The organism is Hydrogenophaga taeniospiralis CCUG 15921, assembly GCF_001592305.1.
In the GTDB taxonomy this organism is placed as follows: Bacteria; Pseudomonadota; Gammaproteobacteria; order Burkholderiales; family Burkholderiaceae_C; genus Hydrogenophaga; species Hydrogenophaga taeniospiralis.
Genome location: NZ_BCWR01000001.1, coordinates 391,788 through 448,579, shown reverse-complemented (window position 1 = coordinate 448,579; position 56,792 = coordinate 391,788). Strand labels below are relative to the sequence as shown.

Here is a 56,792-nt window from a genome sequence, read left to right as displayed (position 1 = left end):
CTACGAAGCCGCGCTCAAGGCCGCAGGCGTGCGCTACACCGCCCACCACTACCCGGCCACCCAGCACGGTTTCCACAACGACACCACGCCGCGCTACGACGCCAACGCCGCCCAACTGGCCTGGGAGCGCACCCTGGGCTTTTTCAAGCAGAGCTTGAAATGAAACACCCCCGCCGCGCTGCGCGCGACCCCCTCAAGGGGGCGGCACTGGCCGTCCGGCAAAACCGGCCCGGCGGTGCCCTGGGTGGGACCGTCTCACGCGTCGTCGTGGGGGGGGGGCTCAGGCGCCGGGGCCGCTGAGCGTCACGTCTTCCAGCGGGTAGGCCGCGCAGGGCAATACGCAGCCCGTGGCTTTCTCTTCGGGCAGCAGCCCGGGCCATTCGATGGCATAACGCACGCGCCCCTGCACCAGCCGCCCCATGCAGGCGCGGCAGGTGCCGTTGCGGCACGAGGCCGGCCAGGCCACGCCCGCACGCAGCAGGGTCTGCAGCAGCGTGTCGTCGGCGCGGGCGGCCAGGGTCTGGCCGGTCTCGGGCAGGTACAACTGGAAGACGGTGGGTTGGGGCAGGCTGCTCATGTGCACAAATCCAGATGCAGTGGCCGGCTCATGGGCGGTTCCAAGATGCTGCACGCACTGCCTGTTGAATGGGCAATCTGAAGAACTCCTTTGTGCGACAAGCACTTAGCTTGACCGTACAGGACTTGCCATCACTTATGCACAGCCTTGTCCAAGGTTTCGCTGGACAAGTGGATAAATGCGCTGGCCCGGGTGCCCGTTGCGCAGGCAGTTTGAAGAAGCGCCTAGGGCCACAAGCACTTGCGCGCCCCGTACACGGCTGACCCCGGGTTATGCACACACTTATCCAGTGTTTCGCTGGACAACTCACCGAAGGGGATGATGAACCTCAGGCCTCGCCGCCGAAACGCTGGATCAGGTTGTCGATGTATTTTTCGACCAGCTTCTCGAACTCGCCCTGCACCACAGGCACCACAATCATCTTCATCAGGCCGGGCAGCGGCACCTCGATCTCGCCCTGAATGGCGAGCGTGAGGCCGGTGGACTTCTTGTTGTCCACGATCTTCCAGTGGCCGCCCACCAGCGCGTTGCCCACGCCCTTGACGGGGGTCCACTTCACCGTGCCCTTGGTTTTATCACTGACGTATTTGCTGGCGTACACGGTCTGGATGTTGACTTGCGTCGTGCCCACCTTTTCCATCTCCCACTGGTAGACGCCGTCGCCCAGATCGGTGAGCTTCTCGACCTTGGGAAAATGGCTGACCGAGGCCGGCACGTCCGAGAGCAGCTCGAACACCTCGGCGGCCTTGGCCTTGACGTCGAATTCATAACCCAGATCTATCTTGACGGTGATGCTCATGTGTCTCCTCTTGGGGTGTGGGAATGGGGGAAATCATTGTGGCATGGCGACCCCGGAGCGCCGATAGAGTGCTCCACCCAGAGCACAATCCCCGTCTCACCAAAAGAACACCCATCCATGAGCATCCAGTGGTTCCCCGGGCACATGCACCTCACGCGCAAGGCCATCACCGAACGCGTGAAGGAGATCGACGTCGTGATCGAAATGCTGGACGCGCGCCTGCCCGGCTCCAGCGCCAATCCGCTGCTGGCCGAGCTCACCAGCGGGCGGCCCACGCTCAAGGTGGTAAACAAGCAGGACATGGCCGACCCCGAGCGCACCGCGCTCTGGCTGGCGCACTACAACGCCCAGGCCAACACCCGCGCGATCGCGCTCGACGCCAGCGTCACCGCGCCGGCACGTGCCCTCATCGACGCCTGCCATGAGCTGGCACCGCTGCGCGGCGGCATGGTCAAACCCATGCGGGTGCTGATCTGTGGCATTCCCAACGTGGGCAAGTCCACGCTCATCAACACGCTCAAAGGCAAACGCGCGGCCAAGACCGGTGACGAGGCCGGCATCACCCGCACCGAGTCGCGCATCGTCCTGGCCGACGGCTTCTACCTGTATGACACGCCGGGCATGCTCTGGCCGCGCATCGTCGTGCCCGAGAGCGGCTTCAACCTGGCGGCCAGTGGCGCCGTGGGGCGCAACGCCTACGACGAGCAGGAGGTGGCGCTGGAGCTGCTGGACAAGATCAAGGCCCGCTACGGCGCCGAGCTCGACGCGCGCTACAAGCTGGGCCTGACGCCGCAGGCCATCGCCGCCCTGCCCGACGAAGAGCTGATGGCCGCCATCGCGCGCAAGCGCGGTGCCATCGGGTCGGGCGGCAGTATCAACTGGCAAAAGGCGGCCGAACTGGTGATCGCCGATTTCCGCAGCGGCATTCTGGGCCGCATCACGCTGGAGACGCCCGAGCAGTTCCTGCGCTGGCTGCACGCGGGCCGGGAGGCAGACGCGCAGCGCCAGGCGCGCAAGAAGGAACGCAACAAGAAACCCGCCAAGCCCGACAAACGTTGAGGCGCCAGTCGTTCACCGCAGGAGCAACCCATGTCCACCATCGTCCTTCCCAGCGATCCCGAGAACGATCCCCGCGTCAAGGCGGTGTTCGACGACATCCGTGCCACGCGCAACACAGACTTCATCAACAACATGTGGCGCTACCTGGCGTTCGATCCGGCGCTGCTGGAACAGACCTGGGCCGAGGTCAAGCGGGTCATGGCCACGCCCTCCAGCCTGGACCCTCTGACCAAGGAACTGGTCTACATCACCGCGTCCATCATCAACGGCTGCAGCTACTGCGTGCATTCGCACACCGCCGCCGCCAGCGCCAAGGGCATGACGCGCGAGCAGCACGCCGAGCTGCTGTCCATCGTGGCCCTCGCCGCCAAGACCAACCAGCTCGCCACCGCGCTGCAGGTGCCGGTGGACCCGGTGTTCGACAAGGGCCGTTGAGTCAGGCGCCGTCCAGCAGGTCGGCGATCTCGTCGGGCGGCGCCACGGTCACGCCCACGTGCAGCGTGTGCCGGGCACCGCCCTGGATCACGCCGCGCATGGGGGAGACGTCGGAAAAGTCGCGGCCGATGGCCAGCGTCACATAGTCCTCGCCCGGGCTGCCCCAGCCGCAGCGGTTGTTGGTGGGGTCGAAATCGAACCAGGCCCCGCCGAGGGCCGCGGCCACGGCTTCTTCGTTGGCGGCGGGGTCTTCATCGTCGGCATCGGCACCCCCATCAACGCTGGCGCCGGCCGGCATCGGCACGTAGACCGAAACCCAGGCATGCGACGCATCGGCGCCGATCAGGCGGGGTTTGCCCGCGGGTGGCTGGGTCAGCAGGTAGCCGCTCACGTAGCGCGCGGGCAGACCCAGGCTGCGCAGGCAGCCGAGCATGATGTGGGCGAAGTCCTGGCACACGCCCTTGCCCTGTTCCAGCGCCTGCAGTGCGGGGGTGTTGACCTCGGTGCTGTCGGTCTCGTACCGGAGCTGGGTGTGGATGCGTTCCATCAGCGCGCGCGCGGCCTCCAGCACCGGCAGGCCGGCGGTGAACGCCGGGCGCGCAAAGGCCGCGAAGGCGTCGTCGCGCGGCACGTAGGGCGAGGCGAACAGGAATTCGCAGGCCGGGTCGTAGGGCGCGTGCGCGCGGTAGCGGAAGTGCTTGCGCACGCTTTCCCAGCCGGTCTGTTGCCAGGCCGGGCTGTCGGGCAGCGGACGCGGCGCCTGGGTTTCGACCAGGCTGTCGGCCTCCACGGTCAGGGTGTCGTGCGGCGCCTGCAGCGAAAAGAAGGTGCGCAGGTTGCCAAACGCGTCGGTGGTCTGGCTGCGCGCTGAAGGCTCGGGGCGGATGTGCAGAGCGTGTGTCAGCAGCTTTTGCGTGGGCGTGTCGCGCGGCGTGAGATGCACCATGTGCTGCGCCATGTCGATGGTGCCGTGGTAGCGGTAGTGGGTGCGGTGGATGATGCGCAGCAACATATCAGGTACGCAGTGGATCCGCATTCCCCAGGAACACCGCGGAACCGGCTTTGCCGGACCGCTGGTGTTGCCCCTTGAGGGGCTGAGCGGCTACGCGCAGCGAGCAAGCGATGGGGGGGAGTGACATCTATGCTCCGAGGCTCTGGTTGCCGCGGTCGGCGTGGCTGAAGTGCAGGCGCGTGATGTCTTCGGACAGTGCGCCCGCGGAGGCCTCGCAGTCGTCGAGCAGCTCGGCCAGTTCGGCCCAGGAGCGCTGGCCGTCGGGCGCACGCTGCCAGTTGCTCAGGTCGGCCAGCACCCAGGTGTCGGGGTCGGGCAGGTCCATCGCCAGCGCCGCGTCCTGTGGCATGGCGCTCAGGGACAGTTTGGCCAGGCGCGAGCGCAGGGTCTGCACCACCCAGGCCAGCGAGCGCGGGTTGTCGCGGTCCATCACCAGCAGGTCGATCAGCGCCACCATGTCGCGGCGCTGCTGGTACAGCGCGTGGAAGGTGATGGTGCTGTCGAACAGCGCCACCAGCGCTTCAAAGCCCGCCGGGTCGTGCACGCAGTGGTGTTCGAGCCCGAGCGCGAGCGCGCGGGAGAGGGTGATGAGGCGTTCGATGTGGCGGCCCACCGAGAGCAGGCGCCAGCCGTTGTCGCGCACCATGCGGTCGGTCTGCGCGCCGGTGATGGCGGCGAGCAGTTCGCTCGCGTTCTGCAGCGCGGCCAGGGCTTCGGCGGTGCCGTATTCGGCGTCGGTCGCCATGTCGGCGCAGTCGTGCGCGAATTCGGCCTCGGTGCGTTCGATCAGGTTCCAGTGTTCCTGCGACAGGCGCTCGCGCACCTGCGCGGCGGCGGCCTTGAGCGCGCGCAGGTTGAAGCCCACGCTGTAGGTCTGGCCGGCCAGCGGCGTGCCCGGTTCGGGCGACAGGCCGGCCATGAGGCTGCGCGCGAACACGCGGGCCGACTGCTCGGCCCCGGGCACATCGGGCAGCACCAGCGAGTTTTCGCGCGCGGCGGCCGAGAGCCAGGCCATCAGCGGGCGCGAACTCGGTTCTTCCCCGGCCAGGTGGTTGAGCGCGATCTGAGCCAGGCGGATGCTGTTTTCGGCGCGCTCGGTGTAGCGGCCCAGCCAGAACAGGTTTTCGGCGGCTCGGCTGGTCACCGGGCGTTTCTGGTGCGCCAGCGCCAGCGTGCTCGGCGCGGACTGCAGCAGGCTGGTGTGATCGACCAGACCTTCGGTCTGCACCCAGCAGTCGGCGCTGCTGCCGCCGCGCTGCATGGAGGCCATGAGTTGGCCGCGCGGCGCCAAGCGCACCAGGCCGCCGGGCAGCACGCGCCAGGACTGCGGGCCGTCGGCCAGCGCGAACACGCGCAGGATGGCCGAGCGCGGCATCAGCCGCTCGCCCGACCAGGTTGGCGTCTGCGACAGCGGCATCCAGGACTGCACGGTGTAGTCGTCGGGGTGGCGTGCCATGCGGCCCGACCACTCGTTGAGTTCGCGCGGGTTCAGACACTGGCCCATGGCCGTTTCCAGCCCCGAGCTCGGGTAGGTGGGCTTGATCACGCTGTCCTTGAGCAGGGGCAGCACTTCGCGCAGCGCCGCGCTTTCGCCGCACCACCAGGTGGCCAGCGAGGGCAGGGCCAGCTCTTCGCCCAGCAGGTGGCGGCTGATGGCGGGCAGGAAACCCAGCAGCGCGCTGGACTCCAGCGGGGCCGAGCCGGGCGCGTTGGCCAGCAGCAGGTTGCCCGCGCGCAGCACCTGCAGCAGGCCGGGCACGCCCAGGCGCGAGTCGGAGCGCAGCTCCAGCGGGTCCAGCCACTCGTCGTCCAGCCGCTTGATGAGGGCGTGCACCGGCTCCAGGCCGCTCAGGGTCTTGAGGTACAGGCGCTGGTCGCGCACCGTGAGGTCGTGGCCTTCGACCAGCGTGAGGCCGAGGTAGCGCGCCAGGTAGGCGTGTTCGAAATAGGTTTCGTTGTAGGGGCCGGGCGTGAGCAGGGCGATGCGGGCGTTCTCGCCCTCGGGCGCCATGGCCTTGATGCCGTCCATGAGCGCGCGGTAGCTCGCGGCCAGGCGCTGCACCTTCATGCCGGCGAAGGCCTTGGGAAACTGGCGCGAAATGGCGATGCGGTTTTCCAGCAGATAGCCCAGGCCCGAAGGCGCCTGGGTGCGCTGGCCCACCACCCACCAGCGGCCGTCCGGACCGTGGGCGAGGTCGAAGGCCACGATGTGCAGCCAGGTGTCGCCCGGCGGTCGGACCCCCTGCATGGACCGCAGGTAGCCCGGGTGGCCCTGCACCAGCGCGGCCGGCAGCAGCGCCTGCTTGAGCAGCTCGCGCTCGCCGTAGAGGTCGGCCATCATCGCGTTGAGCAGGCGGGTGCGCTGCATCACGCCGGCTTCGATCCGGGCCCAGTCCTGCGGGGGGACGATCATCGGGAACAGGTCCAGCGCCCAGGGGCGCTCCTGGCCTGACGCGTCGGCGTAGACGTTGTAGGTCACGCCGTTGTCGCGGATCTGGCGCTGCAGGTTCTCCGAGCGGCGGTTCAGCTCGGCAAAGCCGTCGGCGCCGATGTGTTCAAAAAAACTGGCCCAGGGCGCCGACAGGCCGCCGCCGCCCTCGCCGCCAGCCGATGGGGGCTGACGCAGCTCGTCCCGGTGGCCCTCGTCGGCCGGCACGGACAAGGACAGCGCCCAGTCGCCAGGCGATTCGGGGCTGAGCTCGTCAAACAGGGAGTCGGGGGCGTCGTGGTTCACGGGTTCCGAGTATGCCTTTGCTTCCCCCGCAAGGCTTTGAGGCAAAACCCGATCTGCGGGCGGGCGTGTGCCGTCCTTCACGCTGGTGAACCTGCCGGTGTGCAAGGCCGCAGGTTACAGCGGCCGGAGCACGATCCGGAACGAGCCGAAGAAGCGCCAACCCAGGGCCAGCGCGGAACCGGCTTTGCCGGGCCGCTGCTGGCGCCCCCCTGGAGGGGGGTGACGGTGGAGCCGGCGCGGGGGGGGCTCCAGATCAATGCCGGAGGTCGAGCGTGAACGGGAACTCGCGGCTCGGCGTGGCCGGGGCCACGTTCATCTTGCCCGGGGTATGGCCCATCTGGAAGAAGCGCGACAGGCGCCGGCTTTCCGCCTCGTAGGCGTTGATCGGGAAGGTGTCGTAGTTGCGGCCACCGGGGTGGGCCACGTGGTACTGGCAGCCGCCCAGCGAGCGCTGCATCCAGGTGTCCACGATGTCGAAGGTGAGTGGCGCGTGCGCGGGGATCGACGGGTGCAGGGTCGACGGCGGGCTCCAGGCCTTGTAGCGCACGCCCGAGACGAACTCGCCCACGGTGCCGGTGCTTTGCAGGGGAATGGCGCGGCCGTTGCAGGTGATGACGTAACGGCTGTCGTTGTAGCCGGAGACGCGCACCTCGATGCGTTCCAGCGACGAGTCGACGTAGCGCACGGTGCCCCCGGGCGCACCTTCTTCGCCCATCACGTGCCAGGGCTCCAGCGCGCTGCGCAGCGTGAGTTCGATGCCGCGCGCCGAGATCTCGCCGACCAGCGGGAAGCGGAACTCGAAGTGCGGTTCGAACCAGGCCATGTCCAGCGGGTAGCCGAACTCGGCCAGATCGGCCAGCACGTCTTCGAAGTCCATGCGGATAAAGGTGGGCAGCAGGAAGCGGTCGTGCAGTTCGGTGCCCCAGCGCGTGAGCTTGTGGGCGAAGGGCTGTTGCCAGAAACGCGAGACCAGGGCACGCAGCAGCAGTTGCTGGGCAATGCTCATGCGGGCGTGCGGCGGCATCTCGAACGCACGCAGCTCCAGCAGGCCCAGGCGGCCGGTTGGCGAGTCGGGTGAGAAGAGCTTGTCGATGCAGAACTCGCTGCGGTGCGTGTTGCCGGTGACGTCGATCAGGATGTTGCGCAGCGTTCTATCGACCAGCCAGGGCGGCATGTCCTGTCCATAGCTCTGGCGGTTCTTCTCGATCTCCTGCAGCGCGATCTCCAACTCGTAGAGCTGATCGTTGCGGGCTTCGTCCACACGCGGGGCCTGGCTGGTCGGGCCGATGAAGAGGCCGCTGAACAGGTAGGACAGCGAAGGGTGGTTGTGCCAGTAGGCGACCAGGCTGCCCAGCAGCTCGGGGCGGCGCAGGAAGGGCGAGTCGGCCGGTGTGGCGCCGCCGAGCACGAAATGGTTGCCGCCGCCGGTGCCGGTGTGGCGGCCGTCGGTCATGAACTTCTCGGCGCACAGACGCGTTTCAAACGCTGCGTCGTACAGGAACTCGGTGCGCTCGACCAGTTCGTCCCAGTTGCTGCTGGGGTGGATGTTGACCTCGATCACGCCGGGGTCAGGCGTGACCTGCAGCATCTTCAAGCGCGGGTCGCGCGGTGGTGGGTAGCCTTCGAGCACGATGGTCATGCCCAGCATCTCGGCCGTGGACTCCACGGCGGCCAGCAGGTCCAGGTAGTCTTCGAGCCGTTGCATCGGTGGCATGAACACATAGAGGTGCTGGTTCTTGCCGCCGTGGGCCTTCTCGGCCTTGGGGCCGTTCGCGCGGTGTGGGTCGCGCGCCTCGACGCAGAGCGCGGTGCGCGTGAGCCAGGCGGCGGATTCCCCGCGCTGCGGGAGCCTGGACGACAGCGCCTGGGCGGGTGTGGCGCCCGGGCCCGGTTGGCCAGCGCGCAGGCCGTCGATGGCCGATCCCTCGGTTCCGAAGCTGGTGCCCTGCAGCGACACCGTGCCGCCTTCGGCAAAGCCGCCGCCCACCTGGTGCGGCGAGAGCTGGTGCGTCACGGTGGCGCCCTTGGGCAGTGGGTCGCGCGGGGTGTGCGGGTCCTGCTCGATGTGGTACGGGTAGTCGGCGGCCGAGACCCAGGGCAATGAATCGAGCGGCAGGCGGTAGCCCATGGGCGAATCGCCGGGCACGAGGTACATGCGCTCGTCGCGGAAGAACCAGGGGCCGGTGGACCACACCGTGCCCGAGACGCGGTGGTAGCCGTCGCCCTTGCCGTTGCTCGCCAGCGGGCCGTGGCCGTTGGCCATCAGCGGCAGCACGTAGCCCACCGTGGCTTCCAGCCCCTGCGTGAACACGCGGCGCAGGCGCGCGCGTTCCAGCTCGTCGTCGAGCTTGGCGTCGAACGGGTCCACGTTCACCGGCAGGCGGCGTTCGCGCCAGAGGTAGTACCAGGTGTCCTCGTAGCCGGGGGTGATGTATTGCGTGGACAGGCCGAGCTGGCGCGCCAGCGCCTGCGTGAAGCGGCGCGCGTCTTCGCTGTCGTATTTCGCGGCGTCGCGTTCGTCGGCCAGCAGGGCGGGGTTGTTCCAGCAGGGCTCGCCGTCGGCACGCCAGAACACCGAGAGCGCCCAGCGTGGCAACTGTTCGCCCGGGTACCACTTGCCCTGGCCCATGTGCACGAAGCCGCCCGCGCCATAGCGCTCGCGCAGTCGGCCCAGCAGCTCGGTGGCGTACCCGCGTTTGGTCGGGCCAAGGGCGTCGGTGTTCCACTCGGCGGCATCGCGGTCGGCCGTGGCCACATAGGTCGGCTCGCCACCCATGGTCAGGCGCACATCGTGTTTTTCCAGGTCGGCGTCCACCTTCTTGCCCAGCGCCACCACACCGGCCCACTGCTCTTCGGTGTAGGGCTTGGTCACGCGCGGCGATTCGTGGACGCGCGTCACGCTCATGTGGTGCTCGAACTCCACCTCGCACTTGTCCATCGCACCTTCCACCGGCGCGGCGCTCGAGGGCTGCGGCGTGCAGGCCAGCGGGATGTGGCCCTCACCGGCGAGCAGGCCCGAGGTCGGGTCCAGGCCGATCCAGCCGGCGCCGGGCAGGAACACCTCGCACCAGGCGTGCAGGTCGGTGAAGTCCTTTTCGGGGCCGCTGGGGCCGTCGATGGCTTTCACGTCCGGGGTCAGCTGGATCAGGTAGCCCGAGACGAAGCGCGCGGCCAGGCCCAGGTGGCGCAGCATCTGCACCAGCAGCCAGCCGGTGTCGCGGCAGGAACCGCTTTTGAGCTTGAGCGTTTCTTCGGGCGTCTGCACGCCCGGCTCCATGCGGATGGTGTACGAGATGTCGCGCTGGAGCATCTGGTTGATGTCCACCAGGAAGTCGATGGTGCGGCGCTTCTTCACGTCCACCCGGGCCAGGTAGGCCTTGAGTGCTTCGGTCAGCGGCGCCGTGGCCAAGTAGGGCGCGAGCTCCTGCTGTTGCGAGGCGTCGTAGCTGAAGGGGAATTCCTCGGCGCGTGGCTCCAGGAAAAAGTCGAACGGGTTGTGCACCGCCATTTCCACCACCAGGTCGATCGTGACCTTGAACTCGGTGGTGGGCTCGGGGAACACCAGGCGGGCCTGGTAGTTGGCGAACGGGTCCTGCTGCCAGTTGATGAAGTGGCCCGCCGGTTCGATCTTCTGCGAGTACGACAGCACCTTGGTGCGGCTGTGCGGCGCCGGGCGCAGACGCACCACCTGGGGACCGAGTTTGACCAGGCGGTCGTACCGATAATGGGTGATGTGGCTCAGGGCAACATGAATGGCCATGCTGGTGTCTTTCAACAGGGGAGTGACAAAACAATGGATTCGCAGGCCAGGCTTTGGCACGCGCGGCTCGCAGGCATGCTAGCAAGTCTTGAGCCAAACGGTGATGACAACCCTGCCGCCCACACCGGTCCGGAGTGTGGCCCATGAGCTTGCGGCGCAGCGCCCAGGTGTACTTGCCGGCCGGTGTGCTGGGTGTGGCCCTGCAACTGCAGCAGGCCGGGTTGTGGCCCTGGAGCGTCTACTTGGGCGCGCTGTGCGCGGGTCTGTTGCTGGTGGGCTGGCTGGTGTGGCGCTTGTTGTCCGGGCGCGCCGCGCTCGGTCGCGGGCGGGTCGGCGCGGCGCTGGGCCTGGGGGTGGTGATCACTGCGGGCATGCTGACCGGCTTTGGCCTGACCGGCGTGCGCGCGGCCCACTTCGCGGCCGGGGCGCTGCAGCCGGGCCTGCAGGGCCTGGACATCGAGGTGACCGGCCGTGTGGCCTCGCTGCCGCAGCGCACGGTGATGGGTGAGCACTTCGAGCTGGTGGTAGAGACGGCCATGCGCCACGGACACCCGGTGCCACTGCCCGGCCTGCTGCAACTGAGCTGGTTCCACGGCGCCAGGCCCGACGAGGCGCCTGCGGCGGCCGAACGCCCCGGCCCCAGTGTGTTCGCTGGCGAGCGCTGGCGCTTCACGGTGCGCCTGCGCAGCCCGCACGGCAACGCCAACCCCCACGGCTTTGACCGCGAACGCTGGCTGTGGGAGCAGGGCGTGGGCGCCACCGGCTATGTGCGCGCTGGCCCGCGCGACCCGCGGCCCCAGCGGCTGGGCAGCACCCACTGGCACCCGGTGGAGGCCGCGCGCCAGTGGGTCAGCGAACGCATCGCGCAGCGCGTGGACGATGGGCGCAGTGCCGGCGTGCTCGCCGCGCTGGTGGTGGGTGAGCAGAGTGCCATTGAGCGCGCCGACTGGGACCTGTACCGCAGCACCGGGGTGGCCCATCTGATGAGCATCTCTGGCCTGCACGTGACCATGTTCGCCTGGCTGGCCACGGCACTCATCGGGGGCCTGTGGCGGCGGCTGGCCGGGGTCTGGCCGCGCGCGCTGCTGGCCGTGCCCACGCCACTGGCGGCGGGCCTGGGCGGGGTGGCGCTGGCGGCGGCCTACGCCCTGTTCTCTGGCTGGGGCGTGCCCTCGCAGCGCACCGTGATCATGCTGGCCGTGGTGGTCGGCCTGCGGCTCTCGGGCCGGCACTGGCCCTGGCCATCGGTGTGGCTGCTGGCCATGGCGGCGGTGCTGCTGCTCGACCCCTGGGCTTTGCTGCAAGCGGGCTTCTGGCTCAGCTTCGTGGCGGTGGGCATCCTGTTCGCCACCGACCCGAGCCGGCGCACTGCCCACGATGCTTCCGAGGATGGGGCGCGCCCGCGGCGTGCCCTGCGCGCGGGCGGGGCTCTGCTGCGCGAGCAGGCGGTGGTGACGGTGGCGCTCGCGCCCTTGTCGCTGCTGCTGTTTGGCCAGTTCTCGGTGGTGGGGCTGCTGGCCAACCTGCTGGCCATTCCCTGGGTCACGCTGGTGGTCACGCCCCTGGCGATGCTGGGCGTGGCCCTGCCGCCGTTGTGGGACGCGGCGGCGCTGGCGGTGCAATGGCTGGGGGTGGGGCTGCAGTGGCTGGCCCAGTGGCCCTGGGCCTCGATCCACCGCGCCATACCGCCCGCGCCGCTGGCGCTCGCGGCCGTGCTGGGCGGCGCCCTGCTGGTGCTGCGCCTGCCCTGGGCGCTGCGCGGTGCGGGCCTGCTGCTGGTGTGGCCCGCGCTGCTGTGGACGCCCGCGCGCCCGGCGCCGGGCCAGTTCGAGCTGCTGGCGCTCGACGTGGGGCAGGGCAGCGCCGTGCTGGTGCGCACTGCGGGCCACAGCCTGCTCTACGACACCGGGCCGCGCTACAGCCCTGAGAGCGACGCCGGGCAGCGCGTCGTCGTGCCGCTGCTGCGCGCCCTGGGCGAGCGGCTCGATGCGGTGGTGGTGAGCCACCGCGACAGCGACCATGCCGGCGGCTCGGTGGCGGTGCAGACGGCGTGGCCGCAGGCGCGCTGGCTCTCGTCCTTTGACCGTGACCCGCAGCGGCGCTGTCTGGCGGGCCAGCGCTGGCACTGGGACGGTGTGGACTTCGAGCTGCTGCACCCCACGCCCGAGCACTACGCGCCCGATGGCAGCGGGCGGCTGTCGAGCAACGCCATGTCGTGCGTGCTGCGGGTGAGCGGCGCGGGCCAGAGCGCCTGGCTCAGCGGCGACCTGGACGCCGAACGCGAAACCCGCCTGGCAATGGCCCGCCCGGAGCTGCGTGCCAGCGTGCTGCTGGCGCCGCACCACGGCAGCCGCACCTCGTCCAGCCCGGTGCTGCTCAACACCCTGCGGCCCCGCTGGGTGCTGGTGCAGTCCGGTTACCGCAACCGCTTTGACCACCCGGCCGCCACCGTGCTGGAGCGTTACCGACAGCGCGGCATCCGCTGGGTGACCTCGCCCGACTGCGGGGCCGCGCGCTGGCACAGCGCCGAACCCGACATGGTGCATTGCCACCGCGAGGAACAGCGCCGCTACTGGCACCACCGCCCGATGCCCGACGCACCGTTGCCCGCCGTGGACGAGGGTGCCATTGCGCCGGGATCGGGTGGTGCCGATTGAATTCGTTCGACATTCAGGGGCTGAAGAGGCTCTGTGGGGTTAACCACAGGGCACTTCCTGGCCCAGTCCTTGCTATGCTGTGGTGAGGAGAAAAATGCCCATGAGCCGACCGATGTTTGACGAAATGAACGCCTCGCCCAGCGAGGTACGGGCCCACTATCAGAACTATGCCCGCTGGCTGGCGCAGCAACCCGAGGAGGTGATGGCGGCCCGGCGCGAAGAGGCCGAAATGATCTTCCGGCGCGTCGGCATCACCTTCGCCGTCTACGGTGCCAAGGACGAAGACGGCTCTGGCACCGAGCGGTTGATCCCTTTCGATCTGATTCCGCGCATCATCCCCGCCCACGAGTGGAAGAGCATGGAAGAAGGCCTGGTGCAGCGCGTGAACGCGCTCAACCGCTTCATCCACGACGTCTACCACGACCAGGAAATCATCAAGGCCGGCCTCATCCCGTCCGACCAGATCTTCCAGAACGCGCAGTTCCGCCCCGAGATGATGGGCGTGGACGTGCCCGGCAACGTGTACTCGCACATCTCGGGTGTGGACATCGTGCGCGCGCCCAACGCCGATGGCGTGGGCGAGTACTACGTGCTCGAAGACAACCTGCGTGTGCCCAGCGGCGTGAGCTACATGCTGGAAGACCGCAAGATGATGATGCGGCTGTTCCCCGAACTCTTCGGCCAGAACCGCGTGGCCCCGGTGGCCCACTACCCCGACCTGCTGCTCGAAACCCTGCGCGCGGTCAGCCCGGCCACCACGGCCGAGCCCACCGTGGTGGTGCTCACGCCGGGCATGTACAACAGCGCCTATTTCGAACACGCCTTCCTGGCCCAGCAGATGGGCGTGGAACTGGTCGAAGGGCAGGACCTGTTCGTGAAGGACAACTTCGTCTACATGCGCACCACGCGTGGCCCCAAGCGTGTGGACGTGATCTACCGCCGCGTGGACGACGACTTCCTCGACCCGCTGGTGTTCCGCCCCACCTCCACCCTGGGCTGCGCCGGCCTGCTGGGTGTGTACCGCAGCGGCAACGTGGCGATCTGCAACGCCGTGGGCACCGGCGTGGCCGACGACAAGTCGATCTACCCCTACGTGCCCAAGATGATCGAGTTCTACTTGGGCCAGAAGCCGATCCTGAACAACGTGCCCACCTTCATGGGCCGCAACCCCGAAGACCTGAAATACATGCTCGCCCACATGGAGGAGCTGGTGGTCAAGGAGGTGCACGGTGCCGGCGGCTACGGCATGCTGGTGGGGCCGGCCTCCACCAAGGCCGAGGTCGAGGAATTCCGCGCTGTGGTGAAGGCCAAGCCCGATGGCTACATCGCCCAGCCTACGCTGAGCCTGTCCACCTGCCCCACGTATGTGCAGAGTGGCGTGGCGCCTCGCCACATCGACCTGCGACCCTTCGTGCTCAGCGGCAAGGAGGTGCAGATGGTGCCCGGTGGCCTGACCCGCGTGGCGCTGAAAGAAGGCTCGCTCGTCGTCAACTCGTCACAGGGTGGCGGTACAAAAGACACCTGGATTCTGGAGGACTGACCATGCTTTCCCGCACCGCCGATCACCTCTTCTGGATGTCCCGCTACACCGAGCGCGCCGAGAACACCGCGCGCATGCTTGATGTGAACTACCAGACCTCGCTGTTGCCCCAGTCCGCCGCCGTGGCCCAGGTGGGCTGGGAAGGCCTGCTGGTCATCAGCGAGCTGATGCCCGCCTACACGGAAAAATACGGCAGCACCATCACCCCGCGCAACGTGCTCGACTTTATGGTGCGCGACGAGAAGAACCCGTCGAGCATCGTGTCCTGCCTCAAGGCGGCACGCGAAAACGCCCGGGCCGTGCGCGGTGCGCTCACCACCGAACTGTGGGAAACGCAGAACGCCACCTGGCTCAAGCTGGCGAGTTACCTCAAGACCAAGGACTTCGAGCGCGACCCCGGCGCGTTCTTCGAATGGGTCAAGCACCGCTCTCACCTTTCGCGCGGCGTGGCCGTGGGCACCATGCTGCAGGACGAAGCTTTTCACTTCTACCGCATGGGCTCCTTTCTGGAACGGGCCGACAACACGGCGCGCCTGCTTGACGTGAAGTTCCACGCGGTGCAGAGCGACTTCTTCGGTGCCGCCAGCGAACAGGATCAGGAGTACGACTTCTACCACTGGAGCGCGATCCTGCGCTCGGTCTCCGGCTTCGAGGTCTACCGCAAGGTCTACCGCGACGTGATCACGCCCGAGCGCGTGGCCGAACTGCTGATCCTGCGGCCCGACATGCCGCGCAGCCTGGCCGCCAGCATGAACGAAGTCGTCAACAACCTGGCCGTGGTGGCCAATGAGATGTCCGGCGAGACCCAGCGACGCGCCGGTAAGCTCAAGGCAGACCTGCAGTACGCCCGCATCGACGAGATCCTCTCCACCGGCCTGCATGCCTTCCTGACGCAGTTCCTGGACCGCGTGAACGAACTCGGCGGTCGCATCAGCCGGGACTTCCTCGTACCCGCGGTGCACTGAGGACCTGAGCCCCCACGCCCTGGACGCGACCGCTTCCAGGGCTGGCTACCGCCCCTCCACCAGCGCCTGCACGGCCTGCCCCAGCTCAATCACCGCGAGCGCGTAGTAGCTGCTCCAGTTGTAGCGCGTCACCACGTAGAAGTTCTCGGTGCCGGCCAGGTAGCTCGGTGGGGCGCCGCCGTTGGCCGGGTCGCCGTTCTGCAGCTCGATCAGGGCGAGCTTGCCGTTGTGCTGCAGGGCCGGGCCTTCGAGCATGGCGCCCTGGGCGCTGAAGTGCTCCGGGCTGAAGGTGGGCAGGATGTCGGGCGCGAGCAAGGCATCCAGATCCAGCGTGGCGGGGTCGAACGCCACCGGGTAGTGGGTGGGCAGGCCGGGCTGCCAGCCGAAGTGCGTGAAGTAGTTGGCCACCGAGCCGATCACGTCAGCCGGGCTGTTGATGAGGTCGATCCGGCTGTCGCCGTCGAAGTCGATGGCGTACTTGTTCCAGCTGCTGGGCATGAACTGGGGCCAGCCCATGGCGCCGGCGTAGCTGCCGCGCAGGGCCAGCGGGTCCTGGCCGGTGCGCTGGGTCAGGCTGAGGTATTGCTCGAGCTCGCTGCGGAAGAACTCGGCGCGTGCGGCCGCGCGGGGGTGGCTGGCGGGGAAGTCGAAGGCGAGCGTGGTGAGCGTGTCCATCACACGGAAGTTGCCGGTGTACCGCCCGTACAGGGATTCCACGCCAAGCACACCCACGATCAGGCTCGCGGGCACGCCGAACTCGCGCTCGGCGCGTTCCAGCGCCTCGCGGTGGGTCTGCCAGAACTGCAGACCGGCCTGGAGACGCACCGGCTCGATGAAGCGGGCGCGGTAGGCCGCCCAGTTCTTGGCCGTGCCGGTGGGGGCGGGCTGTGTCAGCCGGATCACAGCGGGCAAGCGCTGGGCCGCGCCGATCTGCTGCCTTACCCAGGCCGGGTCCAGGTTGCGGCGGCTGGCCAGGTCGTCGGCGAAGGCCATGGCGGCCTCGTGCTGGTCGTAGGTGAAGGGGGGCGGCGGGCTGGTGGCGCCGTTGTCGCCGTTCTGGGCCAGGGCGGTGCCGCTCTGCAGGCACAGCGCCACGAGCAGTGCGGATGCGGTGGATGCCACGCGCCGCGCGGGGGAAGACAGTCGAAAGAGGATGGTCAATGGAGGGGTTTCCGGGGCCAGGTGAGTTGCTGGAATTCGCGTCGCAGCGCCGCCAGCGTGAGCGTGCTGTGGCGGCTGTAGCGCTGCGCTTCGAGGCGCAGCAGCCATTGTGCGAGGCGGTTGCTGAATTCATTGGGGCCAAAATGCCGCTGCACCTGGGCGGCCAGTTCGCGTGGCGGCAGGTGATCGCCACTGTCCAGGCCCAGCTGTCGCAGCCGTTTGCGGCTGCGCTGCAGCAGGCGCAGCCAGGGGTCGTGCTGCTGGCGTTCCCAGAGCGTCCAGGCCGCGCCGAGCAGGCTCACGCCCACCACCACGCCGATCAGCACATAGGCCAGGTCGGTCCAGCTGGGCGAAGAAAAGCCCAGCTTCTTCAGCAGATCGAGCTGCTGGCCCTGGGTGTAGTTCAGCACCCACTGGTTCCAGCGGTTGTTCACCGCTTCCCACACCGCGCGCAACTGGGCCGTGAGCGTGGGGCTGAGGTTGCGGAAAGCGCCGGCGACCGCACCCTCGGGCGCGCGCAGGCGCTCGAACGAGCCGATGCGGCCCGGCGACACCGCCGAGGTCGGGTCCACACGCACCCAGCCTCGGCCCTGCAACCAGACCTCGGCCCAGGCGTGGGCGTCGCGCTGGCGCACCGTCCAGTAGCCGTCCACCCCGTTGAGCTCACCGCCCTGGTAGCCGGTGACGATGCGCGCGGGAATGTCCATCGCGCGCATCAGAATCACGAAGCTGCTGGCGATGTGTTCACAGAAACCCTCGCGCTTGTCGAACCAGAACTCGTCGGCCGTGTGCTGGCCGTACACGCCGGGGTCGAGGGTGTAGGTGTAGCCGCCAGTGCGCAGGCGTTCCATCACCGCGTCGATCAGTGCCGCGTTGGACTGTGGCCCGCTGCCGTGCTCGCGGCGCAGTGCCAGCGCCAGCGCCAGCGTGCGTGGGTTGTAGCCGCCCGGCAGTTCGATGTGGTCCTGCAGGCCCACCACGGGGGCGAGCGGGCCGTGGCGGAAGTTCACGTAGCTCTCGGCCCGGTAGCGCACCAGGGCGTCCATGGGCCGCAGGGTGATCCATTGCAGATCACTGTTCATGCGCGCGCGCGTGCCCGGCACCTCGGGCACTTGCGTGGCGGCTTCCAGCACGAACAGCCAGGGCCGGCGGTTCGGCTCCATGGTGACTTCGTAGCGCACTGGTGGGCCCGAGACGTTGAGGTCGGTCGGCAGCGCCATCGAGGTCGGAAAGCCCGAGCGCAGCGAGCGCCATTCGATGCCGTCGAAGTCGCTGAGCACCGGGCCACGGAAATACAGCTGGCCCTGGGGCGGCGGCGCATCGTCGAACCGGATGCGCAGCGCGATGCCCTCGTCCAGCACCAGCTCGGCGACCTGGCCCACCCGCATGCTGCCCGACAGGCCGCTGCGGCCGGTCTCGTCCTCGCCGGGCATGCCCCACAGCGGCGACAGCCGGGGGAACAGCAGGAACAGCACCAGCATGATGGGCGCGCCCATGGCCGCCATGCCCGCAGCGATGCGGGCTGCCTGGGCCAGGGACGGACGGCCCACCGGCATGTGGGCGTTGACCAGCGCGGTCAGCAGGCCCAGCAGCGCGATCAGGATGCCGGCGGCGGTGAGCAGCGACTGCGAATAGAAGAAATGCGTGAGCAGGGTGAAGAAGGCCAGGAAGAACACCACGAAGGCGTCGCGCCGTGCGCGCAGCTCCAGCGTCTTGAGCGCCAGCAGCACGACGATGAGCGTGACGCCGGCATCGCGCCCCAAAAGCGTGCGGTGGGTCCACCAAGTGGCCAACACGGTGAGCGCCAGCAAGCCCATGCGCCAGGCCCAGCCCGGCAACGGCAGGCCACGCAGCGCCAAAGTGGTGCGCCAGGCCAGCACGCCTGCGGTGAGCGCCGTGCACCACCACGGGATCTGGCCGATCTGCATCATCGCGACCCAGGCGATCACGGCCAGCAGGAACAGCGTGTCGCGCGTGTCCCGGGGCAGGGACGAGGCCGGGCCAACTGGGGAAGTCGCGAAGCGGGGCAGCAGATGTTTCATGTCAGTGGCTTCTCCGCGCCAGGGGCGAGGCTCGGCGCACGAAACGGTCCAGCCCAGGGCACCGCCGGCCCGCAGTGCCCGATCCGGGAAGCCGGCGGAACCGGCTTTGCCGGGCCGCATCGGCTTGCCCCCTTGAGGGGGTAGCGCGAAGCGCTGCGGGGGTGTGTCATACCAACGCCAGCGCCTCCAGGCAGCGGGCACGGTGGCCCGGGCCCTGGTCGGGGGGGAGTTCGTGGCCGGGCAGCCGAAGACCGTAGTCGAGCCCCAGGCCCTCGGCCATGAGCACCCAGGCCGTCAAGCGCGAAAGGCGGGCCTCGGTGTCGGACGCGCCCGCGTGGGCAAAGTCGAGCCAGAGCTGCTGGCGCTGGGTGGACAGGGCGTCGCGGCTGACCAGATCGTCGCGCCCGCCGGCGAAGGCCTGGGCCGCCTTTTTCCACACCACCGCCTTGAGCGGATCGCCGCGCCGGTACGCGCGCACGCCGTCGAACTCGCCCGTGCTCTGCACCCGCGCGGCGCCCGAGCTGCCGGCGAGCGGCTCACCCGGGGGCAGCGGTGGTGGATGCGCTTCGGGCGCGGGGTAGACCAGCGCCTGCGCCGCCGGGCGCCAGACCGTCCAGACGCGGAAGGTGCCGAGCGGAAACAGCGTGAGCGCGGTCAGTGGGGGCAGGCGGTGCAGCCCGCGAGCGGGGGGCGCCCAGGCCACCTGCAGCGGCGCGCTGCCCTGCGCGGGCACGTCGGTCCAGGCCAGCTGGGCGTCGGCGGGGCCGGCGATGCGCTCGCCCAGCACCCCCAGGCCAATGCCGTAGCGCGGCCGGCGCCGCTCGCTGGACAACCGGATGTCCAGCGCCACGGCCTGGCCGGCGTGTACCGGCGCGGGAGGGGACAGGTGCAGGGTGAGGCCGCGCAGGTTGGCGTGGCACACGTACACGCCCACCACTGCGCAGCCCGCCAGCAGGAAGGTGAGCAGGTAACCCAGGTTGAGCTGGTAGTTGATGCTCGCGACCAGCAGCAGAAGCAGGGTGAGGGCCAGCATCCAGCCCGGCCGGGTCGGCAGGATGTAGACGTTGCGCTGGGTCAGGACCAGGGTGTCGGTCAGCGGCAGCCGGCTGTGCCACCAGCGCTGCAGCCGCCCACGCAAAGCCCGCAGCGGGTGGCGCCAGCCGGCGCGCACAGGAGTGACGCCTGAAGCGGCAGCGGGAGGGTGCTGGGTGGCGGAGCTCATGTCAGTTCAAAACGGAAGAACCCGCCACTAAGCCGGAGCGAAGTGCCCCAACCCAGAAACGCCGCGGAACTGGCTCCGCCGCGCCACTCAAATTGGGCGCTTGGGGAAACGCCAAAAAACAGTCACCAAGCCGGAGCGAAGTGCCCGAACCCAGAAACACCGCGGAACCGGCTCCGCCGGGCCGCAGGTGTTGCCCCCTTGAGGGGGTGGCGCGCAGCGCCGCGGGGGTGGTCCACATCATGGAAGCGGCGTCGCTTCCAGCATCGCGCGTACCTGTTCCACCGCGCCGCGCCCGGCGCTGCTCACGGGGATCAGCCGGTGCGCCACGGTCTGGGGCAGGATGGAGGCGATGTCATCAGGCGCCACGTAGTCGCGCCCGCTCAGGTAGGCCTGGGCCTTGGCCGAGCGCACCACGGCGAGCGCGGCGCGGGGCGAGAGCCCTTGGGCGAACCAGCGCCCGGAGCGCGTGGCGGCCACCAGGTCCTGCAGGTATTCCAGCACCGGTTCGGCGGTGTGCACCTCGGCCACGGCCTGTTGCAGCCGGGCCAGGTCGGCCGGGGTCAGCACCGGCTGCAGGTGTTCGAGCATGTCGCGCCGATCGGCGCCACGCAGCAACTCGCGTTCGGCGGCGCGGTCGGGGTAGCCCAGCGAGAGCCGCATGTGGAAACGGTCGAGTTGCGACTCGGGCAGCGCGTAGGTGCCCAGTTGGTCGTGCGGGTTCTGCGTGGCAATCACGAAGAAGGGGTGCGGCAGGGCGCGCGTCTCGCCCTCCACCGTGACCTGCTTTTCTTCCATGGCTTCGAGCAGGGCGCTCTGGGTCTTGGGGCTGGCGCGGTTGATCTCGTCGGCCAGCAGCACCTGGGCGAACACCGGGCCGGGGTGGAACACGAAACTCTCGCGTCCGCGCTCGTAGATGGACACGCCCACCAGGTCGCTGGGCATCAGGTCGGCGGTGAACTGCACGCGTGAAAACTGCAGTCCGAAAGACTTGGAAAGCGCGTGCGCCAGGGTGGTTTTCCCCACGCCCGGCACGTCTTCGATGAGCAGGTGTCCACCCGCGAGAAGACAGGCCACGCAGTCGGAAACCTGGGCCGATTTGCCCACGATCACCGTGTTAAGCTGAACCAGAAGTTGGTGTATTTTTGTGTCGGCGTGCATGCCGCGAACCATACCGTAAAACCACCATGAGTCAGGCCACCGGCTTTTTCACACACAAGAATTGTTGGAGACACGAGATGGGCAACGGGCATCCCGAATGCCCGCAGCGGCTCGACGCGATCGAGGACCGCCTGCTCATCACCGGGCTCGACCACGCACTGGAGCGCCGCGAGGCCACGCCCGCCTCGATGGCCGACCTGGAGCTGGCCCATGGGCGCATGCACCTGGCGTCGCTGCGTGGCCTCTCCGACGGGCTGCGCGACGAGATCGCCGCCGGCGGCCCGACGCACGCGCAGGTCGACCCCGACACCTCCATCAACATCCATTCCTGGGACGCGATCCTGGTGGCCGCCGGCGCCGCCATCGACGCCACCGACGCGGTGCTCGCCGGCGAGCTGCTCAACGCCTTCTGTGCCGTGCGCCCGCCCGGCCACCACGCCACGCGCAACCAGGCCATGGGTTTCTGTTTCGTCAACAACGTGGCGGTGGCCGCCAAGTACGCGCTGGAGCGCCATGGCTTGAAACGCGTGGCCATCGTCGATTTCGACGTGCACCACGGCAACGGCACCGAGGACATCGTGGCCGGCGACGAGCGCATCCTCATGTGCAGCTTCTACCAGCACCCGTTCTACCCGGTGTGCGAACACTCCAGCGCCAGCAATCTGGTGAACCTGCCGGTGCCGGCCTACACCAAGGGCATGGAGATTCGCGAACTGATCGACACCATGTGGCTGCCGCGGCTGGACGCGCACCAACCCGAGCTGATCTTCATCAGCGCCGGTTTTGACGCGCATCGCGAAGACGACATGGGCCAGCTCGGTCTGGTGGAGCAGGATTACGCCTGGATCACGCAGCGCATCAAGGAGGTGGCGCAGCGTCATGCCAAGGGCCGTATCGTGAGCTGCCTCGAAGGCGGCTACGACCTGAGCGCGCTGGCGCGCAGCGTGGAAGCCCATTTGCGGGTGCTGGCCGATGTCTGACCGCACCACCCCGACCCCCGCACCCGCCACCGGCGCCGAGCTCCTGCTGCTGCAGGCCCGCGATCCGCGCGGCGTGTACACCCTCACGCTGAACGCGCCGCGCAGCTTCAACGTGCTGTCCGAGGCCATGATGACCGCGATGCAGGCGGCGCTGGACGCGGTGGCGGCCGACCCGCAGGCGCGCGTGGTGGTGATCGCCGCCAACGGCCGCGCCTTCTGCGCCGGACACGACCTGAAGGAAATGAAGGCGAAGCCCGACCTGGCGTACTACCAGACGCTGTTCGCGCAATGCTCGAAACTGATGATGAGCATCCGCAAGCTGGAGCTGCCGGTGATCGCGCGGGTGCAGGGCCTGGCCACGGCCGCGGGTTGCCAGCTGGTGGCGCAGTGCGATCTGGCGGTGGCGGTCCACGAGGCCAGCTTTGGCGTGAACGGTATCGACGTCGGGCTGTTCTGTGCCACGCCCAGCGTGGCCCTGTCTCGCAACATGCTGCCCAAGCAGGCGATGGAAATGCTGCTCACCGGCGATTTCATTTCGGCCGAGGAAGCGAAAATCCGGGGTCTGGTGAACCGTGTGGTGGCCGCCGACGCGCTCGACGCGGAACTGGCCTCGCTGGTGGATCGCCTCGTGGCCAAACCGCGCGAAGCCATCGCCATGGGCAAGGCGCTGTTCTACCGCCAGCTGGAGACCGGCATGGAGTCGGCCTACCAGTTGGCCGGCCAGACCATGGCCTGCAACATGGCCCACGATGTGGCCCAGGAAGGCGTGCAGGCCTTCATCGACAAACGCGCGCCGAGCTGGCGCGCCTGACCCTTTCCCCTTGTTTCTTGCCCATGTCCATTCCCGTTTCCGCCACGCCCAAGCCCATCGACGACTTCGATCTCTGGATCGCCGGTTTCACCCAGCCCACTGTGCTGGTCGAGCTCGGCGCCCTGGCTCTGTGCATCGCCGTGGCCAGTGGCCTCACTTGGCTGTTGCGCCGCTCGCTGGTCGTGCAGGACGAAAAAACCTCTGTGCTGTTTGGCCGGCATCTGGTGGATGGGGTGATGTTTCCCCTGCTGCTGCTCACGCTGGGCTACATCGCGCGCGCATTGCTCACCCAGACCGTGCCGCTGGCGGTGTTCAAGGTGGCCATTCCGGTGCTGGTCTCGCTGGTGGTGATCCGGGTGGGTGTGAAGGTGCTGCAGGTTGCTTTTGCCACCGCCCCCTGGGTGAAGGTGCTGGAGCGCACGATCTCCTGGCTGGCCTGGCTGGCCATGGTCCTGTGGGTCAGCGGCCTGCTGCCGGTGGTGCTCAACGAGCTGGACCAGATCACCTGGAAGATCGGTGCCTCCACCATCAGCCTGCGCACCATGATCGAAGGCGCGCTTACCGCCGGCGCGGTGCTGATCCTTTCGCTGTGGGTGTCCTCCGCTATCGAGCGGCGGTTGTTGCGCAAGGCGGTCGGCGGTGATCTGTCGCTGCGCAAGGCGGTGAGCAATGCCACGCGCGCGCTGCTCATGTTCCTGGGACTCATCCTGGCCCTGTCGGCGGTGGGCATCGACCTCACGGCGCTCTCGGTGCTGGGGGGGGCCATCGGCGTGGGCATCGGCTTTGGCCTGCAGAAACTCGCGGCCAACTACGTCAGCGGCTTCGTGATCCTGGCCGAGCGCAGCATGCGCATCGGCGACAACGTCAAGGTGGATGGTTTCGAAGGGCGCATCACCGACATCAACGCGCGCTACACCGTGATCCGTGCGACCACGGGCCGCGAGTCCATCGTGCCCAACGAGATCCTGATCACCAACCGGGTGGAGAACCTGTCCCTGGCCGACGGCCGCCTGTGGCAGTCGACGGTGGTGTCTGTGGCCTACGACAGCGATGTGGAACTGGTCTCCCGCCTGCTGATGGAGTCCGCCATGGCCCACCAGCGCGTGCTGATCGAGCCAGCGCCTTCGGTGGCACTGTCGGCCTTTGGCGCCGACGGGCTGGAGTTCACGCTGGGCTACTGGATCGCCGACCCCGAAAACGGCACGCTCAACATCCGTTCGCTGATCAACCGCAGCGTGCTGCAGGCACTTCGGGCCCATCGCATCGAGATTCCGTACCCGCAGCGCGTGCTGCACATCCATCCGCGGGCTGCGGCGGATGTGGCACCAAGTCTGCCCGCTAGCGACTCATGAAGCCGGGCAACCAGAGCGCGATCATGGGGAACGCGATCAGGATGCCCAGCCGCACCACGTCGGCCATCACGAAGGGCCACACGCCTCGGTAGATGTTGCCCAGTTTCACCTTGGGCAGCAGCGAGTTGATGACGAACAGGTTCAGCCCCACCGGCGGCGAGATCATGCCGATCTCCACGATGGTCACGATCAGGATGCCGAACCAGATCGGGTCGAAGCCCAGGCCGATGATCACCGGGAAGAACACCGGAATGGTCAGCAGCACGATGGCCAGTTCCTCCATCACCATGCCCAGCGCCAGGTAGATGCCCATCATCATCACCACCACCATGATGGGGTGCGGGCTGAACTGCAGCACGAAGTCGCGCAGGTCGCCGGGCATGGAGGTGAAGTTGATGAAGTTGGTGAAGATCATCGCCGCGATCAGGATGGTGAACAGCATCGCGGTGGTGCGGGAACTCTCCACCAGGATGTCCATCAGTACCCGCGGCGTGAGCGAGCCGCGCAGCAAGGCGAACAGGAAGGCGCCGCCCGCGCCCACGCCTGCGCCCTCGGTGGCGGTGAACACGCCACCATAGATGCCACCGATCACCAGGGCGAACAGCAGCGCCACGCCCCAGATGCCGCGGATGGCGGCCAGTCGCTGGCCCCAGGTGAACCGCTCGGCCGGCGGGCCGGCCGAGCGGTCGCGCCAGGTGACGAAGACCACGCCCAGGCACAGGCAGACGATGGCCACGATGCCAGGCAGGATGCCGGCGATGAACAGCTTGCCGATGTCGGTCTCGGTGATGATCCCGTAGATCACCAGGATGGTGGACGGGGGGATCAGGATGCCCAGCGTGCCGCCGGCCGCGATGGCGCCGGTGGCCAGCGTGTCCTTGTAGCCGTGCGCCTTCATCTCGGGAAACGCCACGCGCGTCATGGTGGCCGCGGTGGCGATGGACGAACCGCAGATCGAACCGAAACCGCCCGACGCGATGATGCTGGCCATGGCCAGACCGCCGCGACGGTGGCCCACGAAGGCGTTGGCCGCGGTGAACAGTTCCTTGGCCATGCCGGCGCGGGCCACGAAATTGCCCATCAGGACGAACAGGGGAATGACCGAGAGCACGTAGTGAAAGCCGGTCTCGAAGATCACTTGGCTGGTGCTGGCGAAGGCCGGCTGCCAGCCCCGCAGCAGACCCATGCCGACAATGCCGGCGATCGCCATGGCCACCGCTAGCGGGATGCGCAGAAAGGCCATCGCGAAGACGGCCAGAAACCCGAGGACCGCTTCCGTCATGGCGCGGCTCTTTCGCCCGCTACCGGTGCCATGTGGTGCGAAGGGGTGGGGGCCGCGACGAACACGAACAGCAAGTGCACCAGCGCGGTGAGCAGCAGAAAGCCCGCCATCATCCAGGCCACCGGGGCGATCGATAGTTGCAGGTGCACGGTGGTGTCGCCGTATTCGGCGAAGCGCTCGGCGCGCATCACCATCAGCCGGGCGAGAAAGCCGAACACCGCCGCGCTGACCAGGTTGACGATGCGGGTCTGGATGTTGCGCAGCCAGTCGGGCGTGAAGGCGTCGAGCGAATCGAAGACCACGTGTTCACCGCGCCACGACACCAGGGGCAGCGCGCCGAAGATCACGATCACCATCAGGATCTCGGTGAGTTCGAGGCCGCCGGGCACCGAGTGGCTGAAGAACTTGCGGCCGGTCACGTCCACCACCGTGAGCCACATGATGGAGAACAGCGCCATGGCGGCCATCAGACCTGACGACCAGCGCAGCGCGCGTTCCAGCGTCTTGAGCATGTTGTGAGCTTTCAGAACAGAAAGAAGGCCGATGGCGCGGTGGCCTGCGCGGCCACGCCATCGGCCCACTGTAGCGAGCCTGGAGGGTTTGCGGGGAGCGTCGCGTTATTTCACCTTGGCGATTTCGGCACGGAACTCGGCCAGCACGCCCTTGGGGTTCTTCAGCCCCTTGACCTGGGCCGCGGCGGCCCACTTGGTTTCCAGGTAGTCCTGCTTGTCCATGACCGCCTTCACGAAGGCCTTGTCGGCGGCAATACGGGCCACACCCATGGATTTCTGCATGTCGCGGCTGGCCGCGTCCACCTTGTCCCAGCCTTCGCCGAACATGCGCGCGGCGACTTCGCCCGAGAGCTTGTCCACCACGGCCTTGTCCTGCGGCGACAGGCCCTTGTACTTGCCCTCGTTCATCATGAACACGAAGCTGGTGTTGTACAGGCCGCCGGGGAAGGTGGTGGCGTGTTTGACCATGCTGAGCTTGAACGAAGCCACGGATTCATCGGGGAAAAACGTGCCGTCCATCACGCCGGTGGAGAGCAGCTCGAAAGACTCGGGCGCGGGCTTGAGCGTGGTGTTCCAGCCCATGGCCTTGGAGAGTTCGTTGATGTTGCCGCCCCCGATGCGGAACTTCAGACCGGCCGCGTCGGCGGCCGAGGTCACCGGCTTCTTGCTGTTGAAGATGATGCCCGGGCCGTGCGTGAACACCGCCAGCGCCTTCACCCCGCGGTGTTCCCCCAGCGGCGCGAAGTACTTGCTGTAGATGCGCTGGTAGGCCACCGAGGTCGCCACCGAGCTGTCGCCCAGGAAGGGAAACTCGGCCACCTGCGTGTTGATGAAGCGGCCCGGCGTGTAGCCGTCCACGGTGTAGGAGATGTCGGCCAGACCATCGCGCACCGCATCGAACGTACCGGGAGGCGCGGCCACGCTCTTGGGCAGGATGTTGCATTTCATGCGGCCCGCGCTTTCCTTCTCCAGCATGTCGCACCAGTTCTTCTGCACCGTGCTCAGGGTGTGCGTGGGAGGCAGCCAGCTGGAGACGGTGAACACGGTCTGGGCAGACGCGAGTCCGCTGCCCAGCACCGTGGTGGACAGGGCGGCGGCGAACAGGTGGCGAAGTTTCATGCGGAGGTCTCCAGTGATCATCGGGGGGGCGGTGGAACAGGCGTTCGGGGTGTCCATGGATGGGTCCGATTCAATATAGGCGAAGACCCCATCGGGCCAACTCCAGACTTACCCGAATTAGCCGACCGTATGGTTGGTTAATGCCGTGCGAAGCCACCGTTTCGAACCTGCGAAGGTAAAAGGGCTTTGTGTCGCGCTATCGTTCCCCTATAATCCTGAAAAAGCACGATCGTTCGTTTTTTCGACTGCCACATCGGCGGCACCCATGGGCGGCTTCAACCCGTTCCTTCCTCGCCCCCACAAGGGGTCGGCATACAATCCCGGGAATTGACGTGCACGTCAATTCGGACCCTGTTTTCACAACCATCTGGAGCAACCCAACATGAAGGTCATCGTCCCCGTCAAACGCGTGGTGGATTACAACGTCAAGGTGCGCGTCAAGAGCGACGGCACGGGCGTGGACATCGCCAACGTCAAGATGAGCATGAACCCGTTTGACGAGATCGCGGTGGAAGAAGCCGTGCGCCTGAAAGAAAAGGGCGTGGTCACCGAAGTCATCGCTGTCTCCTGCGGCGTGACCCAATGCCAGGAGACCCTGCGCACGGCCATGGCCATCGGCGCCGACCGCGCCATCCTGGTGGAAACCGCCGAAGAACTGCAGCCGCTGGCAGTGGCCAAGCTGCTCAAGGCCCTGATGGACAAGGAACAGCCCGGTCTCGTGATCCTGGGCAAACAGGCCATTGACGACGACTGCAACCAGACCGGCCAGATGCTCGCCGCGCTGGCCGACCTGCCGCAAGGCACCTTCGCCAACAAGGTCGAGGTGGTGGACGGCAAGGTGAATGTGACCCGCGAAGTCGATGGCGGCCTGGAGACCCTGAGCCTGTCCCTGCCGGCCATCGTCACCACCGACCTGCGCCTGAACGAGCCGCGCTACGTGACGCTGCCCAACATCATGAAGGCCAAGAAGAAGCAGATGGACATCGTCAAGCCCGAAGACCTCGGTGTGGACGTGAGCTCGCGCATCAAGACCTTGAAGGTCAGTGAGCCGCCCAAGCGCGGTGCGGGCATCAAGGTGCCGGATGTGGCGACCTTGGTCGAGAAGTTGAAGAACGAGGCGAAAGTCATCTGAGCCCAAAGCCCACCAGAACACAGGAACACAGAACATGACCGCACTCGTCATTGCCGAACACGACAACGCCACCATCAAGGGCGCCACGCTCAACACCGTCGCAGCCGCCGCCCAGTGCGGGGGTGAGGTGCACGTGCTGATCGCCGGCCACAACGCCGGGGCAGCCGCCGCCGCAGCCGCCCAGATCGCCGGCGTGTCCAAAGTCATCCACGCCGACGCCGAATACCTGGCGCACGGCTTGGCCGAGAACATGGCCGCCCAGGTGCTGGCCATCGCCGGCAGCTACAGCCACATCCTGTTCCCCGCCACCGCCAGTGGCAAGAACATCGCCCCGCGCGTGGCCGCCAAGCTCGACGTGGGCCAGATCAGCGACATCACCAAGGTGATCGCCGCCGACACCTTCGAGCGCCCGATCTACGCCGGCAACGCCATCGCCACCGTGCAGAGCGCCGACGCCACCAAGGTCATCACCGTGCGCACCACCGGTTTCGACCCGGCCGCTGCCACCGGTGGATCGGCTGCCGTGGAAACCCAGGCCGCGCAAGCCGACAGCGGCAAGAGCACCTTCCTGGGCAGCGAAATCGCCAAGAGCGACCGCCCCGAACTGACCGCCGCCAAGATCATCGTCAGCGGTGGCCGCGCGCTGGGCAGCGCCGAGAAGTTCAACGAAGTCATGACCCCGCTGGCCGACAAGCTGGGCGCCGCCCTGGGCGCCAGCCGCGCCGCGGTGGATGCGGGTTACGCGCCGAACGACTGGCAGGTCGGCCAGACCGGCAAGATCGTCGCGCCACAGCTGTACGTGGCCTGCGGCATCTCGGGTGCGATCCAGCACCTGGCCGGCATGAAGGATTCCAAGGTGATCGTGGCGATCAACAAGGACCCCGAAGCCCCGATCTTCTCGGTGGCCGACTACGGCCTGGAGGCCGATCTGTTCGAGGCCGTGCCTGAGCTGATCAAGGCGCTGTAAGCCTGAACCGACTTCCACGCTGTCGTCGAGGCAGCAACTTCACAAGAGCGACAACGCCATCCAGCAGCAGCCGCGGAACCGGCTTAGCCGGGCCGCAGGCTGCGCCCCCTTGAGGGGGTGACGCGCAGCGGCGCGGGGGTGGATCTGATTTCTGGAGACCCCATGAGCTACACCGCACCCCTCAAAGACATGCTGTTCAACATTCAGCACCTGGCCCGCATCGACCAAGTGGCGCAGCTGCCCGGTTTTGAAGACGCCGGGCTGGAAACGGCGCAAGCCGTGCTGGAGGAGTGCGCCAAGCTCAACGAAGGTGTGATCGCGCCGCTGAACTTCGAGGGCGACAAGAATCCGTCGTTCTTCAAGGACGGCCAGGTCACCACCACGCCTGGGTTCAAGGACGCCTTCCGGCAGTACGCCGAAGGCGGCTGGCAAGGCCTGCAGCACCCGGTGGACTTCGGCGGCCAGGGCCTGCCCAAGACCATCGGCTCGGCCTGCACCGAGATGCTCAACAGCGCCAACATGAGCTTCGCGCTGTGCCCGCTGCTGACCGACGGCGCCATCGAAGCGCTGATCACCGCCGGCAGCGACGAGCTCAAAGCCATCTATCTGGAAAAGCTGGTCAGCGGCGAGTGGACCGGCACCATGAACCTGACCGAGCCGCAGGCCGGCAGCGATCTGGCCGCCGTGCGCAGCCGCGCCGAGCCGCAGCCCGACGGCAGCTACAAGGTGTTCGGCACCAAGATCTTCATCACCTACGGTGAGCACGACATGGCACAGAACATCGTGCACCTCGTGCTGGCCCGCGTGACGGGCGCGCCCGAAGGCGTGAAAGGCATCAGCCTGTTCGTGGTGCCGAAGTTCATGGTGAACGCCGACGGCTCGCTGGGTGCTCGCAACGACGTGCATTGCGTGAGCATCGAACACAAGATGGGCATCAAAGCTTCGCCCACCGCCGTGCTGCAGTATGGCGACCATGGTGGCGCCGTGGGTTACCTCGTGGGCCAGGAAAACCGTGGCCTCGAATACATGTTCATCATGATGAACGCCGCGCGTTACGCCGTGGGCGTGCAGGGCATCGCGATTGCCGAGCGGGCCTACCAGAAGGCCGTGGGTTACGCGAAAGACCGCGTGCAGAGCCGCCCGGTCGACGGCTCGCTCAGTGCCGCCGCGCCCATCATCCACCACCCCGACGTGAAGCGCATGCTCATGACCATGCGCGCCAGCACCGAAGGCTGCCGCGCCATGGCCAGCGTGGCCGCGGCTGCCTACGACGCGGCGCACCACCACCCGGACGCCGGCACCCGCAAGGACAACGCCGCCTTCTACGAATACCTGGTGCCGCTGGTCAAGGGCTACAGCACCGAGATGAGCCTGGAAGTGACCTCGCTGGGCGTGCAGGTGCACGGCGGCATGGGCTTCATCGAAGAAACCGGTGCCGCGCAGTACTACCGCGACGCCAAGATCCTCACCATCTACGAAGGCACGACCGCGATCCAGGCCAACGACCTCGTGGGTCGCAAGACGGCGCGCGATGGTGGCACGGTGGCCAAAGCCATCGCTGCACAGATTGAAAAGACCGAGGCCGAGCTGATGCAGCGCGGCAGCGCGAACGCGCTGGCCGTGGCCAAGCGCCTCACGGCCGCGCGTCAGGCCTTTGTGGACGTGGTCGAGTTCATCGCCGCCAACACCCGCAGCAACCCCAACGCCGCCTTCGCCGGCAGCGTGCCCTACCTGATGCTCGCGGGCAACGTGGTGGCGGGCTGGCAGCTGGCGCGCGCGCTGCTGGTGGCCGAAGACCAGCTGGCCGCCGGCACCGACGCGGCGTTCATGCAGGCCAAGATCACCACCGCGCGCTTCTACGCCGACCACATCCTGAGCCGTGCACCGGGCCTGCGCGACAGCATCTGCGAAGGTGCCGACGCGGTCACGGCCATGGCCATCGACGCCTTTTGAAACCGCTGACCCTGTTGCTGCGGCGACAGGGTGCCCACGCTGGCTGACCCAGAATCCAGCCAGTTTATTGATTGACCACGGAGACACCATGACCACCCGCCAACGCTACCTGCCCCCGGTGCTGAAGAACATCAAGTTCCCGGTGATCGGCTCGCCGCTGTTCATCATCAGCAACCCCAAGCTCGTCATCGCCCAGTGCAAGGCCGGCGTGGTGGGTTCCATGCCCGCGCTCAACGCGCGCCCCGCTGCGCAGCTGGAAGACTGGCTGGCCGAAATCACCGAGGCCCTGGCCGCGCACGACGCCGCCAACCCGGACAACAAGGCCGCACCCTTTGCCATCAACCAGATCGTGCACAAGAGCAACGACCGGCTGGAGCACGACATGGGCCTGTGCGCCAAGTACAAGGTGCCGATCATCATCACCAGCCTGGGCGCGCGCGAAGACGTGAACCAGGCCGTGCACAGCTGGGGCGGCGTGGTGCTGCACGACGTGATCAACAACGTGTTCGCGCACAAGGCGATTGAGAAGGGCGCCGACGGCCTGATTCCCGTGGCGGCCGGTGCCGGCGGCCACGCCAGCGTGAAGAGCCCGTTTGCCATGGTGCAGGAGATCCGCGACTGGTTCGACGGCCCGGTGGCGCTGTCGGGCTCCATCGCCTCGGGCGGCGCGATCCTGGCCGCGCAGGCCATGGGCGCCGACTTCGCCTACATCGGTTCGGCCTTCATCGCCACCGATGAAGCGCGCGCCGTGGACGGCTACAAGCAGATGATCACCGAGAGCAACTCGGACGACATCGTCTACAGCAACTTCTACACCGGCATCCACGGCAACTACTTGAAGGGCAGCATCCGCAACGCCGGCATGGACCCGGACCACCTGCCCGAGAGCGACCCGAGCAAGATGAACTTCTCCACCGGCGAAGGCGCCAACGCGGCCAAGGCCTGGAAAGACATCTGGGGTTGCGGCCAGGGCATTGGCGCGATCCGCGAGGTGATGCCGGCGGCCGATCTGGTGGCGCGCTTCAAGCGCGAATACGCCGAGGCCAAGGCGCGCATCTGCATGGGTTGAACCCGTTGCGGCACTGACAAACAAAAAAACCGGCCTCGGCCGGTTTTTTTGTGCGCGCTGCGTGCGTTCCTGGCCGTGCGGTTTTCCGGCTCAGGGCGTGATCGCGCCCTGCAGCAACTCGAACAGGCTCTTGGGTCGGTCCGGTTCCGGGGCGGCCGGGGGGAGTGGGGGCGCGGCGTACTGCGTGCCGCCGGTGTCGGAAATGCTGCTGACCCAGTGGCCGCCCAGCCACTCGCTGTAGAGCCAGTCGTTGCCCGCGTACGCCAGCCCAGGGGGCGGCTCGACAGGGGGGGCCTCGGGCACATCCTTGAGGGCTGCGGCCATGTAGTCGACCCAGATCGGCAGGGCCAGCCGCCCGCCCGATTCGCGCTCGCCCAGGCTGCGTGGGTTGTCGAAGCCCATCCAGACTGCCGTGGCCAGCGTGGGCTGGTGGCCGACGAACCAGGCGTCCACCGCGTCGTTGGTGGTGCCGGTCTTGCCGAAGATGTCGGCGCGTTTGAGCGTGGCCTGGGCCCGGGCCCCGGTGCCCACACGGGCCACGTCGTTGAGCAGGCTGTTCATCACGAAGGCGTTGCGCGCGGGAATGGCGCGGTTGTCATCGGTCAGGGGCTTCGGTGGCGGTGCCTCGAACAGCACCTTGCCCTGGGCGTCGGTGATTTTTTCCACCACCACCGGCGCCACGCGCCAGCCGCCGTTGGCCAGCGTGGCGTAGGCCCGCGCCATCTGCAGTGGCGTGGCACTGCCGGTGCCCAGTGCCAGCGTGAGGTTGTCGGGCTGGCGCTGGGCCTCCAGGCCGAATCGGGTGACCCATTCGCGCGCGCGCTGCGTGCCCACGTGCTGCAGCACCCGCACGCTCGCCAGGTTGCTCGACTTCGTCAGCGCCTCGCGCAGGGTGATCGGGCCGGCGTGTTGACCGCTGCTGTTGTCCGGGCTCCAGCCGTTGGCCGCGGTGTAGGGCGTGTCGTCCACCAGGGTGGCGGGCATCACGCGCTCTTCCAGCGCGGCCGAATACAGCAGCGGCTTGAAGGCCGAGCCGGGCTGGCGCCAGCCCTGCGTCACGTGGTTGAAGGGCTGGCGAGTGAAATCGAAGCCTCCGACGAGCGCCCGCACGCGGCCGGTGTGGGTGTCCAGCGCCACCAGGGCGGCCTCGGCTTCGGGCCACTGCGAGATCGCCCAGGTGGGCTCGGTCTTGCCTTTGCCGTTGCCCGTGCTCACTACCCGCACGATGGAACCGCGCTCCAGCTTCAGCGGTGCCTGGGCCTTGGGCGCGAGCCCCGCCTGCGCCCAGCGCAGGCCGTCGCCCCGCAGGCTGATGCGCTCGCCGCTGGCGAGTTGCACCTTCAGCAGCTTGGGACTGGCCGCCAGCACCACGCCCACGCGCAGCGTCTCGTCGTCGGGGTGGTCTTTCAGCGCTTGCGCGGCCGCGCGCTCCAGTTCGGGACCGTCGTTGTCATCGGGCAGGGTTTCGTGGTCTTCCGGGCCGCGCCAGGCGCCACGGCGGTCGAAGGCCAGCACGCCGCGCTGCACCGCTTCGTGCGCTGCGCGCTGGTCGGCCGCGCGCAGCGAGGTGGTGACGCGGATGCCGCGGGAATAAGCCTCGGTGCCGAACCGTTCCACCACCACGCGGCGCGCCATCTCGGCCACGTGCCCGGCGTGCACGCTGCGCAGGCCTTGCGGGCGCAGCACGAGCTTTTCGGCACGGGCGGCGGCCAGTTGCTCGTCGGTAATCACGCCCACGGTGCGCATGCGCGAGAGCACCACGCGCTGGCGCTTGACCGCGCGCTCGAAGTTGCTCACCGGGTTGGCGTAGTAAGGGTTCTGCGGCAGGCCGGCGAGCATGGCGGTCTCGGCCAGCGAGAGCTGGTCCATGGGCTTGCCGAAATAGGTCTGCGCTGCCGCGGCAAAGCCGTAGGCCCGCTGGCCCAGGAAGATTTCGTTGAGGTAGATCTCCAGGATGCGGTCCTTGGAGATGGCCTGCTCCAGCTTGAGCGCGAGCACGATTTCTTTGGTTTTGCGCTCGGCGGTGAACTCGCGGGTGAGCAGCATGGTGCGCACCAGCTGCTGCGTGATGGTGGACGCCCCCTGCCGGCGTCCGCCGGTGAGCGCGGCCACCAGCGCGCGCGCCATGCCTTTGGGGTCCACTCCGGCGTGTTCGCGAAAGCGCGCGTCTTCCACGGCCAGCACCGCGTCCTGCAGCAGCTTGGGCGTTTGCGCCAGCGGCACGTATTCGCGCCGCTCGGCGCCGAACTGTGCGATCTCCACGCCGTCGGCGGTGAACACCTGCAGCGGCAGCTTGGGCGTGTAGTGGACGATGCGGTCCAGGGGCGGCAGCTCGAAGGTGGACGCCGCTGCGGGGGGCAGGGCGAGCGCGGTGGGCAGCAGCGCCAGGGCAAGCCATGTGCGGTGCGGGAAGAACTGGAACATGGGACGCAATTGTCCGGGATGTGTGTGAAGCGAATAAGGAGCGGCCGAAATTTCCGGTAACCGGGCGTGATTGTCGTGCCGGAGAGCCCTGGCCCGCTCTCCGGTAGAGTACGCCCCTCAAACGGTCCGCATTTTTGGGGGTAGCCTTGGCGGCCCCAAACTGCCGTGACCGACCCGGCTGCGGCCGCGGAGCTCCCTTTTCACACACCCACAGAATCGACATGAACGGTCCTATCGCCCTGACTCAACTTCCCCAGAAAAACATCTTTCGCGCAGGCGACGTGTTCGTGCTGTTTGGTGAACTGTTCGGCCGCGGCTACGCCAACGGCCTGGTCAACGAAGCGCGCCAGGCGGGCATGAGCATCATCGGCATCACCGTGGGCCGCCGCGAAGCCGACGGCACGCTGCGCCCGCTGACCGACGAGGAACTCGCCGCGGGCGAAGCCAACCTGGGCGGCAAGATCATCAACGTGCCGCTCATGGCCGGTTTTGACATGGACGCCCCCGCCGGCACCCCCACGCCCACGGAAATGCTGGGCAAGCTCACGCTCAAGACCTGGACCGAAGACAAGCTCGACTGGGACCACATCGCGACATGCCGCGAGATCGGCGTGGCGCGCTTCAAGACCTCGCTGGCCCAGGTCATGGCCACGCTCGACGGCATGATTCCCGACGGCCGCAACGTGTTTTTTGCCCACACCATGGCCGGCGGCATCCCCAAGGCCAAGGTCTTCCTCGCCATCGCCAACCGCGTCTACAAGGGCCGGGGCGATCGCCACCAGTCCTCGCAGGTGCTGCTCGACAGCGACCTGGGCAAGCTCATCCTGCAGAACTTCGACGAAGTCTCGGCCAACACCTTCGGCCACCTCATCGAAGCCAGCGCGGCCATCCGGGAGCGCGCCGAGCGCAGCGGCGGCCAGGTCTGCTACAGCGCCTACGGCTACCACGGCACCAGCATCCTCATCGGCGACGAGTACCAGTGGCAGACCTACAGCAACTACACCCAGGGCTACGCCAAGATGCGGCTGGAGCGCATCGCCCAGGCCGCGTGGGAGCAGGGCATTCGCGCCACGGTCTACAACTGCCCCGAGATCCGCACCAACTCGTCGGACATCTTCGTCGGCGTCGAACTGCCGCTGTTCTCGCTGCTGCGCGCGCTCAAGCGGGAAAACGGCGGCGCCTGGGCCGAAGCCCAGTGGCAGGCCTGCCGCGAGCTGCTGAGCGAGGCCGGCGCGCTCGACACGGTGATGCAGAGGATCGCCGACTTCTACGCCACCGACGTGATGAAGGGCTACGGCAACTTCGCCGCCTGGCCCATGCCCAACAGCCAGGGCCTGGCCGACCTGATGATCGGCGCCTCCGACGACATCGTGGCCATGCACAAGGAGCGCGGCGCGCTCATCACCGACTTGCTCAGCGCCCTGGTGATCGAAGCCTCCGGCGCCCTGATGTTCCGCGAGTGCTCGGCCCCCAGCGGCCCGGTGCTCTGGCTCAACCACGACATCATCGCCCGCCAGCTCAACCAGGCGCACGGCTGAGTCGTATCGGCGTTCCTTTCAAGAACGCCCGTATCACGGTATCAGCTTCAACGGCACCGGAGCGCTACCCGCAACGCAAGAAGAGGCCCAACCCAGGGCACCGCCGGGCCGGCTTTGCCGGACGGCCAGTGCCGCCCCCTGGGGGGTAGCGCGAAGCGCTGCGGGGGGGCTCAAACCGCTCCGCGAAACCGGGTGAGCGACTGCTTGCGGAACTCGCTCGGCGTCATGCCCTTGATTTCAAGGAAGCGGCGGTTGAAGTTGGCCACGTTGTTGAAGCCCACTTCGTAGCAGATGTGGGTGACCTGTTGCTCGCTGTCCATCAGCAGCTGGCAGGCGCGGCTGATGCGCACACGGTTGACGAAATCGGTGAAGGTGTTGCCGGTGGCGCGGCGGAAAAAGCGGCTGAAGCGGCTCTCGCTCATGCCAAGCGCGGCGGCCAGCGCGGCGGCCGAGTGTTCGTCGGCCAGGTGCTCGGTGATGCGGCTGACCACGGCGTCGATCTGGTCCAGCGAGGCGTCGTCGTCGGTGCTCTGCAGCTGCACGGCCGAGAGCAGCCGGTAGTCGGTGCAGGCCGCGAGATCGCACATGAAGTCGCAGAACGCGGTGAAACGGCGCAGGCCACGCGTGGCTTTCACCTTGTGCCAGTGGGCCTCGGCGGCGTCGGACAGGCCGAAGAATTCGATGCCGTGTTTGGCGCGCTCCAGCAGCGGCAGCACCTCGGCCAGCTCGGGGATGGTGTCGCTGGCGCGCACCAGCGGCTCGTGCGAAAACTGGATCACCAGATCACGCAGCGGCACACCGCCCTGGGGCAGGTCCATGCTGACCCAGTTGTGCGGCAGGCGCGGCCCGGTGAGCACCAACTGGCCGGGCTGGAACGGCCCGATCCAGTCGCCCACGAAGACCTTGCCGCTGGTGGCGGTGATCAGGTGCAGCTCGTATTCGTCGTGGTAGTGCCAGCGCGCCAGCGGGGTGGGGAAGCCGTGCGCGAGGCAGCGCACGAAACCCACCTCGGTCGGCGACTCGTAGCCCAGGTCGGGCGAGCGCGCGTACTCGTGTTCCAGCTCGGGCCTGAGCTGGCGCGGGGTGGCGTGCGTCTTGGCGGTCATGCTTCAGTTCATGACGTTACCACCGTCCACATTCAGCGTTTGCGCCGTGATGTACGAAGCCTCGTCGCTGGCGAGGAAAACCGCGGCGCCGCAGAGGTCAGTGGGGTCGCCCATGTGGCCCAGGGGCACGGCTTCGCCGACGCGCCTTTTCTTCTCGCCAATCGGCAGGTTCTCGTACTTGGCGAACAGCGCGTCCACGTCTTTCCACATGGGCGTGGCGATCACGCCGGGGGCGATGCCGTTGACGCGAATCCGGTGCGGCGCCATGGCGAGCGCGGCGCTCTGGGTGTAGCTGATGATGGCGGCCTTGCTCGCGCAGTAGTGCGACACCAGCGCCTCGCCGCGACGACCGGCCTGCGAGGCCATGTTGATCACCGCACCGCCCTGCACCTGGCTGGCCACCATGTGGGCCAGCACCTTCTGCATGACGAAGAACGCGCCCTTGACGTTGACCGCGAAGATCCGGTCGTACATGGCTTCATCGCTTTCCAGCAGCGGGGCCATGTCGAAGATGGCGGCGTTGTTGAACAGCGTGGTGATGGCGCCGAAGCGCGCGCTGGCCGCGTGGATCAGCGCGTCCACCTGTTCGGGCCGGGTCACGTCGGTGGGCAGGTACTGCAGGCTGTCGGGGTAGGCCTGGAGCAGCCGGGTGAGTTCGGCCGACGCGGTCTTGCCGATGTCGGCCACGGTGCAGCGCGCGCCCTGTTGCAGGTAGGCGGTGGCCACGGCCAGGCCGATGCCGCCCGCGGCGCCGGTGAGCAGGGCGTGTTTGTGGGTCAGTCGAAGGCTCATGGTGTCTGGTGGTCCGAAATGAAGGATTGAACGCGCGAGAAGGCATCGCGCAGGGCACTGACGAGGCGGGGATCGCTGGCCAGTTCGCCCCAGAGCGTGGGGTCGGCGGTGAAGGCGGCCACCGGGTCGGCGGCGTCGCAGATGGCGTGGGCCGCGGTCGGGTCCATGGCCTGGTCCTGGTAGGCGTAGGGCAGCGTGCCCTGGTGCCAGCGCTGCAGGCAGGCCAGGAAGAGGGCGGGCAGCAGGGCCACGCTGGCGATGCTCTCGCCGCGCGCGAGCCTGTCGCGGATGGTGGGCGCGATCATGCCGGGGATCTTGGCGAAACCGTCCATGGCCACGCGCTGGTTGGTGTCCTGGATGGCGGGGTTGCCGAAGCGGTCGAGCACCACGTCGCGGTAGGCTTCCAGATCGATGGGGCTGGGCAGCAGGACCGGGATCGCGTCGTCGGTCACGTAGTCGTGCGCCATCTTCCGGATGACCGGGTCGTGCGTGCCCTCGTGGATGTGGCGGTAGCCCGCCAGCGTGCCGGCCCAGGCGATGCAGCTGTGGGTGGCGTTGAGCAGGCGGATCTTGGCTTCCTCGTAGGGCAGCACCGAGTCCACCAGTTCCACGCCCACGCGCGCCCAGTCGGGCCGGCCGGCGATGAAGTGGTCTTCGATCACCCACTGGATGAAGCTCTCGCCCATGACCGGGGCGCGGTCGTCCCAGCCAGTGGCGGCCCGCACGCGCTCGGCCACGTCGGGCGTGGGGCGCGGGGTGATGCGGTCGACCATCGCGTTGGGGCTGGTGGTGTGGGTGCGCACCCAGTCGGCCAGCGCGGTGTCGCCCAGGGCTTCGATGAACTGCAGCAGGCCGCTGCGCGAGCGCTCGCCGTTGTGGCGCAGGTTGTCGCAGTTGAGCAGGGTGACGGGGCCGCTGTGCTGCCGCATGCGCGCGCGCAGCAGGGTGGCGAGCGCGCCGTAGAGCGTGTGGCCGGCCTGGCCGGCGCGTACCGCGGCGAGATCGGCGCGCAAGTCGGGGAAGCCGGGCCAGTCGAGGCGGTCGTTCGCGTCGAGGTAGTAGCCGGCCTCGGTGACGGTGAAGGAGATGATGCGCGTGGCCGGTGCTGCGGCCAGGGCGATCAGCGGCGCCAGATCGGCCTGGTAGGGCAGCACGCGGCGGATCGATTCGATGCGCGTGTAGCGGCGCTCGCCCTGCGGCGTGACGGTCTCCAGCGTGTAGGCGCCGCCCTGGGCCTGCAGCGCGGCCATGGTCTCGGGCATGTCGGGCCGCAGGTTGCCGGCCGCGATCACCCAGCGGGCGTCGCCCAGCTGGTGCAAGCGGTGCAGGTAGAGCGCCTGGTGGGCGCGGTGGAACGAGCCCAACCCCAGGTGCAGGATGGTCAGCTCGGCGGAAGAAGAAGGCGTGCTCATGGTGGCGATGGGAAGGCGCGGGTGTGGGGTCGGGAAAAGGGGTGGTGGCTCAGGCGGTGACCACGCGGCCGCTGCTGTCGAACCAGTGGGCCTGGCCGGTCGCCAGGTCCAGCGTCACGGCGTCGCCGGGGCTCAGGTGGGTGCGCTCGCTCTGGCGTGCCACCAGCTGCGCACCTTCGGTGGTGTGTACGTAGATCAGCGTCTCGGCGCCGAGTGCCTCCACCAGATCGACCCGGCCCCGCACCAGGCCTTGATCGTCCTGCCGCACCACCACCGTTTCCGGGCGCAGGCCGATCGAGCCGCCCTGGGCCGCGGGCGGCACCAGCGGCATCGCGGCGGCGGGCAGTTGCGCACTGGGCACCACGTTCATCTGCGGCGTGCCGATGAACTGCGCCACGAACTGGTTGGCCGGCTTGTCGTACAGCTCCAGCGGCGTGCCCACCTGTTCGATGACGCCGTCGCGCAGCACCACCACGCGGTCGGCCAGCGTCATGGCTTCCACCTGGTCGTGCGTCACGTAGATGGTGGTGGCGCCCAGGTCGCGGTGCAGCTTGGCGATCTCCACCCGGGTCTGGCCGCGCAGGGCCGCGTCGAGATTGGACAGCGGCTCGTCAAACAGAAATACCTTGGGCGCGCGCACGATGGCGCGGCCGATGGCGACACGCTGGCGCTGGCCGCCCGAAAGCTCCTTGGGCGTGCGCTGCAGGTAGGGCGTGAGGTTCAGGATGTCGGCCGCGCGATTCACCTTCTCGGCGATGACCTTGGGGTCCACCTTGGCGAGCTTGAGCGCGAAGCTCATGTTCTCGAACACGCTCATGTGCGGGTAGAGCGCGTAGCTCTGGAACACCATGGCGAGATCGCGCTTGCTCGACGGCAGGTGCGTGATGTCGCGGCCTTCGAGGCTGAGCGTGCCGCCGTCGATGTGCTCCAGCCCTGCGATCAGCCGCAGCAGCGTGGACTTGCCGCAGCCCGAAGGCCCGACGAAGACGATGAACTCGCCCGGCTGGATGTCCAGATCGATGCCCTTGATGGCGCGGTGTTCACCGAAGAATTTTTCGATGCCTTTGAGTTGCAGGTAGGCCATGTTTCTTGTCCTTTGGAGAGTCACTTCACAGCGCCAAACGTGAGGCCCTGAACGAGTTGTTTCTGGCTGAACCAGCCAAACACCACGATGGGCGCAATGGCCATGAGCGAGGCGGCGGAGAGCTTGGCCCAAAACAGGCCTTCGGGGCTGGAGTAGCTGGCGATCAGGGTGGCGAGCGTGCCGGCCTGGGCCGAGCTGAGGTTCAGGCTCCAGAAGGCTTCGTTCCACGAGAGCACCAGACACAGCAGACCGGTGGACGCGAAGCCGCCGAGCGACAGCGGCAGCAGCACCTTGGTGGCCTCCTGCCAGAGAGTGGCGCCGTCCATGCGAGCGGCTTCCAGGATTTCGTTCGGAATTTCCTTGAAGGCCGAATACAGCATCCACACCATGATGGGCAGGTTGGACAGCGTGAACACGATGATCAGCGCGAGCTGCGTGTCGAGCAGGTGGCTCTTCTGCGCCAGCACGTAGATGGGCACCAGCGCACCCACGGCGGGCATCATCTTGGTCGACAGCATCCACATGAGGATGTCCTTGTCGTGCCGGCCCTTGAAGAAGGCCATGGCGTAGGCCGCGGGCGCAGCGATGGCCAGCCCGAGCAGGGTGGACACCACGCTGGTGACCACCGAGTTCCAGGCGTAGTGCAGGTAGTCGCTGCGCTCCTGCACCTCGTGGAAGTTCTCCAGCGTGGGGCTGAAGAACAGCTCGGGCGGAATGGCGATGGCCTGCAGCTCGGTCTTGAACGCGGTCAGCAGCAACCAGCCCAGCGGGAAGAACAGCAGCAGGGCCACGGCCCAGGCGGCCACGGTGCGCACCGCGTAGGCGGGGGTGTAGGTGGATTGGCGTGCCATGGGGTGGGCCTTATTTATCGAGGTTCTTGCCGACCATGCGGATCAGGAAGATGGCGGCGATGTTGGCCAGCACGACGGCGAACAGCGCGCCGGCCGAGGCCACACCGGCGTCGAAGTTCAAGAGCGCCTGCTTGAAGATCAGAAAGGCCACGTTGGTGCTGGCGTCGCCCGGGCCGCCGCCGGTGGTGGTGTAGATCTCGGCGAACACGCTGAGCAAAAAGATCATTTCGATCATCACCACCACGGCCACCGAGCGGCCGAGGTGCGGGATGTAGAGGTAGCGCAGTTGCTGGCCGTAGGTGGCGCCGTCCATGCGCGCGGCTTCGAGCTGCTCGCGGTTCATGCTCTGCAGCGCGGTCATGAAGATCAGCGTGGCGAAGGGCAGCCATTGCCACGACACCATCACGATGATGGAGAACAGCGGGTGGTCGGTCAGCCAGTCCACCGGGGTGGCGCCAAAGAAGGCCCAGACCTGGGCCAGCACGCCGTAGATGGGGTTCATCATCATGTTCTTCCACATCAGCGCGTTGACCGTGGGCATGACGAAGAACGGGGAGATGAGCAGCACGCGCACCAAGCCGCGGCCGGCAAAGGGCTCGTTGATCAGCAAGGCAATGGCGATGCCGACGACCACGGTGATCAGAATCACGCTGCCGAGCAGCAGCAGGGTGTTCATCACCGCCGTGCCGAAGGACGGGTCGGTGACGAAGTATTCGAAGTTCTCCAGGCCGATGAAGCCGGTCTGGTCGGGCTGCATCAGGTTGAAGCGGATGACGCTGAAGTAGATCGTCATCACCAGCGGCACGATCATCCAGAGGAAGAGCGTGGCCACGGCGGGCGTAAGCAGCAGTCGGGGGAGCAGGCGGTTCATGGAGAGGCCCTGGTGGCAACGGAAACAGGGGAGTCAAACACCCTCTCCCGCACGCGGGAGAGGGTGTGAACAGCCCTCGCGCTTGTCGGCTTACTTGTAGTAGCCCGCCTTCTTCATCTCCCGCTCGGCCGCCACCTGGCCGGCCTTGAGCGCGGCGTCCACCGTGGTCTTGCCGGCGAGGGCGGCGCTCATCTGCTGGCCCACGGCGATGCCGATCGCCTGGAACTCCGGGATGGCGGCGAACTGCACGCCCACGTACGGGCTCTTGGGCAGGGTCGAATCGTTCGGGTTCGCGGTGTCGATGGCGAGCTTCTCCGCCGGCGCAAAGCGCGCGGCCTTCAGGAAGTCCGCGTTCGCGTAGGTGCTCTTGCGCGTGCCGGTGGGCACGGTGCCCCAGCCGTTGGTCTTGCCCACCAGGTTGATGTAGTCCTTGGAGGTGGCCCAGCTGATGAACTTCTGCGCCGCGTCCACCTTCTGCGAGCCGGCCGGAATGGCCAGCGACCAGGCCCAGAGCCAGTTCGCGCCCTTGGGCGTCACTTGCGTGGGCGCCTGGGCAAAGGCCATCTGGTCGGCCACCTTGGACTGCTTGGGGTCGCTCACAAACGAGGCGGCGATGGTGGCGTCGATCCACATGCCGCACTTGCCCGAGTTGGTCAGCGCCAGGATCTCGTTGAAGCTGTTGGCGCTGGAGCCGGGCGGGCCGTAGTTCTTCAGCAGGTCCACGTAGAAGGTGATCGCGTCCTTCCAGGGCTTGCTCTCCAGTTGCGGTTTCCAGCTCATGTCGAACCACTGGCCGCCGAAGGTGTTCACCAGGGTGGAGAGGAAGGCCATGTTGTCGCCCCAGCCCGGCTTGCCGCGCAGGCAGATGCCGTACACACCGGCTTTGGGATCGTGGATCTTCTTGGCCAGATCGGCGATCTGGGTCCAGGTCGGGCGCTCGGGCACGGTCACGCCGGCCTTGTCGGCCAAGTCCTTGCGGTACATCAGCATCGAGCTTTCGCCATAGAACGGCGCGGCGTAGAGCTTGCCGCTCACCGACAGACCGTTGCGCATGGCGGGCAGCAGGTCGTCCACGTCGTAGGCGGCGTCGGTCTTGAGCTCCTGCAGCCAGCCCTTCTTGCCCCAGATCGGGGTTTCGTACATGCCGATGGTCATCACGTCGAACTGGCCGCCCTTGGTGGCGATGTCGGTGGTGACGCGCTGGCGCAGCACGCCTTCTTCCAGAGTGACCCACTTGAGCTTGATGTCGGGGTTGGCGGCTTCGAAGTGTTTGCCGAGTTTCTGCATCTCGATCATGTGGCCGTTGTTCACGGTCGCGATCACGAGTTCGGTGGCGGCGTGCGCCATGCCGGCGCTCAGCAGAGCGGCCGTGAGAACGGAGGCGAGGCGGAATTTCACAGTTTGTCTCCTTGGGGGGATGGTGGATGCTCGTTCGACGGCCATCTCTGGACCGTGGAGGAATTCTCACCACCGCGCCTCGCACGATTTGTACGGAAAGAGGCAGGATGTGTACTCTCTTGCATTCAAAGCATGGGATTTACCCTAGGTGGCGGCGCAAAGTTTGTGTATTGGGCCTGGACGGTGGCCGGCACGATTCCCGAACCGCCGCGCACGCACCCGATCCGCACCGCCGAAGCGGCCGGTTGCCTGCAAACCCGACCGTCAGGACTGGGGCAGGGCCACCGTCTTCAGCCAGTCGCTGACCTGGGATTGCAGTTCACCCAGCGGTGCCGTGGCGTCCACCCGGAGCACACCGGGCTCACCGACAGGCGACTCCAGCGCGGCAAACTGGCTGTCCACCAGGCTGGCCGAGAAAAAGTGGGCCGAACGGGATGACACCCGGGCCTGTGCTTCCTCCCGCGTGAGGTCCAGAAACACGAAACGCAGGCCCGGGGAGGCCGCACGCAGGTGCTCGCGGTACTTGTGTTTGAGCGCCGAGCAGGTGAGCACCGCCCCGTTCGGTGAGGCCCCCAGTTGCTCGCCCAGCAGGGTCAGCCAGCCATCCCGGTCTTCGTCGGTGAGGGCGATGCCCTGGCTCATCTTGCTGCGGCTCTGTTCGCTGTGGTGGTCGTCGCCCTCGATCAGCGGCAGGACTTCCGCCCGGGCCACGGCAGCGCCCAGGCTGGACTTGCCACAGCCCGAGACCCCCATGATCACGATCGATGAGCCCATGCTTCAAGCCTTTCGCAGGGCGTCGAGTTCGGCGCGCGTGGGCAGGCCGTCGGCGTCGCCCGGGAACTGCACCACGCGGGCGCCGATGGCGTTGCCGCGTGCGGCGGCGGCGGCCGGGGTCAGGCCTTCGAGCAGGCCCGAGATCACGCCCACCGCGAAGCCGTCGCCGGCGCCCACCGTGTCCATCACCCGGGTCACTGGCACGCCGGCCACGTGGCCTCGCTCGGTCGGGGTGGCATAGAACGCACCTTCGGGGCCCAGCTTGACCACCACGCCTTGTGCGCCACGCTCCAGGTAGAAGTCGGCGATGCCCTGCACGCTGTCGCGCCCGGTGAGCAGCCGGCCTTCTTCGAGCCCGGGCAGCACCCAGTCGCTGAAGGTCGAGAGCTGGTTGAGACTGGCCACCATCTCGTCCTTGGAGCGCCACAGGGCCGGGCGCAGATTGGGGTCGAACGAGATCGACAGGCCCGCCGCGCGCGACCGCGCCGCCAGCTCCAACACCACCTCGCGCGTCGAGGGCGTGACGGCTACAAAGATGCCGGTCAGGTGCAGGTGCCGGGCGCTGGCGCAGTAGGCGCTGGAGAGCTCGCCGACCTGCATGTGGCTGGCCGCCGAGCCCTTGCGGAAATACTGGATCTGCGGGTCGCTGCCGTCGTCGCTGCGCGACTTGAGCATGAAACCGGTCGGGTGCTCGGCGTCCATCACCACCTGCTGGCGGTCAATGCCTTCGCGCGACAGCACGGCGGCGATGTGGCGGCCAAACAGGTCTTGCCCCAGGCGGGTGAGGTAGCCCACACGCAGGCCCAGGCGGGCCAGGCCGATGGCGACGTTGAGCTCGGCGCCCGCCGTGGTGCGGGCGAACGAGCTGGCGTCGTCCAGCGGGCCCGCCTGCTGCGCCGCGAACAGCACCATGGCTTCGCCGATGGTGATGACGTCGAGGGCCGGGTTCGGTGTGTTCATTCGAAACTCAGCACGACCTTCATCGACTGCGAACGGTCCGCGGCGAGCGCGAACGCGCGACCCGCGTCGCGGAAGGGCAGGGTGGCCGACACCAGTGGCTTCAGGTCCACCAGCCGCTGGTTGATCAGCGACACCGCCACGCCGAACTCCTCGTGAAAACGGAAGGCGCCGCGCACGTCGAACTCCTTGGCCACGATGGTGTTGAACGGCAGCGTCAGCTCGCTGCCCGAGAGGCCGAGCTGCACGATCAGGCCGCGCGGGCGCACCACGTCGAACGCAGCGCGCAGCGCGCTGGCGTTGCCGCTGGCCTCGAACAGCACGTCGAACTGGCCCTTTTCGGCGGCGTATTCGGCCAGCTCACCGGGCGCCTCGGCCACGTTGATGACCCGGTCCGCGCCCACGGCGAGCGCCTTGCGCAGCGGTTGCGGCACCACGTCGGTGGCCACGATGTGGGTTGCACCGGCGCGGCGTGCGGCAATGATCAACATGCCGCCGATGGGGCCACAGCCCGTGATCAGCACCTTGCGGCCCAGCAGCGGGCCGGCGCGGTTCACCGCGTGCAGCGCCACCGCCAGCGGCTCGGCCATCGAGCCTTCGGCGTCGGAGATGCCGTCGGCCAGCGGATAGGCCTGGGCGGCGTTGATCACCAGTTCCTGGCGGAACGCGCCCTGCACGTGCGGCATGCGCATGGCGCTGCCGAAGTAGCGCATGTCCAGGCAGTGGTTCTGCAGGCCGAGCTGGCAGAAACGGCACTGCCCGCAGGCGTGGCTGGGGTTGACGGCGACGCGGGCGCCCACGGCGAGGTGCTTCACGTCGGGCGCCACCTCGTCCAGCACACCGGCCACCTCGTGGCCCAGCACCATGGGCTGCTGGATGCGGATGGCGCCGAAACCACCGTGCTGGTAGTAGTGCAGATCGGAGCCGCAAATGCCGCCGGCGCGCACCCGCACGCGAACCTGGCCGGGGCCGACGGCGGGGGTGGGGACATCTTCGACCCGCAGGTCGAGGGGGGAGTGAATGACAAGAGCTTCCATGAGGGGTCTGCTGTAGGGGGGTGAGAGGGGAGGGCGGTGTTCAGCGCGTCATCATCTGCAGCGGCCACATGACGATCTGCGGGAACACCACCAGCAGGAACATGACGAGGGCCTGCGCCACCATGAAGGGCCACACGCCTTTGATCGCGCCGCTCATGGGGATCTTGGCGACGCCGCACACCACGTTGAGCACGGTGCCCACCGGGGGTGTGACGAGACCGATGGCGTTGTTCATGATGAACAGCACACCGAAGTACACCGGGTCGATGCCGGCCTGGCGCAACACCGGCATCAGCACCGGCGTCATGATCAGCACCGTGGGCGTGAAGTCCAGCGCGGTACCCACCACCAGCACCAGGATCATCAGCACGAAGGTCAGCAGCATCTTGTTGTCCATCAGCGGCTCGACCAGTTCGACCAGCTGCTGCGGTATGTCGGCCGTGGTGATGAGCCAGGCCGAGACGCCCGCCGCCGACACCAGGAACATGATCACTGCCGTGGTTTCGGCCGCGCGGTAGAACAGGTGGAACAGCTGTTTGAGCTTGATCTCGCGGTAGATCACCGTGCCCACGAACAACGAATACACCGCCGCGATCACGGCCGCTTCGGTGGGGGTGAAGATGCCGAACTTCAGGCCGCCGATGATCACGATGGGCAGCATCAGCGCCCACAGGGCTTCGCGCGTCGCTTTCATGCGCTCGGCGGTGCTGCGCTTGGGCTCGGCCTGCACCTTGTCGTGGCCGATCGACCAGCGCCAGGCCAGCATGATCGCCATGCCCATCAGGATGCCGGGCACGATGCCGGCGATGAAGAGCTTGGTGATCGACACGCCGCCGGTCACGCCGTACAGGATCATCGCGATCGACGGCGGGATCACCGGCGCGATGATGCCGCCGCACGCGATCAGGCCGCAGGAGCGGTTCACGTTGTAGCCGGCGTTGCGCATCATGGGCACCAGCACGGCGGCCAGCGCCGCGGTGTCGGCCACGGCGGAGCCCGACAGCGAGGCCATGATCACGGCGGCCATGACGGCCACGTAGCCCAGGCCGCCCCGGATGTGGCCGACCCACGACATCGCCATCATGATGATGCGGCGCGTCATGCCGCCGGCGTTCATGAACTCGCCGGCCAGCATGAAGAAGGGCACGGCCAGCAGCGGGAAGCTGTTGGCGCCGTCCCACATGTTCTGGATCACGATCTGGGGGTCGGTGACGCCCATGTAGAACATCATGACGATGCCGCAGCCGATCAGCGCGAAGGCCACCGGCATGCCCAGCGCCATCAGGCCGAGCAGGGAAGCGATGAAGACAAAGATGGTCATGACTTCATCCCACCGTTGCCCTGGTGAGCCGCCGACTGGGCCGCCATCTCCCGTTCGGCCTCCAGCGCATCGCTCATGCCCTCTTCGTGCACGTCGATCAGCTCATCGTCAGACACGGTGCCCGCGATGAGTCGCACGAGGTTGGACAGGCAGATCAGGCCGATGGCCGATCCCGTCAGATAGCTCACGCCGAAAACCCACAACATGCTCAGCTGTGCCACCGGCGAGGCGTTGCCTTCGATGATCTCGTGTTGCAGCCAGGTGCCGTAGACGATGTACACGCAGCACACCAGCATCACGGCCTGGCTCAGGCCCCAGCACACCTTGCGCCCGAGCACGGGCAGGGCCTGCACCAGGATGTCCACCCCGAGGTGAGCGCGGCGGCGCGCGCCGACGATGGCGCCGAGGAAGGTCATCCAGACAAACGCGAAACGCGGGATCTCCTCCGAGAGGTCGATGCCAGTGTTGAAGAACAGCCGCAGGATCACGTTGCCGAACACCATCACCAGCATGACCACCAGGCACAGCACCATCACGACCTCGAGCGCGCGCGTCAGGTGGTCGGCCAGGGCCTTGAACGTTTTTCCCATGGGAGTCCCCGGGTTGAATGAAGGGAAGAAAGCCGGGTGGGTCGCATGGCCCACCCGGTGCTCCGGGCCTTATTTGGCGGCGCGGGCCTTGTCGATCTCGGCGTAGAAGCCCTTGACGAAGTCCTCGCCGATGATCGGAGCGAACTTGGCGACCACGGGCTTGACCTTCTCCTGGATGCGGGCGAGCTCGGCCGGGCTCACGGTGTTCATGGTCACGCCAGCGGCCTTGAACTTGGCCACCACGTCGTTGTCACCCTCGTCCAGCAGCTTGCGCTGCAGCAGGCCGGCTTCGGTGGCGGCTTTCTGGATGCCCGCCTGATCGGCCGGAGAGAGCGTGTCCCAGAACTTCTTGGAGGCCACCAGCGCCACCGGCGTGTACACGTGGTTGGTCACCGAGATGAACTTCTGCACTTCCTGCATCTTGTTGGAATACATGTGCACCAGCGGGTTTTCCTGGCCGTCCAGCGCCTTGATTTCCAGCGCCGGGAACACCTCGGCAAAAGCCATGGGCACGGCGTTGGCACCGATGGTCTTCCAGGTTTCCAGCGCCACCGGGTTGGCCATCACGCGGATCTTCAGGCCCGCCACGTCTTCCAGCCGGTTGACGCTGCGTTTGCTGTTGGACAGGTTGCGAAAGCCCATGCCGGTCCAGGTCAGGCCCACCAGACCGGCGGGTTCGATCTTCTGGAAGATCGCCTTGGACGACGCGCCGTCGAGCACCGCGTAGACCTCTTTCTCGTTCTGGAACATGAAGGGCAGGTCCCAGACCTGCACTTCCTTCACGCGGGTCGACAGCGGCGCGAGCGTGCCGATGTACAGCTCCTGCGTGCCCGACTGCACGGCCTGCAACTGCTTCTCGTCGCTGCCCAGCACGCCGCTGTGGTAGGCCTGCACCTTCACGTTGCCCTTGGTGTAGGCGGTGGCCAGTTCGGCGAACTTGTTCATGGCCACGGCCTGGGGGTGGGTCTCGGGCATGGCGTGGCCGATCTTGGCCTTGACTTCGGCCAGCGCGGCGGTGGAGCACAGCGCGAGCGCGGCCCCCACCATCAGGGTCAGGCGGCGCAGGGTGAAATGGGATGAGGTTCTGGATGTCATGCGGTTGTCTCCTGCTTGGTGTGGTGAGGAAGTTGGCGGTGCAGGCCCAAGTACCTGCGCCGCCGCGAAAACAGAGGGCTCAGGGGGTCTGCAGCGTGCCGTCGATCAACCGGGTCTGCGTCCAGGTGGTCACCCCGGCGTCGCACGGGTACTTGGCCGCTTCGGCTTCGTTGATGTCCACGCCCAGGCCGGGCTGGTCGTTGGCGTACACATAGCCCTGGCGGAACTCGGGCAGGCCCGGGAACACGTCGAGCAGCGCCTCGCGCGGCCCCTTGAGTTCCTGGATCACGAAGTTCGGCGGCTCGGTGCCCGACCATTCCTGCACGCCGAAGTTGCGCGCCGCCAGGTCGATGTGGATGTTGGCCGCATGCGCCAGCGGTGACATGTCGCCCGGGCCGTGCCACGCCGTGCGCACGCCGTACTGCTCGGCGAACAGCTGCAGTTTGCGGCCCGGCGTGATGCCGCCGACCTGGCTCAGGTGCACGCGGATGAAATCGATCAGCCGCTCGGCGATCAGGCCGCGCCACTCGAAGGGGTGGTTGAACAGCTCGCCCTGCGCCAGCGGGATGCTGGTCTTGTCGCGCAGCTGGCGCAGCCACTCGCCTTCTTCCAGCGCGATCGCGTCTTCCAGGAAGAACAGGTCGAAAGGCTCGAGCGCCTGAGCGAAGCGGATCGCGTCGATGGGCTTGAGCCGCTCGTGCACGTCGTGGCAGAGCTCCACATCAAAGCCCACGTGGCTGCGGAGGTGGTCGAACATCCTGACCGTGTCGCGCATGTATTTGCGCGCGTCCAGGTACACGCCGGCCGGCGCACGCTCGGGTGCGTTGCCGGGCGCGGCGCCGAAGCCACCGCCGCCGTAGCCGCCGCTCTGGCAGCGGATGTGGGTGATGCCCTGCTCGCGGTACCTCTGGATGTTGTCGCACAGCTCGCTCAGGGAGCCGCCGTCGGCGTGGCGGTAGATCGGCACGCCCTCGCGCACCTTGCCACCGAACAGCTGGTACAGCGGCATGTTGGCCAGCTTGCCCTTGATGTCCCACAGAGCCATGTCGATGCCCGAGATGGCGTTGTTCTCGATGGGGCCGTTGCGCCAATAGGCGTTCTGGTGCATCAGCTGCCAGAGCTCTTCGATGGCGTGCGCATCGCGCCCCACCACCAACGGCTTGAGGTACTGCTCGACCAGGCACTTCACGGCCAGGTGGCGGTAGGCGAAGGTGGCGCAGCCCAGGCCGTAGAGGCCCGGCTGGTTGGTCTCGACCTTGACCACCATGAGGTTGATGCCTTCGGGGGCGGTCAGGATGACCTTGACGTCCGTGATCAGCGTGGACATGGGTGGGTCTCGTGGCTTTTTTGGGCGCTGTCGGGTGCGGTTCAGAGCACCGACAGCCAGCCACCGTCCACATAGATGATCTGGCCGTTGACGTAGTTGGAGGCAGCAGAGGCAAGGTAGATGGCGGTGCCCACCAGCTCCTCGGGCTGGCCCCAGCGCTGCGCCGGGTTGCTGCTTTTCACCCAGGCGTCGAAGCTCGGGTTGTTCACCAGCGCCTCGTTCATGTCGGTCAGGATGTAGCCGGGGCCGATGGAGTTGGCCTGGATGTTGAACTGCGCCCACTCCGCCGCCATCGCCTTGGACAGCAGCTTGATGCCGCCCTTGGCCACCGCGTAGGGCGCCACCGTGGCGCGCGCGGCCTCGCTGGTGAGCGAGCCGATGTTGATGATCTTGCCGCCCTGGCCGCGCGCGATCATGCGGCGCGCCGTGGCCCGGCCCACCAGGAAGGCGGCGGTCAGGTTGGTGTCCATGACACGCTGCCAGTCGGCCAGGGCCAGCTCGACCATGGGCTGGCGGTGCTGGATGCCGGCGTTGTTGATCAGGATGTCGATGGCCAGACCCTGCTGGTCAAAGCCGGCAAAGGCCGCTTCCACCGAAGCCTCGTCCGCCACGTCAAAGGCCGCACCCACCGCGTCCAGCCCCTGGGCCTGGAGCTTCTTCACGGCTTCTTCCACCACCGCCGCCTGGCGGCTGTTGACGATGACTTTCGCGCCCGCCTCGGCCAAGCCCTGGGCAAGGGCAAAACCGATGCCGCGGGAGGAGCCGGTGATCAGGGCGGTGCGACCGCTGAGGTCGAACAGGGAGGGGGTGGCGTTGGAATTCATGGCGGCGAATATATAATACGTATGATGTTTGATGAGTCATGGAAAACCCTAGGTCATCGGATGCTTCGGCGTCGTTGATACTCTGGATATGACCTGGGTGGTTGTGCGCCCATATGTCATACCTCATATAAACAAGAGCCATGAATCCACGATCCACTGCGCCACGCGCCACTTTCCAGGAACAGGTTCTGGACACGCTGGGCCGGGAAATCTGTTCGGGCCAGATCCGGCCCGGGCAATTGCTGCCGCCCGAGGCCGATCTGTGCGCGCGTTTCGGCTTCAGCCGCATCGTGATCCGCGAGGCCATCAAGTCGCTGGCGGCCAAGGGCCTGCTGGAGGTGACGCGGCGGGTAGGCACCCTGGTGCTGGAGCCCACGCGCTGGAACCTGTTCGACCCGGACATCATCTTCTGGCGCGGCGAGTCCGCCGTGTTCGACCCCGTGCTCTCGCGCGACCTCATGGAGATGCGCCGCGTCATCGAGCCGGCGGCCGTGCGCATGGCCGCGCTGCGCGCCAGCGATGAGGACCGCCGCAATCTGCGCTCGGCTTACATGGCCATGGCGCGCGCCGTCGCCGGCAAGGGCGACTACGTGAAGGCCGATCTGGCCTTTCACAACACCATCCTCTCGGCCTGCGGCAACCAGTTCGTGCGCCAGATGCAGGACGCCATGTCCGCACTGCTGCGGGTCAGTTTCGACGTGATCACCACCAAGCCGGGCGGGCCGGCGCACTCGCTGCCGCTGCACGAGGCCGTGTGTGTGGCCATCGAGCAGGGCGACGCGGAGGCCGCCGAGCGCGCAGCGCTGATCCTGATCGACGGGGCCGAAGAAGACCTGCGCGAGCTGGTGCCGGTGCGCGCGCTGGAGGTGCGTTCCGCGCCTGCGGTTGCGCAGGTGACCCGCTGAGTGGCTGCTGCCACCCAGTTGTCAGCAGGCTCACGTAGGCTTGCGGCATCTTCAGCAGACCACGACCCACCATGACCAGCCAACGCATTCACGATTTGCTTAGCGACATCCGCCTCACCAGCGAGACCCACTTCCAGCTGGTCTCGCAACTGCGCGCGCTCATTCAGAAAACCGTGCCGACCGCGACGGACGAGGTCAAGTACGGCGGCTTTCTGTTTTCGGCGGACGGTATGCCGTTCTGCGGCGTGTTTGCGTACAGCGCCCACGTGTCCCTGGAGTTCGGGCACGGTGCGGCCATGTCCGACCCGCACAAGGTCTTGCAGGGCTCGGGCAAGCTGCGTCGCCACATCAAGCTCACCAGCATAGAGGACATCGCGGTCCAGCATGTGGCGCCCTACGTTCCACTCGCGCTGGAAGCTGCGCGGCACGCCTGACCCGCGCGGGGGCGTGCCTCGAACGGCACCTATGATCACGGAGTGACGCACCCACCGAGACCCCCATGGCGCAACGCATCCTCTTGCTCGAAGACGAACCGGCCATCGCCGACACCCTGCTGTACGCGCTGAAGAGCGAAGGCTTCGAGGTCACGCATGTGCAGCTCGCGAGCGAGGCGCTCGCGGCCTTCCGCACCCAGGCGCCCGACCTCGCCATCCTCGACGTGGGCGTGCCCGATGGCAATGGCTTCGACGTGTGCCGCGTCATCCGCAAGACCAGCGAGCTGCCCATCGTTTTCCTGACCGCGCGCAGCGAGGAGATTGATCGCGTGCTGGGCCTGGAGCTGGGCGCGGACGACTATGTGAGCAAACCTTTTTCACCGCGCGAGGTCTGCGCCCGCGTGCGTGCGATCCTGCGGCGCAGCGCGGGGCGCCCCGCAGCACCAGCGCAGGCCACAGCGGCCACGGCCGTGGGGTTGCCGCTGCAACTGGACGAAGCCAGCCAGCGCATCCGATGCGATGGCCAACCGCTCGCGCTCACCCGCTACGAGTACCTGCTGCTGGCCACGCTGATCAGGCGTCCGCAACGCATCTTCTCTCGCCGCGAACTCATGGACCTCGTTTGGGGCGATGCGCCCGACTCGTCGGAGCGTACGGTGGACGCGCACGTGAAGCTGGTGCGCGCCAAGCTGCGCGAGCGCGGCGTGGCGGCCGAGCTGATCCAGACGCATCGCAACATGGGCTATTCGATTCAGATCTGACATGCGCATTGGCCTTCGACTCCTGCTCGGTTTCTTCCTGATCCTGGGCCTGGCGCTGTTCGTGGTGCTGCGCATCTTTCTGGAAGAGGTCAAGCCCGGCACACGCCTGGCCATGGAAGACAGTCTGGTGGACGCGGCCTACGGCTTTGCACAGCTCGCCGCGCCCGACATGAAGGCCGGGGTGATCGCCAGCGGCGGCTTCGCGCAGGCGATGACGGCGCTGCCCACGCTCAAGCCCAATGCCTCGATCTGGGGTTTCCATAAGGACCGCATTCACACCCGCATCACCGTCACCGACGCGCGCGGCATCGTCGTGTTCGACAGCCGCGGGCAGGACATCGGGCAAGACCATTCGCGCTGGAACGACGTCTACAAAACCCTGCGCGGCGAGTACGGCGCGCGCTCCAGCGGTGAAAGCCCCTACGACGCCGACCGCACGGTGATGCACGTGGCCGCGCCCATCCGCGATGGCGCGCGGATTATCGGCGTGCTCACCGTCTCGCGGCCCAACCAGACGCTGGAGCCCTACATCCAGCGCAGCCGCGACCGCATCCTCAACTGGTCCTGGGGCCTGCTCGGCATCTCGCTGTTCGTCGGCCTGCTGTTCACCTGGTGGATGGCCAGCTCGCTTTCGCGGCTGCGCCGCTACGCCAACGCGGTCGCGCAGGGCGAGCGCGCCGCGCTGCCGCGCATGGGGCGGCTCTCCGGCAACACCGAGTTCAGCGACCTGGCCCAGGCGGTCGAGCGCATGCGCCTGAAGCTCGAAGACAAGGCCTACGTCGAGCACTACGTGCACACGCTCACGCACGAGCTCAAGAGCCCGCTGGCGGCCATACGCGGCGCGGCCGAACTGCTGCAGGAGCCGCTGCCCGAGGCCGAGCGCGACCGCTTTGCCGCCAACATCCAGCGCCAGACCGAGCGCCTGCAGCAGCTCATCGACAAGCTGCTCGGCCTGGCCCAGGTGGAGCAGATGCGCCAGCTCGGGCCGGTGGAGCGCATCGATCTCTCGGCCCTCACGCGCGAGCGGGTGCAGGCGCTGGAGCCGCGCCTGCGGCGCAAGGCGCTGCGCGTGGTGGACGAGCTGGGGCAGGGCGTCGCCGTGTTGGGCAACCGTTTCCTGCTGGCCCAGGCGCTGCAGAACCTGCTGGACAACGCGATCGACTTTTCGCCCACCGGCGGGGCGCTCACGCTTCGCATCGCCCAGGACGGCGGCAGCGTCGAATGGTCGGTGCGCGACGAAGGCCCGGGCGTGCCCGACTATGCGCAGGGGCGCATCTTCGAGCGCTTCTACTCGCTGCCACGCGGCGACACGCAAGAGAAGAGCTCGGGCCTGGGCCTGTGTCTGGTGAAAGAGGTGAGCGACCTGCACGGCGGCGAGATCCGCGTGCAGAACGTCGAAGGGTCGCCCGGCTGCCTGGCCACCTGGCGCCTGAAGGGCTGATTTCACACCCGCTTCACACCGCCTGCGCGAGCACCGCACCGGCGTTTTCAAGAATGGCTCCGTTCCCCAACCACGGAGTCTGAATTGAACAAATACCCCCTGCTGAGCAAGACGCTGGTCATCGGTTTCCTGATGCTCCTGCTGTCCATTCCCCTGATGATGGTGCGCGATGTGATCCAGGAGCGCAGCATGAATCGCAACGCCGCCACCCAGGCCGTGGCGCGCGCCCACTCGGGTGGCCAGACGCTGACCGGGCCCGTGCTGCACGTGCCTTACACCGAGACCTACACCCGCACGCTGGTCGTCGACGTCGAGAAGAACACGAAGCGCGAAGAGACCGTCAAGGAAACCCGCGTGGCGACCGTGTTCCCGTCCACCATGGACACGCGCAGCCGCCTCACCACCGAGACGCGCTGGCGCGGCATCTTCCCGGTCACGGTCTACAACAGCCGCCACGACAGCACCGGGCGCTTTGTCTGGACCGGTGTGGCGGCGCGTGAGAAAGGCGGCCAGATCACGCTCGGGCAACCCTGGCTGACGCTGGGTGTGAGCGACCTGCGCGGCCTGCTGGGCCGGCCCGAACTTGCCCTGGGCGGCAAGACCCTGGCCGTCACCGCGTCGCCGGCCGCCGAGCAACTGCCTTTGCCGCTGGCCGCCGCAGTGGACGCGGCGCTGCTGCAACCCGGCGCCACGCTGGACTTCACGCTCGGCATGGATCTGGCGGGCACCGGCCGCATAGGCTTCGTGCCGCTGGCCGACGACAACAAGGTGACGCTGACCTCGCCCTGGCCGCACCCGAGCTTTGGCGGTGACTTTCTGCCGCGCAGCCGCAGCGTCTCCGCCCAGGGCTTCGAAGCCAGCTGGAGCGTGCCATCGCTGTCCACCCAGGCGCAGCAGCGCTTCCTCTCGGAAGGCAAGGAAGGCGTTGCCGCTGAAAGCTTCTCGGTCTCGCTCGACAACCCAGTGGACGTGTACCGCCTCACCGAGCGCGCCACCAAGTACGCCATGATGTTCATCGTGCTCACCTTCGCCGCCTTCTTCGTGCTGGAGATGGTCAAGCGCTGGCGCATCCACCCCATGCAGTACCTGATGATCGGCGCCGCGCTGGTGCTGTTCTTTCTGTTGCTGCTCTCGTTGTCGGAGCACCTCGACTTCCTCTGGGCCTACCTGCTCGCCAGCCTGGCCTGCATCTCGTTGATGGGCCACTACCTGCGCCACGTGCTCGGTGGCTGGCGGCCCAGCCTGGGCATGAGCGGCATGCTGGTGGCGCTGTACGGCGTGCTCTATGGCATCCTGGTGTCCGAAGACAACGCGCTGATGATGGGCTCGCTGCTGCTCTTTGGCGTGCTCGCCGCCATCATGGTCGCCACCCGCAAGCTCGACTGGTACAACGTGATGGGCAGCGAACCCAGGCCGACGGCGCCCCAGGGTTCACCGCGGACGCCATCACCAGATCCCGTGGTCTGAGCGCGGTGGAGCGGCCATGGCCACCTACCTCCACTTCGCCCCGGCCATCGCGCTGGCGGTGGCGATCGGCTCGCGCACCGTGGGC

48 protein-coding genes (2 of these 48 cut by a window edge) are annotated in these 56,792 nt (G+C 67.5%); 20 read left to right on the top strand and 28 right to left on the bottom strand.

The features are described 5' to 3' along the window. Window positions 1-163, top strand: partial view of a dienelactone hydrolase family protein gene (locus tag HTA01S_RS02050; RefSeq protein ID WP_068166885.1) — the 3' end only. Its footprint begins 725 nt before the window's first position; only the last 163 of its 888 coding nucleotides appear in the window; its start codon lies off the left edge, out of view; its stop codon occupies window positions 161-163. Window positions 164-280: 117 nt separating this feature from the next. Here the strand turns inward: HTA01S_RS02050 and HTA01S_RS02045 are convergent, their stop codons facing one another. Both HTA01S_RS02045 and HTA01S_RS02040 read right to left on the bottom strand, forming a co-directional pair. Continuing rightward, the gene (locus tag HTA01S_RS02045; protein ID WP_068166884.1) at window positions 281-577 is read right to left on the bottom strand and encodes a 2Fe-2S iron-sulfur cluster-binding protein; all 297 of its coding nucleotides are present in this window, start codon (window positions 575-577) and stop codon (window positions 281-283) included. Window positions 578-905: 328 nt separating this feature from the next. Continuing rightward, window positions 906-1,376, bottom strand: coding sequence for an SRPBCC family protein (locus HTA01S_RS02040; protein ID WP_068166883.1), 471 nt, complete (start codon window positions 1,374-1,376; stop codon window positions 906-908). A gap of 117 nt (window positions 1,377-1,493) precedes the next feature. Here HTA01S_RS02040 and ylqF point away from each other — a divergent pair, with 117 nt between their 5' ends. Beyond that, a complete protein-coding gene (gene ylqF, locus HTA01S_RS02035) occupies window positions 1,494-2,435 on the top strand; it encodes a ribosome biogenesis GTPase YlqF (RefSeq protein ID WP_068166882.1) in 942 nt (313 codons plus the stop codon). 30 nt (window positions 2,436-2,465) lie between these two features. Next, complete coding sequence (locus tag HTA01S_RS02030) at window positions 2,466-2,870, top strand: carboxymuconolactone decarboxylase family protein (RefSeq protein ID WP_068166881.1); 405 nt, start codon at window positions 2,466-2,468, stop codon at window positions 2,868-2,870. Window position 2,871: 1 nt separating this feature from the next. Here the strand turns inward: HTA01S_RS02030 and HTA01S_RS02025 are convergent, their stop codons facing one another. From HTA01S_RS02025 to HTA01S_RS02015, 3 genes are all read right to left on the bottom strand, one after another. Then, window positions 2,872-3,882 carry a transglutaminase family protein gene (locus HTA01S_RS02025; protein WP_068166880.1) on the bottom strand — a complete coding sequence of 337 codons (1,011 nt, stop codon included), beginning with the start codon at window positions 3,880-3,882 and terminating at the stop codon, window positions 2,872-2,874. A gap of 127 nt (window positions 3,883-4,009) precedes the next feature. Further along, entirely contained in the window at window positions 4,010-6,616 is a 2,607-nt protein-coding gene (locus tag HTA01S_RS02020) for a circularly permuted type 2 ATP-grasp protein (RefSeq protein WP_068166879.1), read from the bottom strand. Between the two features lie 253 nt (window positions 6,617-6,869). After that, window positions 6,870-10,376, bottom strand: a complete 3,507-nt coding sequence (locus tag HTA01S_RS02015) for a transglutaminase family protein (RefSeq protein ID WP_068166878.1) — start codon at window positions 10,374-10,376, stop codon at window positions 6,870-6,872. A 143-nt stretch (window positions 10,377-10,519) separates the two neighbouring features. On the opposite strand from HTA01S_RS02015, the gene HTA01S_RS02010 reads away from it, so the two are divergent. From HTA01S_RS02010 to HTA01S_RS02000, 3 genes are all read left to right on the top strand, one after another. Beyond that, entirely contained in the window at window positions 10,520-13,033 is a 2,514-nt protein-coding gene (locus HTA01S_RS02010; RefSeq protein ID WP_084235772.1) for a DNA internalization-related competence protein ComEC/Rec2, read from the top strand. Between the two features lie 100 nt (window positions 13,034-13,133). Beyond that, window positions 13,134-14,573, top strand: a complete 1,440-nt coding sequence (locus HTA01S_RS02005; protein WP_157571930.1) for a circularly permuted type 2 ATP-grasp protein — start codon at window positions 13,134-13,136, stop codon at window positions 14,571-14,573. Between the two features lie 2 nt (window positions 14,574-14,575). After that, the gene (locus HTA01S_RS02000) at window positions 14,576-15,538 is read left to right on the top strand and encodes an alpha-E domain-containing protein (RefSeq protein ID WP_068166876.1); all 963 of its coding nucleotides are present in this window, start codon (window positions 14,576-14,578) and stop codon (window positions 15,536-15,538) included. 45 nt (window positions 15,539-15,583) lie between these two features. Here the strand turns inward: HTA01S_RS02000 and mltB are convergent, their stop codons facing one another. The 4 genes from mltB to HTA01S_RS01980 form a co-directional block, all read right to left on the bottom strand. Continuing rightward, window positions 15,584-16,693 (bottom strand): lytic murein transglycosylase B, encoded by a 1,110-nt coding sequence (gene mltB / locus HTA01S_RS01995; RefSeq protein WP_245637981.1) that lies wholly within the window; start codon window positions 16,691-16,693, stop codon window positions 15,584-15,586. Between the two features lie 2 nt (window positions 16,694-16,695). Continuing rightward, window positions 16,696-18,741 (bottom strand): transglutaminase family protein, encoded by a 2,046-nt coding sequence (locus HTA01S_RS01990; protein WP_068166875.1) that lies wholly within the window; start codon window positions 18,739-18,741, stop codon window positions 16,696-16,698. 166 nt (window positions 18,742-18,907) lie between these two features. Then, a complete protein-coding gene (locus HTA01S_RS01985; protein ID WP_068166874.1) occupies window positions 18,908-19,963 on the bottom strand; it encodes a DUF58 domain-containing protein in 1,056 nt (351 codons plus the stop codon). A gap of 237 nt (window positions 19,964-20,200) precedes the next feature. Further along, entirely contained in the window at window positions 20,201-21,121 is a 921-nt protein-coding gene (locus tag HTA01S_RS01980) for an AAA family ATPase (protein ID WP_068167120.1), read from the bottom strand. A 26-nt stretch (window positions 21,122-21,147) separates the two neighbouring features. On the opposite strand from HTA01S_RS01980, the gene HTA01S_RS01975 reads away from it, so the two are divergent. Genes HTA01S_RS01975 through HTA01S_RS01965 form a run of 3 tightly spaced genes read left to right on the top strand, consistent with a single transcriptional unit; the run spans window position 21,148 to window position 24,264 of the window. After that, window positions 21,148-22,101: a histone deacetylase family protein gene (locus HTA01S_RS01975; protein ID WP_068166873.1), complete on the top strand. Its 954-nt coding sequence runs from the start codon at window positions 21,148-21,150 to the stop codon at window positions 22,099-22,101. Further along, a complete protein-coding gene (locus tag HTA01S_RS01970; protein WP_068166872.1) occupies window positions 22,094-22,912 on the top strand; it encodes an enoyl-CoA hydratase in 819 nt (272 codons plus the stop codon). The genes HTA01S_RS01975 and HTA01S_RS01970 overlap by 8 nt, the downstream gene beginning before the upstream one ends. 23 nt (window positions 22,913-22,935) lie before the next feature. Then, window positions 22,936-24,264 (top strand): mechanosensitive ion channel family protein, encoded by a 1,329-nt coding sequence (locus HTA01S_RS01965; RefSeq protein ID WP_068166871.1) that lies wholly within the window; start codon window positions 22,936-22,938, stop codon window positions 24,262-24,264. Here HTA01S_RS01965 and HTA01S_RS01960 read toward each other — a convergent pair. The 3 genes from HTA01S_RS01960 to HTA01S_RS01950 all read right to left on the bottom strand — a co-directional run bounded on the left by HTA01S_RS01960 (window position 24,251) and on the right by HTA01S_RS01950 (window position 27,177). Beyond that, a complete protein-coding gene (locus tag HTA01S_RS01960) occupies window positions 24,251-25,546 on the bottom strand; it encodes a TRAP transporter large permease (protein WP_068166870.1) in 1,296 nt (431 codons plus the stop codon). The genes HTA01S_RS01965 and HTA01S_RS01960 overlap by 14 nt on opposite strands. Further along, on the bottom strand, window positions 25,543-26,058 hold the full coding sequence (locus HTA01S_RS01955) for a TRAP transporter small permease (RefSeq protein ID WP_084235770.1): 516 nt from the start codon (window positions 26,056-26,058) through the stop codon (window positions 25,543-25,545). Before HTA01S_RS01955 ends, HTA01S_RS01960 begins: the two co-directional genes overlap by 4 nt. 105 nt (window positions 26,059-26,163) lie before the next feature. Then, window positions 26,164-27,177: a TRAP transporter substrate-binding protein gene (locus HTA01S_RS01950; protein ID WP_068166869.1), complete on the bottom strand. Its 1,014-nt coding sequence runs from the start codon at window positions 27,175-27,177 to the stop codon at window positions 26,164-26,166. Between the two features lie 382 nt (window positions 27,178-27,559). Here HTA01S_RS01950 and HTA01S_RS01945 point away from each other — a divergent pair, with 382 nt between their 5' ends. The 4 genes from HTA01S_RS01945 to HTA01S_RS01930 all read left to right on the top strand — a co-directional run bounded on the left by HTA01S_RS01945 (window position 27,560) and on the right by HTA01S_RS01930 (window position 32,298). Next, complete coding sequence (locus HTA01S_RS01945; protein WP_068166868.1) at window positions 27,560-28,309, top strand: electron transfer flavoprotein subunit beta/FixA family protein; 750 nt, start codon at window positions 27,560-27,562, stop codon at window positions 28,307-28,309. Window positions 28,310-28,343: 34 nt separating this feature from the next. Next, window positions 28,344-29,276: an electron transfer flavoprotein subunit alpha/FixB family protein gene (locus HTA01S_RS01940; protein ID WP_068166867.1), complete on the top strand. Its 933-nt coding sequence runs from the start codon at window positions 28,344-28,346 to the stop codon at window positions 29,274-29,276. A gap of 162 nt (window positions 29,277-29,438) precedes the next feature. Then, complete coding sequence (locus HTA01S_RS01935; protein ID WP_068166866.1) at window positions 29,439-31,229, top strand: acyl-CoA dehydrogenase; 1,791 nt, start codon at window positions 29,439-29,441, stop codon at window positions 31,227-31,229. Between the two features lie 88 nt (window positions 31,230-31,317). Continuing rightward, window positions 31,318-32,298, top strand: coding sequence for an NAD(P)H-dependent flavin oxidoreductase (locus HTA01S_RS01930; RefSeq protein ID WP_068166865.1), 981 nt, complete (start codon window positions 31,318-31,320; stop codon window positions 32,296-32,298). 90 nt (window positions 32,299-32,388) lie between these two features. Here HTA01S_RS01930 and HTA01S_RS01925 read toward each other — a convergent pair whose 3' ends face one another. Continuing rightward, the gene (locus HTA01S_RS01925) at window positions 32,389-34,722 is read right to left on the bottom strand and encodes a penicillin-binding protein 1A (protein WP_068166864.1); all 2,334 of its coding nucleotides are present in this window, start codon (window positions 34,720-34,722) and stop codon (window positions 32,389-32,391) included. Window positions 34,723-34,943: 221 nt separating this feature from the next. Here HTA01S_RS01925 and HTA01S_RS01920 point away from each other — a divergent pair, with 221 nt between their 5' ends. Then, window positions 34,944-36,260 carry an enoyl ACP reductase FabMG family protein gene (locus HTA01S_RS01920; protein ID WP_068166863.1) on the top strand — a complete coding sequence of 439 codons (1,317 nt, stop codon included), beginning with the start codon at window positions 34,944-34,946 and terminating at the stop codon, window positions 36,258-36,260. 170 nt (window positions 36,261-36,430) lie between these two features. Here HTA01S_RS01920 and HTA01S_RS01915 read toward each other — a convergent pair whose 3' ends face one another. The 15 genes from HTA01S_RS01915 to HTA01S_RS01845 all read right to left on the bottom strand — a co-directional run bounded on the left by HTA01S_RS01915 (window position 36,431) and on the right by HTA01S_RS01845 (window position 51,699). Then, on the bottom strand, window positions 36,431-37,366 hold the full coding sequence (locus tag HTA01S_RS01915) for an AraC family transcriptional regulator (RefSeq protein WP_068166862.1): 936 nt from the start codon (window positions 37,364-37,366) through the stop codon (window positions 36,431-36,433). Window positions 37,367-37,369: 3 nt separating this feature from the next. Continuing rightward, entirely contained in the window at window positions 37,370-38,158 is a 789-nt protein-coding gene (locus tag HTA01S_RS01910; protein ID WP_068166861.1) for an L-iditol 2-dehydrogenase, read from the bottom strand. Continuing rightward, window positions 38,155-39,570 (bottom strand): D-arabinitol 4-dehydrogenase, encoded by a 1,416-nt coding sequence (gene dalD / locus HTA01S_RS01905; protein WP_068166860.1) that lies wholly within the window; start codon window positions 39,568-39,570, stop codon window positions 38,155-38,157. The genes HTA01S_RS01910 and dalD overlap by 4 nt, the downstream gene beginning before the upstream one ends. Before the next feature lie 49 nt (window positions 39,571-39,619). Further along, on the bottom strand, window positions 39,620-40,654 hold the full coding sequence (locus tag HTA01S_RS01900) for an ABC transporter ATP-binding protein (RefSeq protein ID WP_068166859.1): 1,035 nt from the start codon (window positions 40,652-40,654) through the stop codon (window positions 39,620-39,622). 20 nt (window positions 40,655-40,674) lie between these two features. Then, complete coding sequence (locus HTA01S_RS01895) at window positions 40,675-41,505, bottom strand: carbohydrate ABC transporter permease (protein ID WP_068166858.1); 831 nt, start codon at window positions 41,503-41,505, stop codon at window positions 40,675-40,677. 10 nt (window positions 41,506-41,515) lie between these two features. After that, window positions 41,516-42,376 carry a carbohydrate ABC transporter permease gene (locus HTA01S_RS01890; protein ID WP_068166857.1) on the bottom strand — a complete coding sequence of 287 codons (861 nt, stop codon included), beginning with the start codon at window positions 42,374-42,376 and terminating at the stop codon, window positions 41,516-41,518. A gap of 90 nt (window positions 42,377-42,466) precedes the next feature. Then, a complete protein-coding gene (locus tag HTA01S_RS01885) occupies window positions 42,467-43,723 on the bottom strand; it encodes an ABC transporter substrate-binding protein (protein WP_157571950.1) in 1,257 nt (418 codons plus the stop codon). 315 nt (window positions 43,724-44,038) lie between these two features. Next, window positions 44,039-44,548 (bottom strand): gluconokinase, encoded by a 510-nt coding sequence (locus HTA01S_RS01880; RefSeq protein WP_245637965.1) that lies wholly within the window; start codon window positions 44,546-44,548, stop codon window positions 44,039-44,041. Between the two features lie 3 nt (window positions 44,549-44,551). Beyond that, on the bottom strand, window positions 44,552-45,508 hold the full coding sequence (locus HTA01S_RS01875) for a sugar kinase (protein WP_068166855.1): 957 nt from the start codon (window positions 45,506-45,508) through the stop codon (window positions 44,552-44,554). After that, complete coding sequence (locus HTA01S_RS01870) at window positions 45,505-46,542, bottom strand: L-idonate 5-dehydrogenase (protein WP_068166854.1); 1,038 nt, start codon at window positions 46,540-46,542, stop codon at window positions 45,505-45,507. The genes HTA01S_RS01875 and HTA01S_RS01870 overlap by 4 nt, the downstream gene beginning before the upstream one ends. Before the next feature lie 40 nt (window positions 46,543-46,582). Continuing rightward, a complete protein-coding gene (locus HTA01S_RS01865; RefSeq protein ID WP_068166853.1) occupies window positions 46,583-47,863 on the bottom strand; it encodes a TRAP transporter large permease in 1,281 nt (426 codons plus the stop codon). Continuing rightward, window positions 47,860-48,453: a TRAP transporter small permease gene (locus HTA01S_RS01860; protein WP_068166852.1), complete on the bottom strand. Its 594-nt coding sequence runs from the start codon at window positions 48,451-48,453 to the stop codon at window positions 47,860-47,862. Before HTA01S_RS01860 ends, HTA01S_RS01865 begins: the two co-directional genes overlap by 4 nt. A gap of 69 nt (window positions 48,454-48,522) precedes the next feature. After that, window positions 48,523-49,548, bottom strand: a complete 1,026-nt coding sequence (locus HTA01S_RS01855; RefSeq protein ID WP_068166851.1) for a TRAP transporter substrate-binding protein — start codon at window positions 49,546-49,548, stop codon at window positions 48,523-48,525. A gap of 79 nt (window positions 49,549-49,627) precedes the next feature. Continuing rightward, window positions 49,628-50,875, bottom strand: coding sequence for an enolase C-terminal domain-like protein (locus HTA01S_RS01850; RefSeq protein ID WP_068166850.1), 1,248 nt, complete (start codon window positions 50,873-50,875; stop codon window positions 49,628-49,630). Between the two features lie 41 nt (window positions 50,876-50,916). Then, window positions 50,917-51,699: an SDR family oxidoreductase gene (locus HTA01S_RS01845; protein WP_068166849.1), complete on the bottom strand. Its 783-nt coding sequence runs from the start codon at window positions 51,697-51,699 to the stop codon at window positions 50,917-50,919. A 140-nt stretch (window positions 51,700-51,839) separates the two neighbouring features. On the opposite strand from HTA01S_RS01845, the gene HTA01S_RS01840 reads away from it, so the two are divergent. The 6 genes from HTA01S_RS01840 to HTA01S_RS01815 all read left to right on the top strand — a co-directional run. After that, the gene (locus tag HTA01S_RS01840) at window positions 51,840-52,604 is read left to right on the top strand and encodes a FadR/GntR family transcriptional regulator (RefSeq protein WP_068166848.1); all 765 of its coding nucleotides are present in this window, start codon (window positions 51,840-51,842) and stop codon (window positions 52,602-52,604) included. Window positions 52,605-52,675: 71 nt separating this feature from the next. Beyond that, on the top strand, window positions 52,676-53,038 hold the full coding sequence (locus HTA01S_RS01835; protein WP_068166847.1) for a DUF1801 domain-containing protein: 363 nt from the start codon (window positions 52,676-52,678) through the stop codon (window positions 53,036-53,038). A gap of 65 nt (window positions 53,039-53,103) precedes the next feature. Continuing rightward, window positions 53,104-53,799 carry a two-component system response regulator CreB gene (creB, locus tag HTA01S_RS01830; protein WP_068166846.1) on the top strand — a complete coding sequence of 232 codons (696 nt, stop codon included), beginning with the start codon at window positions 53,104-53,106 and terminating at the stop codon, window positions 53,797-53,799. 1 nt (window position 53,800) lies between these two features. Next, complete coding sequence (creC, locus tag HTA01S_RS01825) at window positions 53,801-55,240, top strand: two-component system sensor histidine kinase CreC (RefSeq protein WP_068166845.1); 1,440 nt, start codon at window positions 53,801-53,803, stop codon at window positions 55,238-55,240. Between the two features lie 84 nt (window positions 55,241-55,324). Continuing rightward, window positions 55,325-56,707 carry a cell envelope integrity protein CreD gene (creD, locus tag HTA01S_RS01820; RefSeq protein WP_068166844.1) on the top strand — a complete coding sequence of 461 codons (1,383 nt, stop codon included), beginning with the start codon at window positions 55,325-55,327 and terminating at the stop codon, window positions 56,705-56,707. A 16-nt stretch (window positions 56,708-56,723) separates the two neighbouring features. Beyond that, window positions 56,724-56,792: the 5' portion of a metal-dependent hydrolase gene (locus tag HTA01S_RS01815; RefSeq protein WP_068166843.1), read on the top strand. The gene runs 507 nt beyond the window's last position; only the first 69 of its 576 coding nucleotides appear in the window; the start codon lies at window positions 56,724-56,726; the stop codon falls past the right edge of the window.

Excerpts from the sequence above, each read along its gene's own strand:
- HTA01S_RS01930 (WP_068166865.1), top strand. The coding sequence starts at position 31,318 with ATGACCACCCGCCAACGCTACCTGCCCCCGGTGCTGAAGAACATCAAG.
- HTA01S_RS02045 (WP_068166884.1), bottom strand. The coding sequence starts at position 577 with ATGAGCAGCCTGCCCCAACCCACCGTCTTCCAGTTGTACCTGCCCGAG.
- creB (WP_068166846.1), top strand. The coding sequence starts at position 53,104 with ATGGCGCAACGCATCCTCTTGCTCGAAGACGAACCGGCCATCGCCGAC.
- HTA01S_RS01920 (WP_068166863.1), top strand. The coding sequence starts at position 34,944 with ATGAACGGTCCTATCGCCCTGACTCAACTTCCCCAGAAAAACATCTTT.
- HTA01S_RS01860 (WP_068166852.1), bottom strand. The coding sequence starts at position 48,453 with ATGGGAAAAACGTTCAAGGCCCTGGCCGACCACCTGACGCGCGCGCTC.
- HTA01S_RS01980 (WP_068167120.1), bottom strand. The coding sequence starts at position 21,121 with ATGCACGCCGACACAAAAATACACCAACTTCTGGTTCAGCTTAACACG.
- HTA01S_RS01855 (WP_068166851.1), bottom strand. The coding sequence starts at position 49,548 with ATGACATCCAGAACCTCATCCCATTTCACCCTGCGCCGCCTGACCCTG.
- HTA01S_RS02005 (WP_157571930.1), top strand. The coding sequence starts at position 13,134 with ATGAGCCGACCGATGTTTGACGAAATGAACGCCTCGCCCAGCGAGGTA.
- HTA01S_RS01885 (WP_157571950.1), bottom strand. The coding sequence starts at position 43,723 with ATGGCGCACGCCGCCACCGAACTCGTGATCGCGACCGTGAACAACGGC.
- HTA01S_RS01915 (WP_068166862.1), bottom strand. The coding sequence starts at position 37,366 with ATGACCGCCAAGACGCACGCCACCCCGCGCCAGCTCAGGCCCGAGCTG.
- HTA01S_RS01935 (WP_068166866.1), top strand. The coding sequence starts at position 29,439 with ATGAGCTACACCGCACCCCTCAAAGACATGCTGTTCAACATTCAGCAC.
- HTA01S_RS01840 (WP_068166848.1), top strand. The coding sequence starts at position 51,840 with ATGAATCCACGATCCACTGCGCCACGCGCCACTTTCCAGGAACAGGTT.
- HTA01S_RS01910 (WP_068166861.1), bottom strand. The coding sequence starts at position 38,158 with ATGAGCCTTCGACTGACCCACAAACACGCCCTGCTCACCGGCGCCGCG.
- HTA01S_RS02010 (WP_084235772.1), top strand. The coding sequence starts at position 10,520 with ATGAGCTTGCGGCGCAGCGCCCAGGTGTACTTGCCGGCCGGTGTGCTG.
- HTA01S_RS01895 (WP_068166858.1), bottom strand. The coding sequence starts at position 41,505 with ATGGCACGCCAATCCACCTACACCCCCGCCTACGCGGTGCGCACCGTG.
- ylqF (WP_068166882.1), top strand. The coding sequence starts at position 1,494 with ATGAGCATCCAGTGGTTCCCCGGGCACATGCACCTCACGCGCAAGGCC.
- HTA01S_RS01865 (WP_068166853.1), bottom strand. The coding sequence starts at position 47,863 with ATGACCATCTTTGTCTTCATCGCTTCCCTGCTCGGCCTGATGGCGCTG.
- HTA01S_RS01835 (WP_068166847.1), top strand. The coding sequence starts at position 52,676 with ATGACCAGCCAACGCATTCACGATTTGCTTAGCGACATCCGCCTCACC.
- HTA01S_RS01870 (WP_068166854.1), bottom strand. The coding sequence starts at position 46,542 with ATGGAAGCTCTTGTCATTCACTCCCCCCTCGACCTGCGGGTCGAAGAT.
- HTA01S_RS01970 (WP_068166872.1), top strand. The coding sequence starts at position 22,094 with ATGTCTGACCGCACCACCCCGACCCCCGCACCCGCCACCGGCGCCGAG.
- HTA01S_RS02015 (WP_068166878.1), bottom strand. The coding sequence starts at position 10,376 with ATGGCCATTCATGTTGCCCTGAGCCACATCACCCATTATCGGTACGAC.
- HTA01S_RS02040 (WP_068166883.1), bottom strand. The coding sequence starts at position 1,376 with ATGAGCATCACCGTCAAGATAGATCTGGGTTATGAATTCGACGTCAAG.
- HTA01S_RS01960 (WP_068166870.1), bottom strand. The coding sequence starts at position 25,546 with ATGACGGAAGCGGTCCTCGGGTTTCTGGCCGTCTTCGCGATGGCCTTT.
- HTA01S_RS01890 (WP_068166857.1), bottom strand. The coding sequence starts at position 42,376 with ATGAACCGCCTGCTCCCCCGACTGCTGCTTACGCCCGCCGTGGCCACG.
- HTA01S_RS01985 (WP_068166874.1), bottom strand. The coding sequence starts at position 19,963 with ATGAGCTCCGCCACCCAGCACCCTCCCGCTGCCGCTTCAGGCGTCACT.
- HTA01S_RS01955 (WP_084235770.1), bottom strand. The coding sequence starts at position 26,058 with ATGCTCAAGACGCTGGAACGCGCGCTGCGCTGGTCGTCAGGTCTGATG.
- HTA01S_RS01940 (WP_068166867.1), top strand. The coding sequence starts at position 28,344 with ATGACCGCACTCGTCATTGCCGAACACGACAACGCCACCATCAAGGGC.
- creC (WP_068166845.1), top strand. The coding sequence starts at position 53,801 with ATGCGCATTGGCCTTCGACTCCTGCTCGGTTTCTTCCTGATCCTGGGC.
- HTA01S_RS01880 (WP_245637965.1), bottom strand. The coding sequence starts at position 44,548 with ATGGGCTCATCGATCGTGATCATGGGGGTCTCGGGCTGTGGCAAGTCC.
- HTA01S_RS01850 (WP_068166850.1), bottom strand. The coding sequence starts at position 50,875 with ATGTCCACGCTGATCACGGACGTCAAGGTCATCCTGACCGCCCCCGAA.
- HTA01S_RS01965 (WP_068166871.1), top strand. The coding sequence starts at position 22,936 with ATGTCCATTCCCGTTTCCGCCACGCCCAAGCCCATCGACGACTTCGAT.
- HTA01S_RS01950 (WP_068166869.1), bottom strand. The coding sequence starts at position 27,177 with ATGAAACTTCGCCACCTGTTCGCCGCCGCCCTGTCCACCACGGTGCTG.
- HTA01S_RS01845 (WP_068166849.1), bottom strand. The coding sequence starts at position 51,699 with ATGAATTCCAACGCCACCCCCTCCCTGTTCGACCTCAGCGGTCGCACC.
- dalD (WP_068166860.1), bottom strand. The coding sequence starts at position 39,570 with ATGAGCACGCCTTCTTCTTCCGCCGAGCTGACCATCCTGCACCTGGGG.
- HTA01S_RS01875 (WP_068166855.1), bottom strand. The coding sequence starts at position 45,508 with ATGAACACACCGAACCCGGCCCTCGACGTCATCACCATCGGCGAAGCC.
- HTA01S_RS01925 (WP_068166864.1), bottom strand. The coding sequence starts at position 34,722 with ATGTTCCAGTTCTTCCCGCACCGCACATGGCTTGCCCTGGCGCTGCTG.
- HTA01S_RS02000 (WP_068166876.1), top strand. The coding sequence starts at position 14,576 with ATGCTTTCCCGCACCGCCGATCACCTCTTCTGGATGTCCCGCTACACC.
- HTA01S_RS01990 (WP_068166875.1), bottom strand. The coding sequence starts at position 18,741 with ATGAAACATCTGCTGCCCCGCTTCGCGACTTCCCCAGTTGGCCCGGCC.
- HTA01S_RS02030 (WP_068166881.1), top strand. The coding sequence starts at position 2,466 with ATGTCCACCATCGTCCTTCCCAGCGATCCCGAGAACGATCCCCGCGTC.
- HTA01S_RS01975 (WP_068166873.1), top strand. The coding sequence starts at position 21,148 with ATGAGTCAGGCCACCGGCTTTTTCACACACAAGAATTGTTGGAGACAC.
- HTA01S_RS01900 (WP_068166859.1), bottom strand. The coding sequence starts at position 40,654 with ATGGCCTACCTGCAACTCAAAGGCATCGAAAAATTCTTCGGTGAACAC.
- HTA01S_RS02025 (WP_068166880.1), bottom strand. The coding sequence starts at position 3,882 with ATGTTGCTGCGCATCATCCACCGCACCCACTACCGCTACCACGGCACC.
- HTA01S_RS01945 (WP_068166868.1), top strand. The coding sequence starts at position 27,560 with ATGAAGGTCATCGTCCCCGTCAAACGCGTGGTGGATTACAACGTCAAG.